The organism is Streptomyces sp. DH41 (assembly GCF_029813785.1).
Classification (GTDB): domain Bacteria; phylum Actinomycetota; class Actinomycetes; order Streptomycetales; family Streptomycetaceae; genus Streptomyces.
The window spans coordinates 115,344-172,416 of record NZ_JARVKY010000001.1; the positions used below are offsets into that span (position 1 = coordinate 115,344).

49 protein-coding genes and 1 pseudogene (1 of these 50 running past the window's edge) are annotated in these 57,073 nt (G+C 69.8%); 18 read left to right on the plus strand and 32 right to left on the minus strand.

All coding sequences use genetic code 11. The features are described 5' to 3' along the window. From QC283_RS00505 to QC283_RS00565, 13 genes are all read right to left on the minus strand, one after another. Window positions 1-279, minus strand: the beginning of a protein-coding gene (locus tag QC283_RS00505; protein ID WP_279559274.1) for a tyrosine-type recombinase/integrase. 957 nt of this gene lie to the left of the window's left edge; 279 of the gene's 1,236 nt are visible here — the first part of the coding sequence; the start codon lies at window positions 277-279; the stop codon falls past the left edge of the window. Between the two features lie 30 nt (window positions 280-309). Next, a complete protein-coding gene (locus tag QC283_RS00510; protein WP_279559275.1) occupies window positions 310-498 on the minus strand; it encodes a helix-turn-helix domain-containing protein in 189 nt (62 codons plus the stop codon). 438 nt (window positions 499-936) lie between these two features. Beyond that, window positions 937-2,412 carry an ATP-binding protein gene (locus QC283_RS00515; protein ID WP_279559276.1) on the minus strand — a complete coding sequence of 492 codons (1,476 nt, stop codon included), beginning with the start codon at window positions 2,410-2,412 and terminating at the stop codon, window positions 937-939. A gap of 2 nt (window positions 2,413-2,414) precedes the next feature. After that, the gene (locus tag QC283_RS00520) at window positions 2,415-3,263 is read right to left on the minus strand and encodes a bifunctional DNA primase/polymerase (protein WP_279559277.1); all 849 of its coding nucleotides are present in this window, start codon (window positions 3,261-3,263) and stop codon (window positions 2,415-2,417) included. Further along, on the minus strand, window positions 3,260-3,997 hold the full coding sequence (locus tag QC283_RS00525) for a DNA methylase (protein ID WP_279559278.1): 738 nt from the start codon (window positions 3,995-3,997) through the stop codon (window positions 3,260-3,262). The genes QC283_RS00520 and QC283_RS00525 overlap by 4 nt, the downstream gene beginning before the upstream one ends. A gap of 90 nt (window positions 3,998-4,087) precedes the next feature. Next, window positions 4,088-4,555, minus strand: coding sequence for a hypothetical protein (locus QC283_RS00530; protein ID WP_279559279.1), 468 nt, complete (start codon window positions 4,553-4,555; stop codon window positions 4,088-4,090). A 20-nt stretch (window positions 4,556-4,575) separates the two neighbouring features. Beyond that, the gene (locus QC283_RS00535; protein WP_279559280.1) at window positions 4,576-4,770 is read right to left on the minus strand and encodes a hypothetical protein; all 195 of its coding nucleotides are present in this window, start codon (window positions 4,768-4,770) and stop codon (window positions 4,576-4,578) included. Window positions 4,771-4,787: 17 nt separating this feature from the next. Beyond that, window positions 4,788-5,039: a hypothetical protein gene (locus QC283_RS00540; protein ID WP_279559281.1), complete on the minus strand. Its 252-nt coding sequence runs from the start codon at window positions 5,037-5,039 to the stop codon at window positions 4,788-4,790. 141 nt (window positions 5,040-5,180) lie between these two features. After that, window positions 5,181-7,406, minus strand: coding sequence for a cell division protein FtsK (locus QC283_RS00545; RefSeq protein WP_279559282.1), 2,226 nt, complete (start codon window positions 7,404-7,406; stop codon window positions 5,181-5,183). A 166-nt stretch (window positions 7,407-7,572) separates the two neighbouring features. Next, entirely contained in the window at window positions 7,573-7,914 is a 342-nt protein-coding gene (locus QC283_RS00550) for an RRQRL motif-containing zinc-binding protein (RefSeq protein ID WP_279559283.1), read from the minus strand. Continuing rightward, window positions 7,911-8,528 (minus strand): GGDEF domain-containing protein, encoded by a 618-nt coding sequence (locus QC283_RS00555; RefSeq protein WP_279559284.1) that lies wholly within the window; start codon window positions 8,526-8,528, stop codon window positions 7,911-7,913. The genes QC283_RS00550 and QC283_RS00555 overlap by 4 nt, the downstream gene beginning before the upstream one ends. Then, the gene (locus QC283_RS00560; RefSeq protein WP_279559285.1) at window positions 8,525-9,643 is read right to left on the minus strand and encodes a conjugal transfer protein; all 1,119 of its coding nucleotides are present in this window, start codon (window positions 9,641-9,643) and stop codon (window positions 8,525-8,527) included. The genes QC283_RS00555 and QC283_RS00560 overlap by 4 nt, the downstream gene beginning before the upstream one ends. Beyond that, complete coding sequence (locus QC283_RS00565; RefSeq protein ID WP_279559753.1) at window positions 9,640-9,930, minus strand: hypothetical protein; 291 nt, start codon at window positions 9,928-9,930, stop codon at window positions 9,640-9,642. Before QC283_RS00565 ends, QC283_RS00560 begins: the two co-directional genes overlap by 4 nt. A 480-nt stretch (window positions 9,931-10,410) precedes the next feature. Here QC283_RS00565 and QC283_RS00570 point away from each other — a divergent pair, with 480 nt between their 5' ends. After that, complete coding sequence (locus QC283_RS00570; protein WP_279559286.1) at window positions 10,411-11,178, plus strand: helix-turn-helix domain-containing protein; 768 nt, start codon at window positions 10,411-10,413, stop codon at window positions 11,176-11,178. Then, window positions 11,178-11,651, plus strand: a complete 474-nt coding sequence (locus QC283_RS00575) for an NUDIX domain-containing protein (protein ID WP_279559287.1) — start codon at window positions 11,178-11,180, stop codon at window positions 11,649-11,651. Before QC283_RS00570 ends, QC283_RS00575 begins: the two co-directional genes overlap by 1 nt. On the opposite strand, the gene QC283_RS00580 is transcribed toward QC283_RS00575, so the two are convergent. From QC283_RS00580 to QC283_RS00590, 3 genes are all read right to left on the minus strand, one after another. Beyond that, on the minus strand, window positions 11,639-12,208 hold the full coding sequence (locus QC283_RS00580; protein WP_279559288.1) for an HD domain-containing protein: 570 nt from the start codon (window positions 12,206-12,208) through the stop codon (window positions 11,639-11,641). The two genes, QC283_RS00575 and QC283_RS00580, sit on opposite strands and share 13 nt — an antisense overlap. 11 nt (window positions 12,209-12,219) lie before the next feature. After that, window positions 12,220-12,666 carry a GntR family transcriptional regulator gene (locus QC283_RS00585; RefSeq protein WP_279559289.1) on the minus strand — a complete coding sequence of 149 codons (447 nt, stop codon included), beginning with the start codon at window positions 12,664-12,666 and terminating at the stop codon, window positions 12,220-12,222. A 125-nt stretch (window positions 12,667-12,791) separates the two neighbouring features. After that, a complete protein-coding gene (locus QC283_RS00590) occupies window positions 12,792-14,216 on the minus strand; it encodes a HEPN domain-containing protein (protein WP_279559290.1) in 1,425 nt (474 codons plus the stop codon). Between the two features lie 253 nt (window positions 14,217-14,469). On the opposite strand from QC283_RS00590, the gene QC283_RS00595 reads away from it, so the two are divergent. Further along, window positions 14,470-15,576 carry a DUF4238 domain-containing protein gene (locus QC283_RS00595; RefSeq protein WP_279559291.1) on the plus strand — a complete coding sequence of 369 codons (1,107 nt, stop codon included), beginning with the start codon at window positions 14,470-14,472 and terminating at the stop codon, window positions 15,574-15,576. 555 nt (window positions 15,577-16,131) lie between these two features. On the opposite strand, the gene ppdK is transcribed toward QC283_RS00595, so the two are convergent. Further along, window positions 16,132-18,861, minus strand: a complete 2,730-nt coding sequence (gene ppdK, locus QC283_RS00600; RefSeq protein WP_279559292.1) for a pyruvate, phosphate dikinase — start codon at window positions 18,859-18,861, stop codon at window positions 16,132-16,134. A 493-nt stretch (window positions 18,862-19,354) separates the two neighbouring features. On the opposite strand from ppdK, the gene QC283_RS00605 reads away from it, so the two are divergent. Continuing rightward, window positions 19,355-21,235, plus strand: coding sequence for a CDP-alcohol phosphatidyltransferase (locus QC283_RS00605; RefSeq protein WP_443032524.1), 1,881 nt, complete (start codon window positions 19,355-19,357; stop codon window positions 21,233-21,235). Here QC283_RS00605 and dusB read toward each other — a convergent pair whose 3' ends face one another. Then, window positions 21,236-22,402 carry a tRNA dihydrouridine synthase DusB gene (dusB, locus tag QC283_RS00610; protein ID WP_279559293.1) on the minus strand — a complete coding sequence of 389 codons (1,167 nt, stop codon included), beginning with the start codon at window positions 22,400-22,402 and terminating at the stop codon, window positions 21,236-21,238. A gap of 108 nt (window positions 22,403-22,510) precedes the next feature. On the opposite strand from dusB, the gene QC283_RS00615 reads away from it, so the two are divergent. Further along, window positions 22,511-23,956, plus strand: coding sequence for an MFS transporter (locus QC283_RS00615; protein WP_279559294.1), 1,446 nt, complete (start codon window positions 22,511-22,513; stop codon window positions 23,954-23,956). A 147-nt stretch (window positions 23,957-24,103) separates the two neighbouring features. Here QC283_RS00615 and QC283_RS00620 read toward each other — a convergent pair whose 3' ends face one another. The 3 genes from QC283_RS00620 to QC283_RS00630 form a co-directional block, all read right to left on the minus strand. Next, window positions 24,104-28,504, minus strand: coding sequence for a cation-translocating P-type ATPase (locus tag QC283_RS00620; protein WP_279559295.1), 4,401 nt, complete (start codon window positions 28,502-28,504; stop codon window positions 24,104-24,106). 9 nt (window positions 28,505-28,513) lie between these two features. Then, the gene (locus tag QC283_RS39430; RefSeq protein ID WP_336620614.1) at window positions 28,514-29,341 is read right to left on the minus strand and encodes a hypothetical protein; all 828 of its coding nucleotides are present in this window, start codon (window positions 29,339-29,341) and stop codon (window positions 28,514-28,516) included. Window positions 29,342-29,632: 291 nt separating this feature from the next. Then, window positions 29,633-31,015, minus strand: coding sequence for a glycine--tRNA ligase (locus QC283_RS00630; RefSeq protein WP_279559296.1), 1,383 nt, complete (start codon window positions 31,013-31,015; stop codon window positions 29,633-29,635). A 203-nt stretch (window positions 31,016-31,218) separates the two neighbouring features. On the opposite strand from QC283_RS00630, the gene QC283_RS00635 reads away from it, so the two are divergent. The 4 genes from QC283_RS00635 to QC283_RS00650 all read left to right on the plus strand — a co-directional run bounded on the left by QC283_RS00635 (window position 31,219) and on the right by QC283_RS00650 (window position 34,463). Beyond that, entirely contained in the window at window positions 31,219-32,247 is a 1,029-nt protein-coding gene (locus QC283_RS00635) for a metal ABC transporter substrate-binding protein (protein ID WP_279559297.1), read from the plus strand. Continuing rightward, window positions 32,244-33,062 (plus strand): metal ABC transporter ATP-binding protein, encoded by an 819-nt coding sequence (locus QC283_RS00640; protein ID WP_383529041.1) that lies wholly within the window; start codon window positions 32,244-32,246, stop codon window positions 33,060-33,062. The genes QC283_RS00635 and QC283_RS00640 overlap by 4 nt, the downstream gene beginning before the upstream one ends. A gap of 10 nt (window positions 33,063-33,072) precedes the next feature. Then, complete coding sequence (locus QC283_RS00645; protein ID WP_279559298.1) at window positions 33,073-33,975, plus strand: metal ABC transporter permease; 903 nt, start codon at window positions 33,073-33,075, stop codon at window positions 33,973-33,975. Between the two features lie 68 nt (window positions 33,976-34,043). Further along, window positions 34,044-34,463 (plus strand): Fur family transcriptional regulator, encoded by a 420-nt coding sequence (locus QC283_RS00650; protein WP_279559299.1) that lies wholly within the window; start codon window positions 34,044-34,046, stop codon window positions 34,461-34,463. Window positions 34,464-34,520: 57 nt separating this feature from the next. Here the strand turns inward: QC283_RS00650 and QC283_RS00655 are convergent, their stop codons facing one another. From QC283_RS00655 to QC283_RS00670, 4 genes are read right to left on the minus strand one after another with little or no spacing between them, the layout of a single operon-like run. Next, window positions 34,521-35,390, minus strand: a complete 870-nt coding sequence (locus tag QC283_RS00655) for an isoprenyl transferase (RefSeq protein WP_279559300.1) — start codon at window positions 35,388-35,390, stop codon at window positions 34,521-34,523. A gap of 32 nt (window positions 35,391-35,422) precedes the next feature. Further along, on the minus strand, window positions 35,423-36,172 hold the full coding sequence (gene recO / locus QC283_RS00660) for a DNA repair protein RecO (protein ID WP_279559301.1): 750 nt from the start codon (window positions 36,170-36,172) through the stop codon (window positions 35,423-35,425). 23 nt (window positions 36,173-36,195) lie between these two features. After that, window positions 36,196-36,411: a hypothetical protein gene (locus QC283_RS00665; protein WP_279559756.1), complete on the minus strand. Its 216-nt coding sequence runs from the start codon at window positions 36,409-36,411 to the stop codon at window positions 36,196-36,198. Then, a complete protein-coding gene (locus QC283_RS00670; RefSeq protein ID WP_279559302.1) occupies window positions 36,411-36,617 on the minus strand; it encodes a hypothetical protein in 207 nt (68 codons plus the stop codon). Before QC283_RS00670 ends, QC283_RS00665 begins: the two co-directional genes overlap by 1 nt. Before the next feature lie 115 nt (window positions 36,618-36,732). On the opposite strand from QC283_RS00670, the gene QC283_RS00675 reads away from it, so the two are divergent. From QC283_RS00675 to QC283_RS00685, 3 genes are all read left to right on the plus strand, one after another. Beyond that, on the plus strand, window positions 36,733-37,566 hold the full coding sequence (locus tag QC283_RS00675) for a helix-turn-helix domain-containing protein (protein ID WP_279559303.1): 834 nt from the start codon (window positions 36,733-36,735) through the stop codon (window positions 37,564-37,566). Continuing rightward, window positions 37,548-37,838 carry a DUF397 domain-containing protein gene (locus QC283_RS00680; protein ID WP_279559304.1) on the plus strand — a complete coding sequence of 97 codons (291 nt, stop codon included), beginning with the start codon at window positions 37,548-37,550 and terminating at the stop codon, window positions 37,836-37,838. The genes QC283_RS00675 and QC283_RS00680 overlap by 19 nt, the downstream gene beginning before the upstream one ends. Window positions 37,839-37,943: 105 nt before the next feature. Beyond that, window positions 37,944-39,443, plus strand: coding sequence for an alpha/beta hydrolase (locus QC283_RS00685; protein ID WP_279559305.1), 1,500 nt, complete (start codon window positions 37,944-37,946; stop codon window positions 39,441-39,443). On the opposite strand, the gene QC283_RS00690 is transcribed toward QC283_RS00685, so the two are convergent. From QC283_RS00690 to QC283_RS00705, 4 genes and pseudogenes are all read right to left on the minus strand, one after another. Continuing rightward, window positions 39,431-40,108 (minus strand): response regulator transcription factor, encoded by a 678-nt coding sequence (locus QC283_RS00690; protein ID WP_279559306.1) that lies wholly within the window; start codon window positions 40,106-40,108, stop codon window positions 39,431-39,433. The two genes, QC283_RS00685 and QC283_RS00690, sit on opposite strands and share 13 nt — an antisense overlap. A 3-nt stretch (window positions 40,109-40,111) precedes the next feature. Beyond that, window positions 40,112-41,395, minus strand: coding sequence for a sensor histidine kinase (locus QC283_RS00695; RefSeq protein ID WP_279559307.1), 1,284 nt, complete (start codon window positions 41,393-41,395; stop codon window positions 40,112-40,114). Between the two features lie 67 nt (window positions 41,396-41,462). Continuing rightward, a complete protein-coding gene (locus tag QC283_RS00700) occupies window positions 41,463-43,556 on the minus strand; it encodes an MMPL family transporter (RefSeq protein ID WP_279559308.1) in 2,094 nt (697 codons plus the stop codon). Between the two features lie 125 nt (window positions 43,557-43,681). Beyond that, window positions 43,682-44,191 (minus strand): annotated as a pseudogene (locus tag QC283_RS00705) (SCO2521 family protein); the annotation flags it as partial. A gap of 680 nt (window positions 44,192-44,871) precedes the next feature. On the opposite strand from QC283_RS00705, the gene QC283_RS00710 reads away from it, so the two are divergent. From QC283_RS00710 to QC283_RS00720, 3 genes are read left to right on the plus strand one after another with little or no spacing between them, the layout of a single operon-like run. Next, on the plus strand, window positions 44,872-45,393 hold the full coding sequence (locus QC283_RS00710) for a hypothetical protein (protein ID WP_279559309.1): 522 nt from the start codon (window positions 44,872-44,874) through the stop codon (window positions 45,391-45,393). Then, window positions 45,390-46,547, plus strand: coding sequence for a pyridoxal phosphate-dependent aminotransferase (locus QC283_RS00715; protein ID WP_279559310.1), 1,158 nt, complete (start codon window positions 45,390-45,392; stop codon window positions 46,545-46,547). The genes QC283_RS00710 and QC283_RS00715 overlap by 4 nt, the downstream gene beginning before the upstream one ends. Next, the gene (locus QC283_RS00720; RefSeq protein ID WP_279559311.1) at window positions 46,544-47,587 is read left to right on the plus strand and encodes an NAD(P)-dependent oxidoreductase; all 1,044 of its coding nucleotides are present in this window, start codon (window positions 46,544-46,546) and stop codon (window positions 47,585-47,587) included. Before QC283_RS00715 ends, QC283_RS00720 begins: the two co-directional genes overlap by 4 nt. A 17-nt stretch (window positions 47,588-47,604) precedes the next feature. On the opposite strand, the gene QC283_RS00725 is transcribed toward QC283_RS00720, so the two are convergent. Continuing rightward, window positions 47,605-51,594: a P-loop NTPase fold protein gene (locus QC283_RS00725; protein WP_336620615.1), complete on the minus strand. Its 3,990-nt coding sequence runs from the start codon at window positions 51,592-51,594 to the stop codon at window positions 47,605-47,607. A gap of 551 nt (window positions 51,595-52,145) precedes the next feature. Here QC283_RS00725 and QC283_RS00730 point away from each other — a divergent pair. Continuing rightward, entirely contained in the window at window positions 52,146-52,691 is a 546-nt protein-coding gene (locus tag QC283_RS00730) for a GNAT family N-acetyltransferase (protein WP_279559313.1), read from the plus strand. 27 nt (window positions 52,692-52,718) lie between these two features. Here QC283_RS00730 and QC283_RS00735 read toward each other — a convergent pair whose 3' ends face one another. Together QC283_RS00735 and leuA are read right to left on the minus strand one after the other, a co-directional pair. Further along, window positions 52,719-53,414 (minus strand): TerB family tellurite resistance protein, encoded by a 696-nt coding sequence (locus tag QC283_RS00735; protein WP_279559314.1) that lies wholly within the window; start codon window positions 53,412-53,414, stop codon window positions 52,719-52,721. A gap of 184 nt (window positions 53,415-53,598) precedes the next feature. Next, window positions 53,599-55,320, minus strand: coding sequence for a 2-isopropylmalate synthase (gene leuA, locus QC283_RS00740; protein ID WP_279559315.1), 1,722 nt, complete (start codon window positions 55,318-55,320; stop codon window positions 53,599-53,601). Window positions 55,321-55,672: 352 nt separating this feature from the next. Here leuA and QC283_RS00745 point away from each other — a divergent pair, with 352 nt between their 5' ends. Further along, complete coding sequence (locus QC283_RS00745) at window positions 55,673-56,743, plus strand: M4 family metallopeptidase (protein WP_279559316.1); 1,071 nt, start codon at window positions 55,673-55,675, stop codon at window positions 56,741-56,743. Between the two features lie 21 nt (window positions 56,744-56,764). Beyond that, window positions 56,765-57,031 (plus strand): protealysin inhibitor emfourin, encoded by a 267-nt coding sequence (locus tag QC283_RS00750; protein WP_279559317.1) that lies wholly within the window; start codon window positions 56,765-56,767, stop codon window positions 57,029-57,031. Window positions 57,032-57,073: the final 42 nt, after the last annotated feature.

The window sequence follows — 57,073 nt, forward strand, 5'->3', positions numbered from 1 at the left end:
GACGGCCCTGAACTTCTGCTTGCCAAGCTCCCGATTCACGAAGGTGCCGCCATCGAGTTCGGCTTTCACCTTGGCGGCCCTGGAGTCTGCGGCCGTCCTCTTCGCGAAGTTCTCCTTGCACTGCTTGCCGGACAGATCCCGATAGCGCACCTGCCAGCGCTTGCCGACTCCGTGTTCGGTGCTCGGGTACACGGTCGCCGTCTTGGTGCTGTGCGCTTGGCACGGCTCGGCGTCGGCCGGCGGGCGGGACAGATGCCAGCGGTCGTAGACGTCAGTCATTCGTGCGCCTCTCCCTAAAACTGTCTCGGGTCATGCTGCGAATCGGGCTCCGATCTCGTCGGCGTCGTACTTGTCGAGCGCTTCGGCGTCGTACAGAACATGTCGACCGCGCTTGATGAAGCACTGCGGGCCGGTTCCGACGTAGCGCCAATAGCGGACGGTTGCGGGCGACGTGCGGTAGCGCTCGGCGACTTCCGCAGTCGTCAAGTACCTCTTCATGACGTCCTTCCTGAGAGGTCAGGTGCGGGGGCCGCGTGTGTCCGAGGTGCGGATTTCTGCGTCACTGCGTCAAACGCGTCATGCGGGTCTGTGACCTGTGGGTTTGCGTGACTCGGCGGTGTCGGCTGTCTGTCACGGCCGGGTGGGTGTGTCACGGGGGTGTGACGCGGGTGACGTGGTGTGACGCGGGTTTCGGGCGTCTGCGTCACGCCCGTTGAAGCAGGTCAGGGGCCGTCATTGTGGTGACGGATGACGTGGTGACGCAGGGGCTCTCTCTTAGGACAAAAGAGGGGGTGGTTTCTGTTTGTGATGCGGCTGCGGTGTTGAAGCAGGAGCCGCTTCGCGGCGCGTTCTTGGGGCGGCTGTCGCCGAACAGCAAGAGGAGCACCGGGGCGGCGGGTGCTCCTCTTGCTTGTCATGCGGCCGAGAGCGCCCGTGTCAGTGCAGGGAGCCCTGTTGGTGCAGGGGCTCGGGTGCGGGGCGGGTCATGGCGATGTAGCGGGCGGTGCGGGTGCGTCCCCAGTCGATGACGACGCCACGGGCGGCGAAGGTGGGCTGGAGGCGCTTGAGCCGGTCGGAGAGGACTTTGCCGGTGGTGGGCCAGCCCTTGGGCAGGGGACGGCAGTCCTCACCGCTGTGGAGACGGCTGAGGCAGTCCAGCCACTCGGAGGAGGTCATGCGCTGCTCTGCGCCCGGGTCGAGACCGGCGGCGTGGTGCAGCACGGTCTGTGCAAGGAGGTCGCCCTCGATGACGTCGTCGTTGAGGTCGTCGAGGCTGGCCCGGTAGGCGGGCAGTGAGGCGAGGCCGGTGGCCGTGTCGAACTGCGCGCACAGGTGGGCGAAGTCGGCCATGCGCAGGTCGGTGGGGGTGGGGGCGGTGGCGGCGCGGACCTTGACGGTGAGGTCGAGGAGCGAGCCGAGGATGACGGGCAGCGCGGTGGTGAACTCGGCCCACAGCTCTGCTTCGGTGCGCCGCACCGTCGGGCGCTCCAGCCGCAGGGGCAGGAGACGTTCCGCCAAGTCGGGCCGGATGACGCCCACGTCAATGCCGGTCAGGAGCAGGGGCCGGCGGTAGCGGGAGCGGTACACGTCGCCGTCGCTGAACAGGGCGCGCTTGATGGACTCGGCTCCGGTGACGATGCAGCACATGAGGTCGGACAGGTCGGGTGCCAGGTGGGAGAGGTTGTCCAGGGCGGTGATCCAGCCTGCCGCCACGGCGGTGATCAGGCTCTCTTCATCCTTGGGCGCGCGGCGCAGGTCGCCGCTCATGCCCTCGATGATGCGCACGAGCATGCGGCCCGCGGTCGACTTGCCGGCGCCCTGCGGGCCGGTGAGGAACGGCGCGGGGACCGGGACGCCCGGTTCCAGGCAGCCGACGAGCCAGGCCAGCGCCAAACATTCGGTGTCAGGGGTGGCGAAGTTGGTCAGCCTCAGCAAGGCGTCGATGCCCTGCCCGGCGGTGTCCTTGGCGGGCAGGGGCAGTTCGCCGGTGAGCTGGGTGCGCCGCCAGCAGACCTCTGCAGGGTCGGGAATGGCGATGGTCCAGCCGGTGGGGTGGATGCGCACGGACTGACCGTCGTCGCGGCCGAGGTCGAGCCAGGTGGCCCCGTCCGAACCGGGTGCCACACGGATGTGGGTGGCCTGCACGTCCTTAGAGAGAGCGAGTGCTTCGATCAAGTCCAGTGCCTCCTTCAAGGCAGTGCCGTTGAATACGCCGATCCCGTCCCGGAACAGGCCGACCATGAGTTCCTGGCGGTGGCTCCCGGTGGTGCCCTGAGAGCGGATGGGACGGGCCACGGGGTGGCCGTTGCGCTGGGCGTAGACGGTGCCGTCGACAGTGCGGAAGTAGCGGAAATGGGCCTGCGCGTACTCGGTGATGACCTCGCGACCCGGCGCCTTCTCGTCCTCGGACACGGTCACATCCCCAAAGCGGTGCGGGCGTTGGTCCACGCGTCCGTGCAGTGCCGGGCCGTCTCGCCCTTGGCCTGCGCGGCGGTGAACAGCCGAGCGACGTGAGTGTCGGTGAGGCAACCGCACCGGCCGTGCCGAGACAGCACCGCGAGGAACGTCCGGTACACGGTCGCGTGGACCGCGCTGGATGCCTCGGTGATGCGCTGCTCTGCCATGGCGATGCCCCGTTCCAGGAACGCGGGCGTGCGGTGCGGGCACTCCCCCTGTCCGCCCCTCACGGGCCCTGGGAGCGTCTGTGGCGCCCTGGAGGCGGGGGACGGCTCCTTTACTGCCAGGGCGCGCACAGCGTCCGGGAGAGTGGCCATGACGCCAACCCCGGGACCGAGCCAACGCGCGTAGGCCATTGCCGACTTGATGTCTACGCCGGGCCGGACAGCGTTGCGGGAGGCCAGGGCGCCCCGGTAGATCCAGTGCTCGCCGCGCGTCGTGGGCACGGTCCGCGTGGCGGGCAGCGCGGTGCGGGCCCAGGCGATGGCGTCGGCGTCGTCCAGGTCGACCACGGTCAGGCCGGCGCCGCCGGGGTGGTAGGCGACGCACACCGCCTGTCGCCACGCCGCCGCCCATGCGGGCGAGACGATGATGGCCGGTTCGGTGGTGGCGGCGGCCCATCCGTGGCAGGGGGCCGGGCACCGGCATGGACCGGGCACCTTCATGTTCGGCCGGCCGCCGCACGCGTTGTCCGCGCACGCCATGCAGTTGCCGAACGGGACCTTGCCCCGGCGTAGGGGCAGCACGGGCACGCCGGAAGCGGCGAGGCTCAGCGCGGTGTGCTGGGGGTATGGCGTCTCGCTCATGCCGCTACCTCCAGCGTGGGGGCGAGGGTGGCGAGCCAGGCGTGTGCGATCCACTCGGTATAGGCGGGCGGGAGCGCGTCCCGTAGGCGGAGGTGATCGGTCGACCAGTCGATGCCCTTGGCGTCGCGGATCTCCCGCACGGTGGCCTTGCCGCCGCCCTGGCCGTACGCGGCGACGTAGGGGCCCTCGCGGTAGACGCCGTGGCGCCACCCGCGCACATAGCCCCGGTGGCGGGGGTGCGCTGGCTGCACGGTGGTCCAACCCCCGAGTTCGAAGTAGCGGTGCATGAGCACGCCGAGACCGAACATCTCGCCGCACAGACGCAGGTCTTTGCGGACCTCGGAGCCGGCCACGTTCTCCATCACGTACGGCCGCCCCGTGGCCTCCAGCGCGGCCCTGGTCGGGGCGATGAGCCGGGGGTAGGTGCGGCCGACGGCCGCGTTGCGGGCCCGGTTGGTGCCCTTCGTGGGCGCGCCCTCGCCCTGGCAGGGCGGGGAGGCGTGGATGAAGTCGAATTCGTGGCCGTGCGCGCGGATGAAGTCGATGGCGTCGCCCTGGTGGAAGGCGTCACCGCAGTAGTCCGGCTGTGCCTGGATGTCGACGCCGGTGACGTGCACGCCCGGGACGGCGTCCTTGATGCCCTTGGTGGCGCCGCCGATGCAGGAGTAGGCGTCCAGCACCCGGAAGGGGCGGAACGTGTCCGGCACTCGCCGGATCTCGGAAGGTTGCGTCATGCTGTAGATCTCCTGTTCTGCTACGTCGGGATTGGGAGACCGAGGGCGGCGGGCTGTCCTGTCCGGGAGTGCCGCCGCCCTCGGGCGTAGCTAGCTGTAGAACCTGTTGCGCTTGATGACGGCCTTGCGGATGTTGACCGTGGTTCCGCCGCCGTGGCTACCCGCGCTGATGACCAACACGACGACCCATCCGCCGAAGAGCACGGCGGCGAGGATGACGAGCTGGTGGATGAGCGCGGTCAGTGCCGCGATGAACGTGGTGAGCAGCAGCAGTCCGCCGCACACGGCGAGGAACCCGACACCCCCGAGCGCGATGTTCACCGCCGTACGGGAGACGGCCGGCTTGTGCGCGGCCGGGTGGGGCTTGGCGGGCTCGACGGCGTAGCCGGTAACGACGCGGCCGTCGGGCAGGACGACGCTCGCCACGGACGGGACGCCGCCCGGTTGGACGGGTGCGAGCGGGGCGGTGTGCGCGGGGGCGAGGGGCGTGGGGGTGTGGACTTCCACGGCCGCCGTCTCGTGTGCGGCCGGGCGCCCGTACGCGGTGGGTTCGTTCATGGTCCTGGTCTCCGTTCGGGTCAGCGGCCGGTGTCGGGCAGGGCGTCGGCGACGGCGGTGACGAGCTGGTTGATGGTGTCGGCCGCGTCGGTGCCGGCGAGGTAGAAGCCGAAGAGCGCGACGGCGACGGCCGCGCCGGCGCCGACGGCCTTGAAGCGCAGCAGCAGCACGACGACGACGGCGAGCAGCAGAACGAGGGGGATGGTGAGGGTCACGGGCGTCTCCCGGCGGGTCAGCGGGTGCCGGCGCGGTAGGTGCGCGCGGCGCGGTTGTAGATCCAGCGGCCGACGCGTATGCGCTTGCCGGTGGCGTGGCAGCGTCGGCAGTCACGGCCGCGCTTGGGCTTGCCCTTGCGGTCGGTGGTGAGTTCGTGGCCCATGCCGTCGCACTTGCGGCAGTCCCCGAACGGGCTCAGCCAGCACCGAACGATGTAACCCAGTGTGACGAGCAAGAGGAAGGCGGTAGTAAGGGCTGCAAGGCTCATCAGGGGCCTCTCAGGCGGGTTTCAGGGGGTTTTCGCAGGTGGGCTGCTACGCGCTAGCGGCCTGATCAGGGGCGGTTTGGGTCGCTAGCAGGGTTGCTACCGGTAGCGACGTCTGCCGCTACCGGTAGCACCCTCCGGGACCTATCCGGCGTCCCGCTTTTGGTTGCGCTGCGTAATCGCGGTGGCGATGTCGTCGCGCTTGATGCCGCGCTTGTTGACCTGTTCGCCGTCGATGCGCCGGCTGATCTGCACGGTGCCGATCCCGAGCGGCTTGAGCGCGGCGGTGAGTGCTTCGGCCTTGGGCTTGGCCTCCAGCTGAGCCCACGGGCCGTAGACCTCGGGGCGCAGGTCGGCGAGGCGGTCCACGACCGTCTCCGACCACACCTTGGCCTCGCCCTTGCCGAGCACGGCCGCGACGTCGTCCAGGATCGTCGCGGACGTCTCCGGTGCCGGGACCTCGCCGACCGCGTCACCGGACAGCGTGCCCTCCGCCTCGCGCAGGGCGGCGGCCCGGGTCAGGATGCGGTCGGCGTCGCGGCCGTCGGCGAGGTAGGTGCGCACGATCCCGGAGTCGTCCGACATGCCCTTGAGCAGGCCCACGCCCTTGTGGGACTTCAGCAGCTTGGACGCGTCCAACCCTTCCGAGTAGGAGCCGGCACCGAGGATGGTGTCCGAGACCTGGTAGGCGCCGACCCGCAGCGCGAGGCGGGCCTGATGCTGGTCACGCAGCTCGGAGGGGCACGCCTTGTCGTCCGGCTTCTGCGTCGCGGTCATCACGCTGACGCCGACGGCCGGGGCGACCCGGGCGAGGTAGACCATCAGGGACAGGATCTCCTTGCCGTGCTCGGGGTGGGTCAGGTACTCCTGCACCTCGTCCACCACGAACAGCGTGAGCGGCATGTTCAGCTTCTTGTCCCGGCTGATCTCCGGAGTGAGCTTGCCCTCCGGGCAGACGTGCAGGGGCAGTTCGGACAGCCGGTGGTACCGGTCTTCGACGTCCGCCTTGAGTTCCCGCAGCGAGGTCAGCAGGTGCTGCACCGGGTCGAACCCGTTCTTGGGCACGATGCCGAACCCGATGCGGTGCGCGACCAGGGCGAACTTCCGCCAGTCCGGCGACGCCTTGCCGTCGAACACGTACAGGCGCACGTGCGGGTCCAGGGCGGCGGCGAGCGCGATCGTGCGGGCGGAGAACGTCTTGCCCTGACGCGGCACGGCACCGACCAGCAGCGACAGCCACAGCATCGTGGCCATGACCGGGTTGCCGCGCTCGTCGACACCCCACGGGAACGGCTTCCAGAAGTCCACCCGCGTCGCCCCCAGCAGCGGCGAGCGGCCCGACGGGACGGCGAGCGGGTCACGGTCGGCGATCCAGTACGACACCCGGCGCTCGCTCGTCTCGTCCTTGTCCAGGAAGAGCTGAGTAGCAGCGATGTCCATGCCCGACGCCAGCTTGGAGTGAGCGCTCAGCGCGTCCTTGAAGGACTTGCCGTAGGGCAGATCCACGATCACGCGCCACCCGTCCCCGTCCCGACCGATCGGCCGCGGGAAGGCGATCGTCTGATCCTTACTGGTCAGCCCGGACACCTCGTGCGCGCGGATGACGATGTCCGAGGACAACTTGCGCTTGCGGAACGTCACCTTGGCCATGTCGATCAGCGGCCGGTCCGCCGGCGCCCCCACCACACCGAGCGTGGTCGTCAGCGCGGCCACGGCCAGCATGAGCAGCCACGACGGCGCCATGACGTAGAGGGTCAGGGCTGCGGCCAGGCCGAGGAAGCCGGCGATCGTGGCCACGATGCCGCGCAGCCTCACGCGGTCGTTGCGCTGCCGGGAGAGCTTCAGGTACTCCGCCGCGTCCTCGTTGGCCACGGAGGCGAGGCGCAGGCCCTTGCCCTCCGCGTCGAAGACCCACCGGCCGATCGCGGTCGACCAACGCCACGCGCCGCGCGGCGAGTACGCGCAGATCTTCGGCGTGTACACGAGCGGCAGGCGCACCGCGTGGTAGCCGACCACGGCCGAGTAGTGCCGGATCGCCCACTTACGCACGGCCGTGCGCTGGTCGGGGAGCTTCACCCAGTCCGGCAGCACCGGCAGACGGGCCTTGTCCTTGGCCTCCATCCATTCCGCGACCGAGGGCGGGTAGACCTCGCGCGGCGGGTCGACCGGCGCCCCCTCGCTCAGGCCGTCGGCCTCCGGGTCGTCGGTGTCGGGGAGTTCGGCCTCCCATTCACCCGGCTTCACCACACCCCCACCCGGGGCGGTCGGGTCGGGGTCGGTGGTCTTCTTCAGCGGGAACGGCACGATGTCGGCCGTCGGTTCGGTGCCCTCCGGGTCCCCGGCGGGCGTGAAGGTCGTCGTTTCCGTCACGATGTACGTACTCCTTCGGGAGTCGAAGGGTCCGGCCGGCTTGCTGTGGAAGGTCGGGCGGCCGGACCCGGGGAATCGATCGTGAGGCCGGGCAAGGGCCGTAACTAGCCTGACTTCCGGCTAGCTCTGGCCAAAGCTTCACGCGTTCGATGGGGCTGGGTTGTTCTCAAGCGGCGCGCTGTTCCTCGGGATAGGCGCAGGTCACGCACGATCCGAGCGTGGGCGGGATGACGTATCCGGCGTCCCGGTGGCACTCGGGGCAGGTGCGGCGGGCGCGCATCATCGCTTCGTGGGCCCGCCACCGGCCCGGCGTCATCGGCCGGACCGGTAGGGCGAGGTCGACGCGGTACAGGTAGGCGACCAGCGGCGGGCGGCCCCGCCGCCGGGGACGTTCGAGCTGTGCGGCGACGTCCTGACCACCGGGGCGCAGGTCACGGGCCCGCAGTTGGCGCCGGGTGGCGTAGCCGTCCGGGGCGAAGTGCCACCGGAAGACCGGCAGCGTGCTCATGCCGCGCCGCGCCGTCCGGGACGACGGCCGGCCACCGATCCGAGCAGCCGCCCAAGACGGGCCCGGCGGGGACCGGACCGGCCCGAGCGTTTCGCCGCGTACATGGCCTCATCGGCGCGGCGCAGCAGCGCTGACAAGTCCTCGCCCGGGTGGTCGGCGGCCCGCACCCACCCCAGTGACACCGTGGTGTGCACGCCGGGGGCGGTGTCGACCGGCCGGGCGAGGACGCGGGCGAGGGTGTGGAGCTGGTCAGCGGCCGTGCCGTCGCGGTCGATGACGACGGCGGCGAATTCGTCCCCACCGAGCCGACCCGCCACCCCGCCCGGGGTGGTGCCGTGGGCGAGGCGGGCGGCGACCGTGGCGAGCAGCACGTCACCGGCCGCGTGGCCATGGGTGTCGTTGACCTGCTTGAAGTGGTCGACGTCCGCGAGCACGACCACGGCGCGCGGGTCGCGCAGCAGACGGCGGGCCCGCCGGGTGAACGCATCCCGCGTCCACAACCCGGTGAGCGGGTCACGGCGGGCCGTGGTCAGCCGTGCGTGCAACCACCGGGCGTGTACCGCCCATGCGAGGACGGGCGGCAGGGCAGGTAAGAGCGCGGTGACGGTGTTCACGGCGTCACCGCCGTGGTGGCGCGTTCGGCGAGCAGGGCGTCACGCAGCTTGCGGGCGTTGGCGGGCGAGGTGCGCAGGGCCCGGCGGATGCCCTCCCCGGTCACCTCGGCGTCCGTCCATCCGGCCGTCGCCTTGCGCGCTTCCGCCATGAGCTGTTCCGGGGTGCGGCGGGTGCGGGTCGACTTGGCGGCGACCGGGACGCGGCCCGTCGCCCGACGCGGCGAGGTCGAGGCGGCCGGCACCGATCGGGCGGGTGTCGGGGCGATCGGGACCGGCTTCGCCGTGGGTGCGACGGCGGGAGTCGGCTTGATGCCGCCGCTCGACTTGCCGAGGTCGACCGGCGCCGGATCGGGCACCGAAAGCCGCGTCAGGGTGACCGTGGCCGGTGCCGATACCGGCAGGTCAGAGGTAGACCGTTCTCGACTACATCCGGCCGATTCCTCCGCATTTGCGATCGAGGCGGGAGACGGGGTGGTGGTGCCGAACATCGCGGCGAGGGCCGCGTCCGCGCCGTCGGTGATCCGGTCGCGCTGCACGTCCAACAGCCTCGATCCGAGCGCCGCGTCCCCGACCCCGGCCTTGCGCGCCAGACGCCACGACGCCCGATCGGACCGCTTGCGCACCCGGCTCACCGGGTGGTGCGCGGCACGGGCGCGGTGGTAGGCGAGGGCCTGCACGATGTCGGCGGTGCGCCGCTCGTTCTCCGCGTCCCGGCCGTCGGTGTGCACGACGATCCGACGTGCGAGGAACGCCATGCCCTCGGCCGAGACGGACATGCCCATCGGGGTCAGCGCGTAGACGACGGTGCGGCCCGGGTCGGGCGCGGCCATGGCGCCCATGACGGCGGCGGCGGCCGGCAGGGCCCACAGTCCGATCCGCACGACACGCGGCGAGGACTGCCCCAGCATGGTCAGTCCCAGCAGGACCAGGGCGAGCACGGCCGTGGCGCCCTCACCGGCACCGAGGGCACCGAGCGCGGTCCCCGTGCCGTAGGCGTGACCGATGTTGCTGTAGGTGCCGATGCCGCCGACCACGCCCGTGGCGAGCATGGGCACGAACGCGGCCGTCAGAACACCGATCTGCACCTTGCTCAGCGGCTTGCGGGTCTGGCTCATGCCGCTTCCCCCGTTCCCGCCCGGTGGTCGCGAGCGGCACGCAGGAACGGCACCGTACGGGTCAGCGCGTCGGCGTACAGAGCGTCCCAACCGGCGACCTCGTCGCCGGCCTCCGCCTCCGCCCGCAGATCGGCGAGGACGTCACGGGCCGCGTCCTCACGGGCCGCCCGCTCGCCGTCCGTCTCGGACTCCAGCGGGCCCCGGAACAGGTCGACGTCGATACCGAGCGCCAGTTCGGCGAACTCGAAGTCGCCGTGCGCTTCCTGGCCGGCGACGAATGTGCGCATACGCATGGTGGATCTCTCCTTGGAACGTCGGGATGGGGCGCGGGGCGGTCGGCCGTCCTGTCCGGGAGTGCGACCGCCCCGCGAAGCAACGGGGCTGTGATGCGAGGTGGTGCGCTGTCTCCTTCGGGAACACGGGCTCCCGTTTGAGGCGTATGGAGACGTGACCTTTCGGTCTAAGCCCTCCGGTTGACCAGGGGTCCGGGTCCCTCGGCCCGCTCTGTCCCGGGCCCCTTGTCGTGCACTCGATCGGGACGTCGAAGCGATCCGACCGAGAGGAACATGTATTACGTGTTCCTCATCTTGCAGAGAGAGGTTCGCCCCGTCAAGCCCTTCGACTGTTTGGTTCGCGCCCCTCGCGCTCGATGTACCTACAGACTGGCGTCAGGGACGGCGACGCTCGACTTCGCACCTGTACGACTCAGGTCGTTCTTGGCTAGCGTGAAGTCGTACCAAGTCGTCCCTGGGGAACGGAGGTTGGATGTGGCGAACGAGCGACTGCGAGGCGCAATAGTCGACTTGGGCCTGACCCTTGATGAGGTCGCCGAACGTCTCGGGGTGTCGGCCAAAACGGTAGAGCGCTGGATCAACGACCCGGAGCGCAAGCCGTACCGCCGCTTCCAGTACGCGACCGCCTCACTTCTGAAGTGCGAAGTCTCGTACCTCTGGCCGGACGAACGGACGTCGGCCGAAGTGACTGCCACGGGCAACGCCGAGTTGGTCAGGCTGTATCCGCATCGGTCCGTAGTGATGCAGACTCTTTGGACGAACCTGTACTCCAAGGCAACCCGGCAGTTTGATCTACTGGTGTACTCGGGGTTCTGGCTCACCGAGGATGCGACGTTTCACCGCATCGTGAAGGAGAAGGCGGCCGACGGAGTACCCATCCGTCTCATTCTGGGAGAGCCCACGTCGCCGGCCGTAGCCGTTCGCGGCGAGGACGAAGGGATCGGCGCGGCAATGGCGGGCAAGATTCGAAACGCCCTCATCAACTACGGCCCGCTCTTCGGTCTCCCCGGTGTCGAGTTCCGCTTGCACGGCACCACGCTCTACAACTCGATCTACCGGGCCGATGACGAGATGCTGGCGAACGGCCACCTCTACGGGGTCGGCGCCTACATGGCCCCCGTGCTGCACCTGCGCCGCGTTCCGGGCGGTGAACTCTTCGACGCCTACGCTGAGAGTGTTGAGAAGGTGTGGGAGTCGGCCCGCCCGATCTCCTCCCCCGCCGATTGGGAAGGCACGCACTGATGAGCCGGATCGACTACTTCCGCGACCCGAACGCCCCAAAGGCCAACTCGGTGGTCCCCTCGGTGACGGCGGTGGTCCGCGACGATGCGGGACGCCTGTTGCTCATCCACAAGACGGACAACGACCTTTGGGCCCTGCCCGGTGGCGGCCACGACATCGGCGAACGCATCGCGGACACCGTTGTTCGTGAGGTCCGGGAAGAGACCGGCATTGATGTTGAGGTCGACAACATCGTGGGGCTCTACACCGACCCTCAGCACGTGTTGGCGTACGACGACGGCGAGGTCCGGCAGCAGTTCTCCATCTGCTTCCGGGTCCATGTGGTCGGCGGCTCCCTGCGCACAAGCAGCGAATCGAAAGAGGTCCGCTGGATTGATCCGGCGGACCTAGACGGGTTGGACATCCACCCTTCGATGATGCTGCGCATCCGGCACGGTCTCGATGACGCGCGGCGAGAGCCCTACATCGGCTGACCGCCAACAGACGCGTCCGCCATCCGGTCGCAGACGCGCTTCGATGCCGCATGGATCTCGGGGGCCGCACGCTGGATGAACCGCCCGACGATCGTGTCCGGGCCGTATCGCTGCACGATCTCATCCAGCCGCTCAGACGGCGTCGTCTGTGTCCCGTCCGGCGTCGTCGTCATGTCGCAGTACAGCAAGGCGTCGACCAGGTCGGGACGCTCTAGCTCGAACTCGCCCTCAAGTTCCTGACGAAGTCCGCGCTCCTCCGCTTCCAGCAAGGCGCAGGAGTGATGTGCCACGAGAAGAACAACCCGTTCGTCCGCGCCTTCCTGCTCCCTGAGGAACCGCGCGCCGTCCAAGGGGTGGAAGCCCGTGGCAGCAATGGCCGGCGAGTAGCCGATGTCATGCAGCACGGCCGCCGCTTCCAACAGTTCCGCGTCACCCCCCAGGATCGGGCTCAGGGAGCGAGCGCGCTTGGCGACCCCGAGTGAGTGCGCCCACCGGCGCGGAAGCGGATCGGAAAGCAACGATTCAGAGAGTGTGTACGCCCACTCAGTCAGTCCCATGGCGGCCAAGACTACGGCCGCGCGGTGGCAGTCGGGAGGGCGCGCACCGTCCGGCCCTTGCCATGCACAGTGGCGAGCAAGCCGTTTCCCTCCATCTGAGCAAGAACACGGCGCACGGCGGTCCGGGACGCTCCGAACCGCTCACACAGCTTCGCTTCAGACGGGTACGTGTCTCCTACTGAGAGTGAGTCCTCTCTGATCACGTCCGTCATGCGCTCCACGAGCGACCGCCGGTCACCCCCTCGGACCACGCGCCACCCGATCCCGGGGGCAGACTCGACAACCCCGTCAGCTTCGAGAACCTTGAGTGCGCGGCGGATCGTGTTCCGGGAGACGCTGTGCGAGTCCATCAGGTCAGCCTCTGACGGCAAGGTCTCGATGCCCCGCTCCGCCTGGATCTTGCTTCGCAGCGACTCTGCAACGATCAGGTACGTACCTCGCGGACTACCCTGCGGCACTCGACCGCCCCCTCCCCGAACCTGACGGCGTCCTCCAGCGGCGCCTCTGTCGGGTCCAGTTTCCCACGTCAGGTGCGGCAACTGAAATCCCTCCGAGGGTCGCTTGATACAAGCAGCTCGCTTCACTAACAGCCTTCGCTCGCCACTGGCCCCCGACTGTCCAATAGTTCGAAAATTACCCGGTCATTATCGATTTTTGAGATGAGGTCCGGTTCGCGCAACATGACTGCCAGAATCTCCCTCAGAAGAATTCCCGCAATGTCAGTCGCTAGAAATTGCTTCCCATCAAGTGACACGATCCGTTTCTTCTCGTACTTCACTTGCCCATGCACGATGTTTGATCTATAGGCGTAGACTTTCTTGATCAGCTGGGCCACCATTTCCGATCTCTGATATTTGGCCCGCGTCAAGACAGCGGCTCCCCGAATCCCAAGCTTGTATGTTGTATCTCCAGCGGTCGTTCCGCCTAGGAGCGCCTCTATCCCGACACACAGGTCAACTATCTCGTCTAGTTCATCTTCACGAAGACTAGCAAGTTGAAGCCGACGCGCAGCGAGTGAAACTTGAGGATGAGCAACCTCTAGAGCACTGTAAAAGTCTGCGACCCGACTCCCCTGTTCCGATGACAAAGTTTCCGTAGGCGAGAATTTACCTCGCGAAATTTGCCGATCATAGCGCTCCGCAGAAAAGGCATGCGTGACCATAGGGAGCGTTCGCCGATACCCGTGAGACCACCCATCTGGAATAAAACAAACTTGATCGTATCCTGTGGGTTCAGAAACAAGGATCGAAACTGCGTGGACCACGCGATCAACTTGATCGTATGGAAATACATTCCATTGCTCTCGCCCCATCAAGAATGGCCACTCGACAGAAGCAGAATTCCGAATCACTACAGCATGGGTATACGCCCTAACAAGCCAATCATCCCGCTCATAGGGCTTCAATCCGATGACCCTTGCTTGATGCTGCTCGTCAGTGATTCGTTCGATGCTCACCGAATCAGACAACTGAAGTTGATCATCCTCAAACGAAACATTTACGATTGGCACAAAAATGTCAACAGGGAGCTTTCCCCCGCGCCACCATGTCTCCACCTCCAAGTATCTAGAAAGAGCATATTCTTCATCCCATTCAAACCCGCGAGCGTCGGCATGCCGCGCGGCTACTTCAAGAATTAGGCCCCTAGCCCCAAATTCGGCCATTTCCGCCAAGAGATCACTCGACTCGGTACGCCCGACCCCAAGAAAGGATGCGTAATCGGCCTGGGTTTTGACATATGAGACAAGTTCCGCGAAACCCTGGATTCCTTCATAGGTGAATGGCCTTGACTGGAATCCGCTTCCCCATCCAAAAACCTTTCGAAAGTCCGGTACGTGATATTGAGTCTTGAACGCTGGAAATATCTCCCCTTCCTTCATCTCCACGACAGGGTAAGAGTCATAGCTATCGATCTTCTTGTCTTCCGCCACTACCCTAGACATCTTTTCCAGGGCATCCCGAATGGCCGGCTCGGCGAGACTCCACAGCGCTTGGTCTCTGACAGGCACGTGTCCCCCCTCTGCGTCAACTTCTGCGGCTCTGCACCCGCATCACACACCGCTCTATCATAGAGACCTTCACCGCCTTGCTGCATCACATTTTTTGGGATCGGGTTCGAGCCTACGAATGGCATGCCAGGCGACGCGACGCAGATGCAGCCGAAGCGGCGGGTACCTCGGCCCCTGAATTGGAAGCGTCTACAGAAAACCTACTTCAGTAAACCTCAAGCATCCGAGCGGGTAAGATGCTAGGTTACTTGCCGTGACCAAGCGTAAGAAGAGGCGTGAGCCGCGCGAATTCTTGGCTCTGCTTGAAAGTGCCCGACGGGATGATGTCGGCGGATCGGCACCAAGGAAGCATCACCTCGTACCAGCCTCTTACCTGCGACGCTGGGCAGAGAACGGAAAGATTCGAGTAACGCACATCGACAAGGGGAAGAGTCATCTCTCTCCGCCTGAGAAAGCGGCCCGTGAAACGGACTACTACCGCCTGGAATCTCCGGATGTAGACGCAGACGTAATCCCCCCGTTGCTTTTTGAGAAAATGCTCGGAGAAATCGAAGGGCTTTCAGTGGGGATTGTAGATGTTTTGACGAAGCAAGGTCCGGAAGCACTATCACCCCCGCAACGAGCACAGTTCTCCTTCTTTCTGGCTCTCCAAATAACGCGCGGTCATTCCTTCAGAGTGGCAAACCGGTTGATGGTGCGGGACTATTTCCAGCTGAGGTACGAGGGGGTATCTCCGGACGGCGTGCGCGAGATGTTGATAGACGCGGGCATGCCGTCAACTGCTGAAGACGTAGAAACCGCCTACGCGCAGCTCCAGGAGATTGTAAATGGGGACGTATTTTTTGAACCGCAGGATCCGTCGATCGTCGCCCAATCAGGATCTGCGGCGGCTGCAATGGCTGAACACCTTTTCGCCCGTAATTGGTATACCTTCGAAACCAAACCCATATTGGTCACCTGTGATGAACCCGTGATCATGATAGGCGGGCCACCAAGAAGCCGAAGAGAGAGGGCAGGTGTTGCTACAGCCGGAGCCATAATATTCCCCCTAGGGCCCTCTACACTGCTCGCCATGTTCCTCCCTCATGTGAGACCCCGGGGGCCCTTGCAGCTAGACGGAATCGAAACCGCAGAGATTAACCGTGAAATCGTGGCATCTACGTCGCGATGGGCTTTTGAGAGGCCCTCTCGACATGTGACGGAAAAAATGCCCGTTCCGTCCCCTGCCCCACCGTTCATGCGTGAAGGACCCTATCCCGTGGAGGGTGATGAGAACCGGTTGGTCTTTCGGACCTTCCATCCCACGAGGTGGGCCAATACCGTTCCGCCTCCATGGCCAGTCGAACGGTGGTGGAGTTAAGGACCGTCTGTCCAGCCAACGGCCACAGCGGAACGTCAAGCTCCAATCTTGGTCACACAGGCCACGAGATCCGGGACTGGGAGCCTGCCGAGCGATCCATTCGAGCTGCGCGGCAGGTCTCCTGAGCATCTCCAGCCCGGTAGGGCCGTCTCATTTTCTTCTCATTCGTAGCCGTACGCGGTGGTTCAGAACCGTTCACTCAGCCGGATCGGCATGCCGTCCGCACGGCATTGAACGCCTCTGAACGACCCTGGATCACGCCTTGACCAACCCGGACAAACCTGCAAAGCGGGTAACACGGCTCGCTTCCGGCAGGGCTCAACTAGAGGGCACAGCGAGGGCACAACAGCGTCGCGCGGGATCAACGGCAACCAACGCAAGCAAACGCCATTTTTCCTGGTCAGCCACCTTGCTTGACATTTTCCGCAGCTGATGCACGAGAGGGCGGCACCCCCGCACAGGGTGCCGCCTCTTCCCGTGGTCCGGAGCCGCCGCCGATCGGTGAGGGTGGTCGGGTGACAGACGGCGGCTCCGGGGCCTGCGGCCCCCTCGGGGCTACCGGTGGTCGCTGCCCTTGGACCGCGACGCCGCCCGGCCCGCTTCCAGGCGGGCCACCGGGATCCGGAACGGGGAGCAGGAGACGTAGTCCAGGCCCACCTCGTGGAAGAAGTGCACCGACTCCGGGTCGCCGCCGTGCTCACCGCAGACGCCGAGCTTGAGGTCGGGGCGGGTGGCGCGGCCGGCCTTCGCGGCGGCGGCGACCAGGGAGCCGACACCGTCCCGGTCGATCGTCTCGAACGGGGAGACGCCGAAGATGCCCTTCTCCAGGTAGGCCGTGAAGAAGCTGGCCTCCACGTCGTCGCGGCTGAAGCCCCACACGGTCTGGGTCAGGTCGTTGGTGCCGAAGGAGAAGAACTCCGCGGCCTCGGCGATCTGCCCGGCGGTCAGCGCGGCGCGCGGCAGCTCGATCATCGTGCCGATCGCCAGCTTGAGCTTCGCACCCGTGGCGGCCTCGACCTCGGCGATGACCTGGTCGGCCTCGTCGCGGACGATCTCCAGCTCCTGGACGGTGCCGACCAGCGGAATCATGACCTCCGCGCGCGGGTCGCCCTTGGCCGCCCTGCGCTCGGCCGCCGCCTCGGCGATGGCCCGCACCTGCATGGTGAACAGACCGGGGATGACCAGGCCCAGACGGACGCCGCGCAGGCCCAGCATCGGGTTCTGCTCGTGCAGGCGGTGCACGGCCTGGAGCAGGCGCAGCTCGTTCTCGTGCGGCTCCTGCCGGGACTCGGCGAGTGCGACGCGCACCGACAGCTCGGTGATGTCCGGCAGGAACTCGTGCAGCGGCGGGTCGAGGAGGCGGATGGTGACCGGCAGGCCGTCCATCGCCTCGAACAGCTCGACGAAGTCCCGCTTCTGGAGCGGGAGCAGCGCCTGAAGGGACTCCTCGCGCTCGGCCTCGGTGTCGGCCAGGATCAGCCGCTCCACCAGTTCACGCCGGTCGCCGAGGAACATGTGCTCGGTGCGGCACAGACCGATGCCCTGGGCGCCGAAGCGGCGGGCGCGCAGCGCGTCCTCGGCGTTGTCGGCGTTGGCGCGCACCCGCAGCCGGCGCTTGCGGTCGGCGAAGGCCATGATGCGGTGCACGGCCTCGACCAGTTCGTCGGCGTCCTCGGCGCCCGCGTGCATGCGGCCCTCGAAGTACTCGACGACCGGGGACGGCACGACCGGGACCTCGCCCAGGTAGACCTTGCCGGAGGAGCCGTCGATGGAGATCACGTCGCCCTCCTCGACGACGTGTCCGCCTGGCACGGTCATCCGGCGGCGCTTGGTGTCGACCTCCAGTTCCTCCGCGCCGCAGACACAGGTCTTGCCCATGCCGCGCGCGACCACGGCCGCGTGGGAGGTCTTGCCGCCGCGCGAGGTCAGGATGCCCTCGGCGGCGATCATGCCGTCCAGGTCGTCGGGGTTGGTCTCCCGGCGGACCAGGATGACCTTCTCGCCGGAGCGGGACCACTTGACGGCGGTGTACGAGTCGAAGACCGCCTTGCCGACCGCCGCGCCCGGGGAGGCCGCGATGCCCCGGCCGACCTTCTCGACCTTGGCGTCGTCGTCGAAGCGGGGGAACATCAGCTGCGCGAGCTGGGCGCCGTTGACGCGCTGGAGGGCCTCGGCCTCGTCGATCAGGCCCTGGTCGACGAGCTGGGTGGCGATGCGGAAGGCCGCGCCCGCGGTGCGCTTGCCGACGCGGGTCTGGAGCATCCACAGCTGGCCGCGCTCGATGGTGAACTCGATGTCGCAGAGGTCCAGGTAGTGGTTCTCCAGCGTCTCCATGATCTGCATCAGCTGGTCGTACGACTTCTTGTCGATCTGCTCCAGCTCCGCCAGCGCGACGGTGTTGCGGATGCCGGCGACGACGTCCTCGCCCTGGGCGTTCTGCAGGTAGTCGCCGTAGACGCCCTGGTGTCCTGAGGCGGGGTCGCGGGTGAAGGCGACGCCGGTGCCGGAGTCGGGGCCCAGGTTGCCGAAGACCATGGAGCAGACGTTGACGGCGGTGCCGAGGTCGTGCGGGATGCGCTCCTGGCGGCGGTAGAGCTTGGCGCGCTCGCCGTTCCAGGAGTCGAAGACGGCCTTGATGGCGAGGTCCATCTGCTCGCGCGGGTCCTGCGGGAAGTCCCGGCCGGCCTCGGTCTTGACGATCTTCTTGAACTTGGTGACCAGCTTCTTGAGGTCGGCGGCCTCCAGCTCGGTGTCGACCGCGACCTTCTTGGCCGACTTCGCCGCCTCCAGCGCCTCCTCGAAGAGGTCGCCGTCGACGCCGAGGACGGTCTTGCCGAACATCTGGATCAGGCGGCGGTAGGAGTCCCAGGCGAAGCGGTCGTCGCCGGCCTGCTTGGCCAGGCCCTGCACGGACTTGTCGGAGAGGCCGATGTTGAGGACCGTGTCCATCATGCCGGGCATGGAGAACTTGGCTCCGGAGCGGACCGACACGAGGAGCGGGTCGTCGGCCTGGCCGAGCTTCTTGCCCATCTTCTCCTCGAGGGCGTCGAGGTGCGCACTCACCTCGTCACGCAGTGCCGCCGGCTCCTCGCCACTGTCGAGGTAGGTCTTGCAGGCCTCGGTGGTGATGGTGAAGCCGGGAGGGACCGGAAGGCCCAGGTTGGTCATCTCGGCGAGGTTGGCGCCCTTGCCGCCGAGGAGGTCCTTGAGGTCCTTGTTGCCCTCGGTGAAGTCGTAAACGAACTTCGCCGTGTTCGCTACCTGGGGTTCTTTGTTTTCCGACACGGGTCTCGACTCCTCGAGGACGCGGTGGCTGCCCTGACGGCGAGGAATGTACCCAGATCAAAGGCTCCTGGGTACGTCCACTTGCGCGTCATGCGCCTGTAACCACTCGTCCGCCAGCGGATCGAAAGTCAAGGCTTGGCAAGCGACCGAGGCATTGTGTTTTCACTTCTTGAACGAACGGGCTCCCGAGGTCCCCGTCGATCGCTCTTCTGAGCGCTATTCTCTACGTTTGAGTTCGATCGATGAACGATCAAGCCGTGGCACTGAGTGCCACACCTTGAGGAAGTGGAATCGCTCAAGATCCGCTCATCTGAGCACCGCCCTTATCAGAGGTGGCGAGAATCACGCTGCCACAGGCCGCCGGATTTCACCATGCGGACGTGATCCGGCCCGAGGTGAACACACCGCGCGCGGCGGACGTACGACAGGGCGGCGGGTCCGGCCCCCTCGCCGGGCCCGCCGTCCACCGGGTCACGTACGGAAGGACCTTCGGGTGCCTGTCATCTCGCCTTTCCGCCGGTCGTCGCGGACCACCGGCACCACCGGCACCACCGGCACCACCGGCACCACCGGCACTCCGGGCACACCCGACACTCCCGGCGCACCCGGCGCACCCGCCGACGCCACCGGCGCCCCTAAAACCCCCGAAGCCCCCGAAGCCCCCGGCCCGCCCGGACCCGCCGTGCTCCCGTCCCTCAAGGCCCGCCTCGCCCACTGGCGCGCCTGGCGCACCCGGTACCCCCGCACCGCCCGCGCCGTCCGCCGCGCCACCACCACCCTCGCCGCCGCCCTTCTCCTCACGGCGCTGCTGCTGCCGAACACCTTCGTCGCCCTTGAGCCGAACCGGTTCGCGCGGATCCCGGTGGAGGCGGTCATCGCGGCGGTGCTGTTGCTCTGCCTGCCGCGCGTACCGCGCCTGGTGGCGGCGGCGCTCTTCGGCCTCGCCCTGGGCGCGCTGACCGTGCTGAACCTGCTCGACATGGGCTTCACCGAGTACCTGGGCCGGGGCTTCAACGTCGTCCTGGACTGGGGCCTGCTGGACGACGCCCAGTCCTACGTGGCGGACTCGATGGGCGGGGCGGCCGCGACCTGGGCGGCGGTGGGCGCGGTCGTGGGTGTCCTGCTCCTGCTGGTGCTCATGGCGCTGGCGGCGGTCCGGCTCGGGGAGCTGCTCGCCGGGCACCGGGAGCGGGCGGCCCGGGGCGCGCTGATGGCGGCCACCGTGTGGATGACCTGCGTGGCGCTGGGCGTGCAGACCTTCGGCGTGCCGGTCGCCACCCGCGGCGCCTCCGCGGCGCTTCGGGCGCAGGCGCACCGGGTGGTGGACACGCTGCGGGACGAGGCGGCGTTCGCGAGGGAGGCGAGGGCGGACCGCTTCGGCGCCACGCCCGGCGCGCAGTTGGTGCCGGACCTGCGCGGCAAGGACGTGATCTTCACGTTCATCGAGAGCTACGGCCGCAGCGCCCTCGAGGACCCGGTCATGGCACCGGGTGTCGCCCGGGCCCTGGACACCGGCACGAAGGCGCTGGCCGGGGCGGGCTTCCGGGGGCGGAGCGGCTGGCTGACGTCGTCGACGTTCGGGGGCAGCAGCTGGCTCGGCCACTCCACGTTCATGTCGGGCCTGTGGGTCGACAACCAGCAGCGCTACCGCACCGTCACCGCGGGCGACCACCTCACCCTCACCAAGGCGTTCGGGAAGACCGGCGACTGGGACACGGTCGGCGTGATGCCGGGTGTGCAAAAGGCCTGGCCGGAGGCGGAGTGGTTCGGGCTCGACAAGGTCTACGACGCCTTCGACGTCGGCTACGAGGGTCCGAAGTTCAGCTGGTCGTCCATGCCGGACCAGTACGCGCTGGAGGCCTTCCAGCGGCTGGAGCACGGCAGGGAGCGGGACCGGCCGCTGATGGCGGAGATCATCCTGACCTCCAGCCACCAGCCCTGGGCACCGGTCCCGGAGATGGTCGACTGGGAGTCGATCGGCGACGGCTCGGTCTTCGACGGCATCGAGGCGTCGGGCGTGAAGGCGTCCGACGTCATCGCGGACTCCACCCGGTCCAAGGAGGAGTACGGCAGGTCGGTCGAGTACTCGCTCACGAGCCTCACCCAGTGGCTGGAGCGCTACGGCACCGACGACACCGTCCTGGTCTTCCTGGGCGACCACCAGCCGCTCGCCCGGGTCAGCGGCGACAGGGCGAGCCGGGACGTGCCCGTCTCGGTCGTCGCCAGGGACCCGGAGGTGCTCGCCGCGATCGACGACTGGAACTGGACGGAGGGCCTCGAGCCGGCCCAGGACGCCCCGGTGTGGAAGATGAGCTCCTTCCGCGACCGCTTCCTGACGGCGTACGGCTCCACGCCGCACCCCACGGGGAGCTGATCAGCCGCCCGAGGTGTCCAGCTCGGCGTCCTCGCCGACGCCCGCGCAGTCGTACGGGTCCTTCAGCCAGCCGTCCGGCAGGACCACCCGGTTGTTGCCGGAGGTGCGGCCGCGGGGGCCGTCGGCGCCGGTGGGCCAGGGCTGGTCGAGGTCGAGCTCGTCGAGGCCGGCGCGCAGCGCCTCCAGGGAGGAGGTGATCGCGAGCCGCCCCCGCATCTCGGAGCCGACCGCGAAGCCCTTCAGGTACCAGGCGACGTGCTTGCGGAAGTCGATGACGCCGCGTGCCTCGTCGCCGATCCACTCGCCGAGCAGGGTGGCGTGCCGGACCATCACGTCGGCGACCTCGCGCAGCGTGGGCCGTACGAAGGAGTCGGTACGTCCCTCGAAGGCGGCCACCAGGTCGGCGAAGAGCCACGGCCGCCCCAGGCACCCGCGCCCGACCACGACGCCGTCGCAGCCGGTCTCGCGCACCATGCGCAGCGCGTCCTCGGCGGACCAGATGTCGCCGTTGCCGAGGACGGGGATCTCCGGGACGTGCTCCTTCAGGCGGGCGATGGCGTCCCAGTCGGCGGTGCCGCCGTAGTGCTGGGCGGTGGTGCGGCCGTGCAGGGCGATGGCGCTCACGCCCTCCTCGACGGCGATGCGGCCGGCGTCGAGGTGGGTGAGGTGGTCGTCGTCGATGCCCTTGCGCATCTTCATGGTGACCGGCAGGTCCCCGGCACCGCTCACGGCCTCGCGGACGATGGCCCGCAGCAGGTTCCGCTTGTACGGGATCGCCGAGCCGCCGCCCTTGCGGGTCACCTTGGGCACGGGGCAGCCGAAGTTCAGGTCGATGTGGTCGGCGAGGCCCTCCTCCGCGATCATGCGGACGGCCTTGCCGACGGTCGCCGGGTCGACGCCGTACAGCTGGATCGAGCGCGGCGTCTCGGTCGCGTCGAAGTGGATCAGCTGCATGGTCTTCTCGTTGCGCTCGACCAGCGCCCGAGTGGTGATCATCTCGCTCACGAACAGGCCCTTGCCCCCGCTGAACTCCCTGCACAGGGTGCGGAAGGGCGCGTTGGTGATCCCGGCCATCGGCGCCAGCACGACGGGCGGCGCGACGGTGTGCGGGCCGATCCGCAACGGCCGGGTGGTGGTCTCGGGGGCGGGCGTGGTGGGCGTGGACATTCCTCCATTGTCACGCACGCGGGACGGTGCTCGTCGCGGCCCGGAAGCGAAGATCATGTATGGATCATTAGTTAACCGCACTATCGAAACGCGCGTACGATGGCGGCCATGCCGGAGCTCACCCACCGCCGCCGTCTGCTCGTGCTCGCGATCTGCTGCATGAGCCTGCTGATCGTGAGCATCGACAACACGATCCTCAACGTCGCCCTGCCCGCCATGCAGCGCGACTTCGACGCGAGCACGTCGGGACTCCAGTGGGCGATCGACGCGTACACGCTGGTGCTGGCCGCGCTGCTGATGCTCGCCGGTTCCACGGCCGACCGGATCGGCCGCAAGCGGGTCTTCATGACGGGGCTGGTGGTCTTCACCCTCGGCTCGCTGCTGTGCTCGCTGGCACCGGACCTGTCCTGGCTGGTCGTGTTCCGGATGATGCAGGCGGTGGGCGGCTCCATGCTCAACCCGGTCGCCATGTCGATCATCACCAACACCTTCACCGACCCTCGCGAGCGCGCCCGCGCGATCGGGGTGTGGGGCGCGGTCGTCGGCATATCCATGGCCGCCGGTCCGCTGGTGGGCGGCCTGCTGGTGGAGTCGGTCGGCTGGCGCTCGATCTTCTGGGTCAACCTGCCGGTGGGTCTCGCCGCCCTCCTGCTCACCCTGCGCTTCGTCCCCGAGTCCCGCGCGCCGAAGGCCCGCCGCCCCGACCCGCTGGGCCAGCTGATGGTGATCGTGCTGTTCGGCTCACTGACGTACGCGATCATCGAGGCGCCGCACGCCGGGCTCGCGACGGTGCTGCCCTTCGCCGTGCTGGCCCTCGCCGCACTGCTCGGCCTGCTCCTGTACGAACCCCGCCGCGCCGAACCCCTCATCGACCTGCGCTTCTTCCGGTCGGCGCCGTTCAGCGGGGCCACCGTCATCGCGGTCAGCGCCTTCGCCGCGCTGGGCGGCTTCCTCTTCCTGTCCACGCTGTACCTGCAGAACGTGCGCGGGCTGAGCGCCCTGCACGCCGGGCTGTGGATGCTGCCGATGGCCGTGCCGACCTTCCTGTGCGCCCCGCTGTCCGGGCGGCTGGTCGGCACCCGGGGCCCGCGGCTGCCCCTGCTGATCGCGGGCGGCGCGCTGACCGTGAGCGGGGTGCTGTTCGCCGCCTTCGAGGCCGAGACGTCGAACGTCACCCTCTTCCTCGGCTACGTCCTGTTCGGCGTCGGCTTCGGCTTCGTCAACGCGCCCATCACCAACACCGCCGTCTCCGGCATGCCCCGCGCCCAGGCCGGCGTCGCCGCCGCCGTCGCCTCCACCAGCCGCCAGCTGGGCCAGACCCTGGGCGTGGCGGTGGTCGGCGCGGTGCTCGCGGCGGGCGTGGGCGCCTCGTCGTACCGGGACACCTTCGTCTCCGCCGCCCGCCCCGGCTGGTGGATCCTGGCCGCCTGCGGCTTCGCCGTCCTGGTCCTCGGCGCCGTCACCAACGGCCCCTGGGCCCGCCGCACGGCCGAACGGACGGCCGAGCGCCTGGAGTCGGCACAGGTCCGGGAGGCGGCGCGATCGGGCGCGTGACGACACGCCCGTACGCGGAGCACGCTCTGTCCGCGACTCGCCCCACGTCCATACACCGGCCCCGGCACACGCCCCCAGGGGCGCGGGGAACCGCGCGCCCAGCCCTCACCCGCCCGCAGACGGCACACCCCCGCCCCGGGCCCGCGCTCACGCCAGAACGCTCCGCGCCGCCGCCGGCAGCCGCTCCGCCACCTTCGGCCAGTACTTCACGACCGCCTCCTCCACCTGCGGCAGCGCCCGCTGCCCCGCCAGTGCCAGGGCGATCGCCGCGGCCACGCCCGCCCAGGCCACCGGGCCCAGCGGGGTGCAGCCGAAGAGCTGGCTGGCGCCCGGGGTCTGGACCAGGGCGACCAGGGCCGCGGCGGAGCCCAACGACGTGACCTGGACCAGGCGGCTGCCGCGGCGGTCGGCCAGGGTCTGGGCGAGCTGGGTGCCGACCACGGCGCACAGGGCCATCGTCGTCGAGCGGCGACCCGTGCCCGGCGTGAAGCGGCCGAAGAGCCAGGCCGCGGTCGCGCCGAGTGCCGTGGTCAGCGCCCGGTGCCGGATCTGGCGGATCAGGGGTTCGCCCAGCACGGCCGTGCCGAGCGGCGTGCCCGCGTCGGCCTCCTCCTGCTCGGGGTCCCCGGTGGGCGTCACCGCCACCGCCATCGCGGGGAACAGGTCGGTGAACAGGTTGACCAGCAGCATCTGCCGGGTGGACAGCGGGGCGGCGCCGCCGAGGACGGTACCGAGGATGCCGAAGCCGACCTCGCCCGCGTTGCCGCCGATCAGGATGGCGATGGCGTCGGCGACGCTGTGCCACAGCGCCCGGCCCTCCCGGACCGCCTCCACCAGGACCAGCAGGTCGTCGCCCGTGACGACCAGGTCGGCGGCGTTGCGGGCGGCGGCCGAACCGCGGGCGCTGATGCCGACGCCGATGTCGGCGGCGCGGATGGCGGCGGCGTCGTTGGCACCGTCGCCGACCATGCCGACGACCCGGCCGGCGTCCCGCAGGGACTCGACGACCTGGAGTTTCTGCTCGGGCGCCACCCGGGCCACGACGTCCGCGTCGCGCAGCATGCGGGAGCGGACCGTGCGGTCGGCGGCGGCGAGTTCGTCGCCGGTGACCACGGTCGCGTCCTCGGGCCAGCCCAGGTCGACGGCGATGGCGTGGGCGGTCTGCGGATGGTCGCCGGTCAGCACCACGGGCCGTACGCCCGCCTCGCGCAGCCCGCGCACCAGCGCTGGGGACGTCTCGCGGGCCACGTCGGCCAGCGCGAGCATTCCGGTGAACTCCAGCTTGGACGGCTGCTGTTCGAGTACGTCGGCCGCCTTCTCGCCCCGGCGCAGGGGCCGGCTGGCCACCGCGATGATGCGCAGTCCGTCGCGGGCCAGGGTCTGCGCCACCTCCGAGGCGTGCGACGGCAGGTCGGCGCAGGCGGGCAGCACGGTCTCCGGGGCGCCCTTGACGACCAGTACCGGCGCGCCGTCCCCGTCCCGTCCGACGGCGGCGGCGTAGCCGCGGGAGGTCTCGAAGGGCAGTCCCTCGTCCTGCGTCCACCGCGGGTCGTCCCCGGCGGCGTCCAGTACGGCCTCGTCGGTGGCGTGGGTGGGGCGGGTGCCCTCGCCGTCCAGGCGGGGGCAGGCGCGCGCGGCGATCCGTACGGCGCCGGCGGCGTCCGGGTCGTCCACCTTGCGGACCGTGCCGTCGGCGCCGGCGACCCGCGTCAGCCGCAGCTTGTTCTCGGTGAGCGTGCCCGTCTTGTCGAAGCAGATGGTGTCCATGCGGCCCAGCGCCTCCAGCGTGCGCGGGGTGCGCACGAGGACCCCGCGGCGGCTGAGCCGGCGGGCCGCGGCCAGTTGCGCCACCGTCGCCACCAGCGGCAGCCCCTCGGGCACGGCGGCCACCGCCACCGACACACCACCGGCGACGGCCTGCCGGATCGGCGCCCCGCGCAGCAGCGAGAGGCCGGTCACGGCGGCCCCGCCGGCCAGGGTGAGCGGGAGCGCCTTGCGGGTGAGTTCCTGAAGCCTGGCCTGCACTCCGGCCGCCGAGGGCGTACGGGCGGCCAGCGCGACCGCCCGCGCCGACTCGGTGTGGTCGCCCGTGTCGACGACGACGGCCTGGGCCCGTCCGGCCACCACGGTCGTGCCCTCGAAGACCATGCAGAACCGCTCGGCGACCGGGGCGCGGGGCGCCGGGTCCACGCACTTGTCCACCGGCAGCGACTCACCGGTCAGCGCGGACTCGTCCACCTCCAGGCCGTCCTCCCACAGCAGCCGGGCGTCGGCGGGCACGACGTCGTCCGCCTTCAGCTCGATCACATGGCCCGGGTGCAGCTTGGCCGCGTCCATGATCCGCGACTCGCCGTCCCGCGTGGGCTCCGGCGTGGGGTCCGCGCCCTCCCTCGGGGGCTCCTCGGCGACCCGCGCCTTCTGCTTCTGCTCCGCCAGCAGCCCCGACAGCGCCCGTTCGGCGCGCAGTCGCTGGAACCCGCCGACCAGCGCGTTCAGGTCGAGCGCCCCGACCACCAGCAGGGCGTCCACGACCGAGCCGAGGATCGCCGAAGCGGCCGAGCCGACCGCCAGCACGGGGGTGAGCGGATCGTCCAGCTCACCGCGTACGGCCCGGGCCAGTTGCCACGACCAGCGCGCGGGGGCCAGTGCCCGTACCCGGCCCGCCCGGTCGGCGACCGCGTGCAGCCGGCCCATGGCCTGCTCGACGACGGTCGGCTCGGGCTCGCGCTCGTGGTCCAGCCGGTCCCGTACGTCGTCCGGGTCCAGCGCGTGCCACGCCACCCGCGCCCGGGGGTGCGGGGCGCGGGCCATCGCCACGCCGAGGGCGGCGCGCGTCCCGGACAGCAGGGCCGCCGCCGCGCTCACGTCGACCGGCGCGTGCCGCAGCCCGGACAGCGCCGAACCGACGCCCCCGCCACCGCTGTCGCCCTTGCCGCGCGCCTCGCCGACCGCCACCAGCAGCCCGGACAGCGCCGCCCCGGAGCGGGCCAGCGTCTGCGACCGGTGCCCGATCGCGCGGGCCGCCGGCACCGCCCGCAGCAGCCGCCACACGTCGGGGAGCCCTTGCGGCGCGAGCACGTCCGCGCCCCACGCCACCGGGCAGTCCCCGTCGGCCAGCGCGACGGCCACGTCCCCGCCGAGCAGCCCGGCGGTCACCGTCTCGTCGTCGCCGGGCCGGGGCCGTACGACGGTGACGACGGCGCCCTCCGCGCGCAGTTCGTCCACGACCTCCCGCAACGGCCGCTTCGCGCTCACCACTTGGTCCGCGAGGCCGGTGAAGTCGGCCAGTGCCGGGTCCTCCACCATCACCACGCGCAGTCCCGCGCGCCGCGCCGCGTCCAGCACGTCCTCGGTCCACGGGTCCGCGCCCGCGTCCGGCACCCGCAGCGCGCTGGGATGCAGGACGACCGTGGCGGCCATCTCCAGCTGCCGCAGCCGTTCGGGGTCACGTACGAGTACGCCGGTGCGGGACAGCGCGGCGCTCAGTACGGCGTGGAAGGCGGCGGGGCCGTAGCGCGCGGCCTTGGGCGAGCCGGCCAGCACCGCCTCGGCGGCCTCGGCCACGTCGTGCTTGACCAGCAGGGTCGCCGCCGCGCCCGCCACACTGCCGGTCGAGGCGTGGGCGGCGTAGTCCTGGGCGGGGGTGCTCCGCAGCGGCGGTCGCAGGGCGGGGTCGGCGGGCAGACTGGCCCGGCCCGGGAGGCAGAGCCGGTCGTGCACGACCTCGAAGGTCGCCGTCCGGGTCACCGCCTCCGTCAGCTGGCAGACGCGCAGCGCCCCGTCGAGCACCAGCGAGGTGTAGCTCTGGCCGGCGCCGTGGACGGCGGCGTTGGCGGCGGCCAGCGCCACGTCCATGCCGTGCGCGCCGAGCCGTGCGCGCAGCCAGGCGCGGAAGGTCGGGTTCTCGCGCAGCAGCGTCGCCACGGCCGTCACCAGGCGGGGCGAGGGCGGCAGCCGCAGGCGCGCGCCGGTCACGGCGGCGGCGATGCCCAGGGCGTCGGCCCCGAGGGCGGTGGCCGCGACGCGCACCGAGGCCGGGTCTCCGGGGTGGGCCAACTCCTCCACCGGATCGCCCGGTCCGCGTTGCTCCGCCCGGGTCAGTCCGTGCCGCTCGGCGAGTTCGGTGGCCCGGTCCACCACCCGGTCGGTGAGCGCTTCCTCGGTCGCGGTCACCACGAGCCGGGCGAGGCCGGTGTCCCAGTAGGCGAGTGCCACGTCCGGGTGCTCGGTCAGGGCGGTCGCCACCCGTCGCGCGACGTGTTCCGTGCCGCCCGCCCGGCGCACCTTCTCCGTCGAGGCCGGCCGGAGCGCGAGGTGCGCCCGGTGTCCGGCCCGCCAGTCCCGGGTGCCGCCCGGCAGCGCGGCGCGGGCGACCCGGGCCGCCCGGGCCGCGAAGTCCGCGCCGCGCACACCGGCCCGTGCGGTGCCCGCCGCGGCACCGGCCGCGGCGCCCACCGCGGGTGCGGTGCCGCGCGCGAGCAGCCGGGGACCGGCCAGGACGAATCCGGTGACGGCGTCCTGGGAACGCGTCAGAAGTCCACCGACCATCGTTGTCTCTCAGCCCGCCTTCCGGGTGGATGCCGCCGTCTTCTTCCTGCTCCGGCCGCCGGGGGTACCGGTGGGCCGGCTGGTGGATGCCTTGGTCCCGGAGGTGCCGCGAGAGGACGTGCTCCGGGAGGTTCCGGTCGTGGACTTCCTGGCGGTGGCCTTCTTGGCGGTGGTCGTCTTGGCCGTGCTCTTGTTCGCCGGGCTCGCCTTCGCGGTGCTCTTCTCGGCGGGACCGGACTTCGCGGTGCCCGTCTTCGCCGCACTCGTCTTGGCCGCACTCGTCTTGGCCGCGCTCGTCTTCGCCGGGCTCTTCGTCGCCGGGCTCTTCGTCGCCGGGCTCTTCTTGGCGGCGGTCTGCGTTCCGGCGGTCTTCTTGGCGGTCCTCCGCGCGGTGCTCTTCGCCGCAGCGGTGCTCTTCTTCGCCGCACCCGACGCGGCCGCACCCGCCTCGGCGGTACCGGCCCTACCTTCCGTACCTGCCGTACCTGCCTTCTTCGTACCGCCGCCGTCCGCTTCGCCCCCGCCGGAGGCCTTCGCCCCGTGACCCGTCACCCGCGTGGCGCCCCCGCCCGGCGACTCCTTGCGCCGTGGCTGCGTCAGCCAGGCCACCGCCGCTCCGGTGACGGCCACCGGCCACTCCACCAGTCCGGCGATGCCCAGCACCCCGGCGCCCGTGTACACGACCACCCGCCGCCCACGCGGCGACACCGCTCCCAACCTGTCCAGCGCGCCCTCGGCGGCCTTGCCGACCGTCTCGGCGCCCGGCACCTTCCGCAGCGCCGACGCGGCCGCGTGCAACGGCCGCGGGAGCGTCTGCGCCGACTTCTGCTCAGCCATGACTGTTCGTCCTCGCCCTGTGCATGCCGTGGGGACCGCATGCTGTGGAAACCCTGGGAACATCACCTTCCGCATTTCTCCGGGTTCCCGCACTTCGGGCACTCATCCCCACGAGCTCGCCACGGCCTCCGGGCGGGAGCGCGCGCCGCCCCCGGGCCGCTGAAGCGCGAACCAAGGCCCGCGAAAACGCCGAATGCCCGCCCCTCACCCGACCGAGTCGGGTGAGGGGCGGGCACAGTCCCCGAGGCCCAGGAGGCGAAGCCCCCCGGTACCTCAACGGCGACGAGGCGTTCAGCAGCCGACGAGCCGCGACGCGAGGTACCCCTCGATCTGGTCGAGAGACACCCGCTCCTGCTTCATCGTGTCCCGCTCCCGCACCGTCACGGCGTTGTCCTCGAGCGTGTCGAAGTCGACCGTCACGCAGAACGGCGTACCGATCTCGTCCTGGCGCCGGTAGCGGCGCCCGATCGCACCGGCGTCGTCGAAGTCGATGTTCCAGTTCTGCCGCAGCGCCTGGGCGAGGCCCTTGGCCTTGGGCGACAGCTCCGGGTTGCGGGACAGCGGCAGGACGGCGACCTTCACCGGCGCGAGGCGCGGGTCGAGGCGCAGCACCGTGCGCTTCTCCAGCTTGCCCTTGGCGTTCGGCGCCTCGTCCTCGATGTACGCGTCGAGCAGGAAGGCGAGCATCGCGCGCCCGACACCGGCCGCCGGCTCGATGACGTACGGCGTCCAGCGCTCGCCGGCCTCCTGGTCGAAGTAGGAGAGGTCCTGGCCGGAGGCCTTGGCGTGCGAGGAGAGGTCGTAGTCCGTCCGGTTGGCGACGCCCTCCAGCTCGCCCCACTCGCTGCCGCCGAAGGAGAAGCGGTACTCGATGTCGGCGGTGCGCTTGGAGTAGTGGGAGAGCTTCTCGGCCGGGTGCTCGAACCAGCGCATGTTCTCCTCACGCAGGCCCAGGCCGGTGTACCAGTTCCAGCGCTGCTCCATCCAGTACTCCTGCCACTTCTCGTCCTCGCCCGGCTTGACGAAGAACTCCATCTCCATCTGCTCGAACTCGCGGGTCCGGAAGATGAAGTTGCCGGGCGTGATCTCGTTGCGGAAGGACTTGCCCATCTGGGCGATGCCGAACGGCGGCTTGCGGCGCGAAGTGGTCTGCACCTGGGCGAAGTTGGTGAAGATGCCCTGTGCGGTCTCGGGCCGCAGGTAGGCGACGGAGCCGCTGTCCTGGGTCGGGCCGAGGTGGGTGGAGAGCAGACCCGAGAACTGCTTGGGCTCGGTGAAGGTGCCCTTGTTGCCGCAGTTGGGGCAGTTGAGGTCCGCGAGGCCGTTCTCCGGGGCGCGGCCCTTCTTCTCCTCGTAGGCCTCTTCCAGGTGGTCCGCGCGGAACCGCTTGTGGCAGGAGGTGCACTCGGTCAACGGGTCCGTGAAGGTGGCGACGTGGCCGGAGGCCACCCAGACGTCGGGGGCCAGGATCACGGACGAGTCGAGACCGACGACGTCCTCGCGCGAGGTGACCATGTAGCGCCACCACTGGCGCTTGAGGTTCTCCTTGAGCTCGACACCCAGCGGCCCGTAGTCCCAGGCGGCGCGCTGACCGCCGTAGATCTCACTGCACGGGAATACGAAGCCACGGCGCTTGCTCAGGCTGACGATGGTGTCGATCTTGTCGGCGGCCACGGTGCTCTCTTCATTACGACGACGGGCGACGAAGCGAGATGCTTCCAGAGAATGCCTCAGGTTACCGGCGTGGACTGCCCCTCGACCAAATCGGGGGCCACCCGGGCTCCCCACCCGGCCCCCGCCCGGCCCCTCGCCTGCCCCGGCCCACGGAACCGGTAGATAGTTGACAACGGTTTCCATATTTGTTGAAAATGAATGCCATGAACGTACGACGACGCCACATATCCGGCATAGCAGTCACCGCGGCCGCCGCACTCGGCCTCGGGACCCTCTCCGCCTGCTCGGGCGACAGCGCCGCGGCGGGCAACACGGACAAGTTCGACGTCGTCGCGTCGTTCTACCCCATGGCCTTCCTCGCCGAGCGGATAGGCGGCGACCACGTCAACGTCAGCAGCCTCACCGAGCCCGGCCAGGAGCCGCACGACCTGGAGCTCAGCACCAAGCAGCGCGCACAGCTGGAGGAGACCGACGCGGCGCTCTTCCTCAAGGGCCTCCAGCCCGCCGTCGACGAGGCCATCGGCCAGTCCGGCGTCAAGACGAAGATCGACGCGGCCACGCTGACCTCCCTGGAGGAGCACGGAGCCGAGGCCGGCGGCCACGACCACGAGGGCGAGCACGCCCACGAGGAAGAGCACGCCGGGGAAGAGCACGCGGGGGAAGAGCACGCCGAGGAAGAGCACGGCCACGACCACAGCCACGAGGCCGGCGGCAAGGACCCCCACATCTGGCTCGACCCGGTCAAGTACGCCGAGGTCGCCGAGGGTGTCGGCAAGGCCTTCGAGAAGGCCGACCCCGACCACGCCGCCGACTACAAGAAGAACACCGAGGCCCTGGTCAAGAAGCTCGGCGAGCTGAACACGAAGTTCGAGACCGGCCTGAAGGACACGGACACCAAGGTCTTCATCACCACGCACGCCGCCTTCGGCTACCTCGCCGAGCGCTACGGCCTGACCGAGGAGGCCATCAGCGGCCTCAGCCCCGAGTCCGAGCCCAGCGCCGCCCGGGTCAAGGAGCTTGAGAAGATGGCCAAGGCCGACGGCGTCTCCACGATCTTCTACGAGACGCTCGTCAGCGACAAGACCGCGAAGACGGTCGCCAAGGACGCGAACCTCAAGACGGACGTCCTCGACCCGCTCGAGGGCATCACCGACAAGTCCCGCGGCGACGACTACTTCCAGGTCATGGAAGCCAACCTCAAGGCACTGCAGACGGCTCTGGGAGCCAAATGATCAACCCTCCGGAGGGCAGCGGCATGAACGAGCCCGTGAGCAGGCCCGTCGACGAGCCCGTCATATCCCTGCGCGGCGTCCGCGCCGAGCTCGGCTCACGCCCCGTCCTGCGCGGCATCGACCTCACCGTGCGCCGCGGCGAGGTCGTCGCCCTGCTCGGCGCCAACGGCTCGGGCAAGTCCACGGCCGTACGCACCGTCATCGGCCAGGTACCGGTCACGGACGGCGAGATCGAACTGTTCGGCACCCCGCGCCGCCGGTTCCGCGACTGGGCGCGCGTGGGCTACGTCCCGCAGCGCACCACGGCCGCGGGCGGCGTCCCCGCGACGGTGACCGAGGTCGTCTCCTCCGGCCGGCTCTCCCGGGCCCGCTTCGGCATCCTGCGCGGGGCCGACCACGAGGCCGTACGCAGGGCCATCGACCTGGTCGGCATGGCGGACCGGGCCAAGGACTCCGTGGACGCCCTCTCCGGCGGCCAGCACCAGCGCGTACTGATCGCCCGGGCGCTCGCCTCCGAACCCGAGCTGTTGATCATGGACGAGCCGATGGCGGGCGTCGACCTGGCCAGCCAGGAGGTCCTGGCCGCCACCCTGCGCGAGCAGGTCGCGGCCGGTTCCACCGTTCTCCTCGTCCTGCACGAGCTGGGCCCCCTGGAGCCCCTGATCGACCGGGCCGTGGTGCTCCGCGACGGCTGCGTCCTGCACGACGGTCCGCCCCCCAAGGCGGTCGGCCAGCACGCGCTGCCCGGCCACGACCACGTACACCCGCACGCGGCGGCCGGCGCCGAACCGATCCGCACCGGACTGCTGAGCTGAGTAGGCCCCCATGGAAATACTGAACTACGCCTTCATGCAGCGGGCGCTGCTGGCCGCCGTCCTGGTCGGCATCACCGCGCCCGCCGTCGGCATCTACCTGGTCCAGCGCCGCCAGGCCCTCATGGGCGACGGCATCGGCCACGTGGCGATGACCGGCGTCGGCCTCGGCTTCCTGCTCACCTGGTCCCCGGTGTGGATGGCCACGCTGGTCGCCGTGCTCGGCGCGGTCCTCATGGAGCTGATCCGCTGGTACGGCCGCACCCGCGGCGACATCGCCCTCGCCATGCTCTTCTACGGCGGCATGGCCGGCGGCGTGATGTTCATCAACCTGGCGCCGACGGGCTCCAACGCCAACCTGAACTCGTACCTCTTCGGCTCCCTGTCGACGGTCTCCGAATCCGACGTCACGGCGATCTGCGTCCTGGCCGCCTTCGTGGTCCTGGTCACCCTCGGCCTGCGCCGCCAGCTGTTCGCGGTCAGCCAGGACGAGGAGTTCGCCCGGGTCACCGGCCTGCCGGTGCGCGCGCTGAACCTGCTGACCGCCGTCACGGCGGCGGTGACGGTGACGGTCGCGATGCGCGTCGTCGGGCTGCTGCTGGTGTCGGCGCTGATGGTGGTCCCGGTGGCCGCGGCCCAGCAGCTCACCCGCAGCTTCGCCGCCACCTTCGCGATCGCCGTCGCCATCGGCGTCAGCGTGACCATCGGCGGCACGGTCACGTCGTACTACCAGGACGTGCCGCCCGGCGCGACCATCGTGCTGCTCACCATCGGCGCGTTCGTCCTGCTCACCGCGCTGGCGGCGCCGCTGGCCCGGCGACGCGCGCGGGCGGCCACCGCGGCGCGGGCCGCCGCCGATCCGGCGGAGTGCAAGATTCCGGCCACCCGGGGGACCACCGACGAGGTCGGCGTCTGACTGCCGGGCGGCCGGGCTGGCACAATGGCCCGGCAAGCCCCAGACGGCAGACGTGAGGAGGAGTACCGGTGACGACCGCTGGACCGCCCGTGAAGGGCCGCGCCACCCGGCAGCGGGCCGCCGTGTCGGCGGCCCTCCAGGAGGTCGAGGAGTTCCGCAGCGCGCAGGAGCTCCACGACATGCTCAAGCACAAGGGCGACTCGGTCGGACTCACCACGGTCTACCGCACCCTGCAGTCCCTCGCCGACGCCGGCGAGGTCGACGTCCTGCGCACCGCCGAGGGCGAGTCCGTCTACCGCCGCTGCTCCACCGACGACCATCACCACCACCTGGTCTGCCGCGCCTGCGGCAAGGCGGTCGAGGTCGAGGGCCCCGCGGTCGAGAAGTGGGCGGAGGCCATCGCCGCCGAGCACGGCTACGTCAACGTCGCGCACACGGTGGAGATCTTCGGCACCTGCGCGGACTGCGCGAACGCCTCCGGCGGCTGAGCCGTGGGGCCCGGGGCTTCGCCCCGAGCCCTCATGCCGGCCTGAACGGCCTCGTCCTCAGACTCCCCCCAAGGGGGCGCCCCCGGACGGGCTGGAAGGATCCGGCCGGCCCTGCATGGCGAGCAGCTCCTCGTTCGGGATCGCGCCGCCGAACCGCCGGTCCCGGGAGGCGAACTCCAGGCAGGCCCGCCACAGGTCCCGGCGGTCGAAGTCGGGCCACAGCACGTCCTGGAACACCATCTCCGCGTACGCGCTCTGCCAGAGCAGGTAGTTGGACGTCCGCTGCTCACCGCTCGGCCGCAGGAAGAGGTCCACGTCCGGCATGTCCGGGTAGTACAGGTACTTCGCGAGCGTCTTCTCGTTCACCTTCGACGGATCGAGCCGCCCGGCCCGCACGTCCTCCGCGAGGGCCTGCGCGGCGTCGGCGATCTCCGCGCGCCCGCCGTAGTTCATGCAGAAGTACAGAGTGAGCCGGTCGTTGTCCTTGGTCTGCTCCTGGGCGACCTGGAGCTCCTTGGCCACCGACTTCCACAGCTTGGGCATCCGCCCCACCCAGCGCACCCGGATCCCCAGCGCGTCGAGCTGGTCACGGCTCTTGCGGATGAAGTCCCGGTTGAAGTTCATCAGGAAGCGCACCTCGTCCGGCGACCGCTTCCAGTTCTCGGTGGAGAAGGCGTACAGGGAGACGTTCTCCACGCCGATCTCGATCGCGCCCTGGAGCACGTCCACCACCCGCTCGGCCCCGACCTTGTGCCCCTCGGTGCGCGGCAGCCCGCGCTCCTTGGCCCAGCGCCCGTTGCCGTCCATGACGATCGCCACATGCTCCGGCACCAGCTCGCCGAGGTTCGGGGGCCGCGCGCCGGACGGGTGCTGCTCCGGCGTCCTGTACTCCCGGCGCTGACGCCCCAGGAACCCGCGTACGGCCATGTGTCTCTCGTCTCCTCGTACTGTCTGTTCTTCTAGGACTTCTCGACGTACCGCAGGGAGCGCAGGCCGCGCTCCAGATGCCAGTGCAGGTACGCGGACACCAGCCCGCTGCCCTCCCTGACATGGCGCGGCTCGCACGCGTCCGCGGTCGCCCAGTCTCCCGTGAGCAGCGCCCCGAGCAGTTCCAGGGCCTGCGGCGAGGGTACGACGCTGCCGGGCACCCGGCAGTCGGCGCAGACGGAGCCGCCCGAGCCGACCGAGAAGAACCGGTTGGGTCCCGGCATGCCGCACTTCGCGCAGTCCCCGAAGGTCGGGGCGTACCCGTTCACCGCGAGGGAGCGCAGCAGGAACGCGTCCAGCACCAGGTTCGGCGCGTGCTCGCCCCGGGCGAGGGTCCGCAGCCCGCCGACCAGCAGCAGGTACTGCTGCACCGCCGGTTCGCCCTCGTGGTCCGTGAACCGCTCGGCCGTCTCCAGCATGGCCGTCCCGGCGGTGTACCTCGGGTAGTCGGTGACGATCCCGCCGCCGTACGGCGCGATGGTCTCGCTCTGCGTGCACAGCGGCAGCCCGCGCCCGACCAGCTCGCTCCCCTTCGAGAAGAACTGCACGTCCACGTGCGAGAACGGCTCCAGCCGCGCCCCGAACTTCGACTTGGTCCGCCGCACCCCGCGGGCCACGGCGCGTACGCGTCCGTGACCGCGCGTGAGCAATGTGATGATCCGGTCCGCCTCACCCAGCTTCTGGGTGCGCAGCACGATGCCGTCGTCGCGGAACAGACTCATGACGCCCATTCTCGCGCATGCCTTCAAGGCACCTCACCACGGCTTCGGGCGTTGGTGTACGCCGTCGCCGCGCTGAGCCGCTCGGACGGGGTGGCGTGGCGTACGTCACCCGGTGCGGCGTCCCACTCCCGGCCCCCGCCGTACGGCCGCATCTGCACGTACGGCCCCTCGTGCCCCATGACGACGCCGACCCGTCCGCTGCGGACGTCGACGGCGTAGGACCCGACCGGCGGCATCATCATCGCAGCACCGCCGCGAGTCGCCGCGCGGTCTCGACGGAACACCGGCCCAATTCGATGAGCGGACAGGGGGCCTCCCGCGCAAGACTCACCGGGTCCAGCCCGAGTGAGGGCAGAGTAATTCCTGCCTCAGTGAGCGCTGCGCGCAATTCTTTCACCGTTACCTCCGCTTCTTCGACGCAGGGCGCCGCGTGCCGTGCCTCCACCGTGTTCCCCTTCCTTTTACGGTTTCACTCTTCGTGTCCCCAGGATGCCTCTCCGTGACTACAATCGGGAGCAATTCGCGCACTACAAGTGCTGGTCAGTGCAGGGGGGTTGGTCATGGCCAACGGTTCACGGCAAGCGGCGTGGGAGTTCTTCGGTATTGAACTAAAACGCCGGCGAGAGGACGCCGGAATCACCCAAGTCGAGCTGGGGTCGCGCGTATTCGTCTCCGGCGGGTACATCGGCCAGTTCGAACAGGCAATTCGCAAACCGCAGCTGGATGTGGCGCAGCGGATTGACGGAGTACTGCAAACCGACGGTATTTTCGAGCGGCTGTGGAAAAAGCTCATCAAGGAGCAGCCGTACACGGAGTACTTCGCCCATGTGGCCGAGCTGGAGCGGCTGGCGACGGAGATCTGCGACTACGCGCCGTCGGTGGTCCCGGGGCTCCTCCAAACGCGGGAGTACGCGCAGGCGATGTTCCTGGCAGGCAGTCCACTGGCCGCCGACGAGTACATCGAGGAGTTGGTCAAGGGGCGGATGGACCGCACACGGGTCCTCAAAGACGCCGCACGCCCCCTGTATTGGGCGGTGCTGCACGAGACGGCCTTGCGCATCCCCGTCGGTGGCCCGGCAGTCATGGCAGGCGAGCTGGACCACATCGCGTCGCTGGTCCGAGGGCGCAAGGTGGTGGTGCAGGTACTGCCGTTCGCCGCGGGAGCGCATCCGTCCATCGGCAAGCTGCTGAAGCTCATGGAGTTCGAGGACGCCCCACCAACGGTCTATACAGAAGGCGCGTTTTCCGGAAATCTGCTGGACGAACCGGTGGTGGTGAAGCGGACTCGGGCGTCTTACGATCACATCAGGGCCGCCGCGCTCTCGGCGGAGGCGTCCCTGGCCCTGATCGAGTCGGTGGCGGAGGAGTACAGACCATGCACGAGTGCGACCTGAGCAACGCCCGCTGGCGCAAGAGCAGCCACAGCGGCGGCGACGGCGGCGAGGAGTGCGTCGAGGTCGCGTACGACTTCCCCGGCGCCGCCCGCTGGCGCAAGAGCAGCCACAGCGACGGCAATGGCGGCGACTGCGTCGAGGTCGCCGACGGAGTCCCCGGTGTCGTCCCCGTCCGGGACAGCAAGGTGGCCGACGGCTCGGTGGTCCTCGTCGCCCCAACCGCCTGGACGGGGTTCGTCGCCGGGTTGGCGCGGCGTGCGGCGACGGACTGACGGGAGTCAGGGGCGCCCCCGAGTGGTGGCACTGGGGTAATCCCCCCTGAATCTCAGGCTGTTACCCGGATGGGGAGGGTCCTGGGCATCCGCGAGGGTCGTCGTATGACGCAGCGCACGCGAACCATCCGCAACGCCGCCATCGTCGGCGTGTCCACCGCCCTCCTCGGCATCACCGCGCCCGTGACCGCGACGGCCTCCGCGACCGCGGGTCCGTCCAAGCCGCTCACCTGGACGGACTGCGAGGGCGGTGGCACCGTCGATCCCCGCCAGCAGTGCGCCACCCTCCAGGTCCCCATGGACTACGCCGACCCCGCCGGCCCGCTCATCGACATCGCCGTCTCCCGCATCCCCGCCGAGAACCCGGACGCCCGGCGCGGGGCCCTGTTCCTCATCGCCGGCGGGCCGGGCGGCTCCAGTCTCAACGACCCGTCGAAGAAGGGGCAGAAGCTGCCGCAGGAGGTACGGGACACCCACGACCTCATCGGGTTCGCCCCCCGCGGCCTCGCCCCCTCCACCGCCGTCGACTGCGGACTGGAGTACGGCGACCTCGCCACCTCCAAGCTCCGCCCCTGGCCCGCTCCCGACGGCTCGGTGGACGGGAACATGGTCACCGCCCGGCGCATGGCCGACGCCTGCGCCCGCAGCGGCGGCGAGCTGATGCGGCACCTCAGCACCGCCAACGAGGCCCGCGACATCGACCGCCTCCGGGCCGCGCTCGGCGAGCGGAGGATCTCCGCGTGGGGCGTCTCGTACGGGACGTACGTCGGCGCGGTGTACGCGCAACTCTTCCCGCACCGCACCGACCGCGTCGTGCTGGACAGCGTCGACGACCCGGACCCCACCCGCGTCAACCGTGCCTGGCTCGCCGGGCACGAACAGGGTGTGGAGGACGTCTTCCCGCACTTCGCCGCCTGGGCGTCGAAGCCCGGCAACCCGGACCGCATCGCGCGCGAGGCCGCCGACGTGCGGCCGATGTTCCTGCGGCTCGCCGCCCGGCTCGACCGCGAGCCGATCCCGTGGCCCGGCGCCAACCCGGAGGAACTGAACGGCAACGTGCTGCGCCAGACCATGCTGGACAGCTTCGCGTCCCCCAGCCGCTACCCCACGCTCGCGAAGCTGATGGTGGCCGCGCGGCAGGGCACCGTGCCGCCCGCGCCCGCTGGGCCGCCCGAGGCCGTACTGCAGAACGTCACCGCGGTCGGCGCCGGTGTCCTGTGCAACGACGTCGCCTGGCCGAAGTCGGCCGCCGTGTACCAGAAGGACGTCACCGAGAGCCGCGCCAAGTACCCGCTGACCGCCGGGATGCCCCGCAACGCGATGCTGTGCGCCGCCTGGCCGTACCCGCCGCGCGAGGCGCCGGTGCGGATCACCGACCGGGGGCCGTCCAACATCCTGCTCGTACAGAACGAGCGGGACGTCAACACCCCGCTCAGCGGCGCCCTGGAGATGCGGGAGGCGCTCGGCCGGCGCGCGGTCATGGTCACCGTGGACTCCACCGGCCACGACGCCTACCTCGCCGAGGGCAACGCCTGCGGCGACCGCACGGTCTCCCGCTTCCTGGCGACCGGGGAGCGCCCGGGCGCGGACACCTATTGCGGGTAGCCGGCGCCCGGCGTGACCATTCCCGACTCGTAGCCCACGATGACCAGTTGCGCCCGGTCCCGGGCTCCCAGTTTGCCCATGATGCGGCTGACGTGGGTCTTCGCGGTCAGGGGGCTCAGTCCCAGCGAGTCGGCGATCTCCGTGTTGTTGAGGCCGCGTGCGACCAGGGTGAGCACCTGGCGTTCGCGGTCCGACAGGCAGTCGGGGCCGCCGCCGTCCGCCACCGGCGCCGAAGGGCTGCGCAGGAAGCGCTCGATGAGCCGTGCCGTGGGGCCGGGCGACAGAAGCGCGTCGCCCGCCGTCACGGTACGTATGGCGTCGAGGAGGTCGGCGGGCCTGGTGTCCTTCACCAGGAAGCCCGAGGCGCCCGCCCGCAGTGCCTCCACGATGTTGTCGTCGGTGTCGTAGGTGGTGAGGACCAGCACCTTCACACCGGCGAGGTCCTCGTCGGACGCGATGAGCCGGGTCGCCTCGATGCCGTCCAGGTCGGGCATGCGGATGTCCATGACGACCAGGTCGGCGCGTTCCGTGCGGGCCAGGTCGACGGCCTGGCGGCCGGTGCCCGCCTCGCCGACGACCTCCATGTCGGGGGCGGACGCGACGAGCAGGGCGAACGCGGCACGGACGAGGTTCTGGTCGTCCGCGAGCAGCACTCGTATGGTCATCCGTCAGTCGTCTCTCTTCGGGGTCACGGTCGTCAGGGGTGCGGCGGGGACGGAAGGCGCCGCCGATGCCGCGGATGCCGGCAGCACGGCCGTCACCTCGAAGCCGCCGGCGCCCCCGCCCCGCGGCCCGGCGTCGAGTGTGCCACCCACGCTGCGGGCCCGCTCGCGCATGCCGACGAGGCCGAAACCGGGGGTGCCGTCCGGGTCGGGACCGATGCCGTCGTCGGTCACGGCCAGGCGCAGGGCACCCCGCTCGGCGTGCACCTCGACGTGGACGGACGGTTCCGGGCCCGCGTGGCGTACGGCGTTGGTCAGCGCCTCCTGCACGATCCGGTAGGCGGCGGCGCCGACCGCGGGCGGGACGTCGTCGGCGCGTACCGACAGGTCCACCCGTGCTCCGGCCAGCCGGGCGGCCTCGGCCAGGTCGGGCAGGCCGTGCAGTCCGGGCAGCGGACCGCGGGCGTCGGGCGCGTCCCGTTCCCGCAGGACCTCCAGCGTGGTCCGCAGTTCACCGCGCGCGCTCCGGCAGGTCTCGGCGATGTCGTCGAGGGCCTTGGCGACGGCGGCCCGGTCCAGACGCTCGGGGTCGGCGGTCAGGACGTGGGCGGCGACGGAGGTCTGCACGCCGATGAGGGTGATGCTGTGCGCGAGCAGGTCGTGCAGGTCCCGGGCGACGCGCAGGCGTTCCTCGGCGACGCGGCGCCGGGCCTCCTCCTCACGGGTGCGTTCGGCGCGCTCGGCGCGTTCGACGATGGAGGCGACGTAGTGCCGGTAGAAGCGGACGTCGATGCCGCAGAACAGGACGGCGACGACCCAGCCGGTGATCCGGAGCAGCTCGACCATGCCGTCGGGGTTGGTGACGGCGTTCATGGACAGCCCCACGCCGATGACTGCGGAGCCGGCGACCAGGGTGCGGCGCACCGTGCCGGTCGCCGCGAGTGTGTAGAGGGCCGTCATGGTCGCCGGGCCGGGCGCGGAGTGGTTGTGGTCGAGGGCGTGGAAGGCGGCGACCGGAGCGGCCACCAGGCAGAGCACCAGCAGGGGACGGTGCCTGCGCCGCACGAGCGGCACGTGGGCGACGAGCAGCAGCGTCCAGCCCACCGCGTCCGGGCGACGGCCCTCGTCGGTGAGCAGCGCGATGCAGGCCGCCGCCGCGGCGAGGAACACGGCGAGCACGGCGTCGTTGCGGTCCCGGTGCGGGGCGGTGAGCGGGTCGCGGTTGATCGCGGCCATGATCCGCTCACCGGGGCGGGACGGCCGGGACGCCGCCGGAGTCGTTGCCTGCACGCGGCCATCCTCCGTGACGGACGCGCCCCTCCGGGAGAGGAGGGGCGCACTCCGGTCGTCGGGCACCTCAGACACCGGCGGGCTCTCGCTCCGCCGCCGGCAGGGGCTCCCCCTCGGGCGCCCGGGACAGGCGGCCCGGCCACCACACCCGGCGCCGCAGGACGACGCTCGCGCTGGTGACCAGGTAGGTGCGGACGAGGAAGGTGTCGAGGAGGACACCGACCGCGATGACGAAGCCCAGCTCGACGAGTTGCACCATCGGCATGTTGGTGAGCACCCCGAAGGTGGCCGCGAGGACGAGTCCGGCGGAGGCGATGACCCCGCCCGTGGCACGCAGCGCGGTGAGCGCGGCCCGCGTGGGTTCGGCGCCGTGCAGGGACTCCTCGCGCATCCTGTGCATCAGGAAGATGCCGTAGTCGACGCCCAGTGCCACCAGGAAGACGAAGGACAGCAGGCCCAGGCCCGGGTCGGTGCCCTCGAAGCCGAAGAGGGGCCCGAAGACCAGCCCGCCGATGCCGAGGGCCGCGCCCCACACGGCGACGACGGCGGCGACCAGGATCAGCGGCGCGACCAGGGACCGCAGAAGGGCGGCGAGGATCAGCAGGACCGAGAGCAGCACGATCGGTACGACGACGACGGTGTCCCGGGCGTTGGTGTCCTCCAGGTCGATCTGCTGGGCGCTGGGGCCGCCGACGTAGGAGCCGTCGAGCTTGTCGCGCAGGGCGTCGATGGTGGCGGTCTCGGCCGCCGACTGGGGCGGGGCGGAGGCCAGTACGGTCAGTTCGGTCCAGCCGCCGCCGCTGCGACCGGTCTCGGCGCTCTCGACGCCGCGGGTGGCGCGGGCCTCGGCGAGCGCGGCGTCGGCGCGGTCGGTGGGGGCGATGACGGTGATGGGCTGGGTGCCGCTCTCCGGGTAGGCGGCGGCGAGTGTCTCCATGGCGGCGATCGCCTCGGGCCGGGTGGTGAAGGTGTCCTCCTGCTTGAGGGAGCCGGGCAGGTTGAGCGACCCGAGGGCGAGTGCGCCCAGGAGTACGGCACCGCCGACGAGGACGGTGCGGGGCCGGCGTTCGGCGGAGCTGCCCATCGCGGTGAACAGCGACCTGCGGGCCTTGGGCGTGCTGCCGTAGCGGGGTACGAGGGGCCAGAAGACGCGGCGGCCCAGCAGGACCAGGATCGCGGGCAGCAGGGTCAGCATGGCGGCGAGCGCGCACAGCACGCCGACGGTGCCGAGCGGGCCCATGCCGCGGCTGGAGTTGAGGTCGGCGGCGAGCAGGCAGAGCAGTCCGGCGGCGACGGTCCCGGAGGAGGCGAGCACGGCGGGACCGCAGCCGCGCAGGGCGGCGACCATGGCGTCGTAGGGGCGCTCGATACGGCGCAGTTCCTCGCGGTAGCGGGAGACGAGCAGCAGCGCGTAGTCGGTGCCGACGCCGAAGACGAGGATGGTCATGATGCCGGCGCTCTGGCCGGAGACCGAGGTGCCGAACCCCTGGTTGAGGCCGTAGGCGACGCCCATGGAGAGGTAGTCGGCGATTCCGGCGACGGCGAGCGGGACGAGCCACAGGAAGGGGCTGCGGTAGATGAGGATCAGCAGCAGGGCGACGACGGCCGCGGTGGTGTAGAGCAGCGGACCGTCGAGGGAGTTGTAGACCTCGCCGGCGTCGGTGGCGAGGGCGCCCGCGCCACCGACCTCGACGCTCAGCCCGTCGCCTCCCTCGGCGACGTCCCGTACGGCGTTGACCAGTGCGTCGCGGGCCTCCTCGTCCTGGCCGGGCTCGGTGGAGGCGACCGGGTACATGAGGGTGCTGCCGTCCTTGGACGGGATGCCGGCCGGGCGTTCGGTCAGCCGGTGCGCGCCCGCGATCTCGGCGATCTGGCCGGCGGCGGTGGCCTTGTCGGCGGCGGTCAGTCCGGCGTCGCGGTGGTAGACGACGACCATCTCGGTGGCCTCGCCACCCGGCAGCCGGTCCTGGATCTTCGCGACCTGGGTCGAGTCGGCGCTCGCCGGCAGGTAGTCGACGGCCCGGTCCCGCTGCACGTCGGACAGTTTCGCCGCGAACGGCGAGGCGATCGCCAGCACGGCGATCCACAACCCGAGCACCAGCCAGGGCACGGCCCGCCGCCGTCCCCCGCGTGTCCCCTCACGTGTCCTTGCTGCCCCCATGCGACGGGCTCCCCTCCGGTCGGATGTCTGGTCTGTGCGTCTCCAGACTTCCGGTGGCGGGGCGCCGACACGTCGGGCGCGAGGCCGAGCCGACGGCTACTGCCCGGGGTGACGCGGGGCCGCCGTTACTCCCCCGGAAGTACGGCGGGCGGTGAGGAGGCCGGTTCCACCTCCCGGTGGGGTGCGGGGATGGCGTGCAGGGTGAGCTGGTCGCGGATGCGCTGCACCAGTGCCTGCCACTGCCGGGTGAAGCCGGGCCGCTCCTCCAGCGGGTCCCACAGCGGGGCCAGTTCCCTGGCCACCCTGGCCCGGGGCATCCACAGGTGCAGCAGGTGGTCGACGGCCGGCCGCAGCGCTCTGACGACGGCGGTGGCGTCCTCTGCGGCTCCCGTGCCCAGGCGGAGACCGTCGAGCATGCGGACGACGGTGGTGAGCAGCCAGTCGTGCAGGGCGAGGTCGTCGCAGAGCGCGGCGAGGTCGGCGCCGAGGGTGCCTTCGGGCACCCGGAGCCGCACGGTGCGCAGTTCGTCCTCGGCGAGGGTGAACCGCTCGAGCAAGGGTCCTTCGCCGGTGGCGGTGGGCAGCGCCGCCCAGCGCAGCCGGGTGGGGCGGGAGCGGAAGGGCGGGCGCTGGTCAGGACACTTGCCGCAGCAACGGTGACCAGCACGGCCAGCCGGTAACGGCGACCGCAGACGTTTCTCGGGTCGGGCACCGGGGTTACGAGACGGACAGCGCCATGGGCGTCCGCCACCGGGTCCAGCGCGGACGAGCAGGCACGGACTCACCTACCCGACACCGATAGGTGGCTGATCTCCTTGCGCTCGCGTTCGGGGGCGTGCGAGAACGGGCCGTCGCCGTTCCGGCTTGATCGCGCTCTTATGCGCTGGGCTCGCAGGGTAGTGCACTCAGGTGAGGCTTCGGATTGCCGGGCTCGTGAGAGGGCTGTGGAGCTGTGACGTCGTTACCGAAGGCATATTGCTCACCAGGGAAGCTGACGGAGTATCTCCCGGACCCATGTGAACCGATCGACCGGTGGTTTCAGGCCAGGAACGCGTCAAACGTCCGCACAACGGCCCGTATCGTCCGGGACCTGTGCCCGGCGGCCGACCTGTTCGTGGATCCCCTTGCCGGCGGCGGAAGTTCGGCTTGCGCGGCGCGCCTGCTCGGCTTGCCCTTCTTCGGTATCGAATGGGATCCCTTACTGGCATGCGTGTGTCTCGCCAAGTCGACGGCTGAATCCGGACACGCGCGAGCCGTGCCTCCACTGGTGACTCCTGACCAACCACTGGCATCGTGCCTTTCAGTGACTCGCCGCATGAGCGCGATCACCGAACATCCCGTGTCGGACCACGAAATACTGGCGGACCTGGCGGATAGCCCGTGCGCGTCCGCCAAGTCGCGCGTGCTGTGGGGTGACGCGACTCAGGTGGAGACATGGGACGAACTGCATGAGGAAGCACGACACGCCGTGCTCTACACCTCTCCGCCGTTCGGCCTCTCCTCGCCACGGCCCCAGGTACCACCAGGGCTTCGGGCCGAGGCCGAACTAGCCCTGTCAGCGGCGAAGGCCGCTCGCACCGGCATCGGGCCTGGCATCTTTGCCTCGTACGACCAGATCGCATCCGCCGTCGTCCTCCGAGCGGCGCACAGGCTCCGGCGGCTCACCGTGATACTTGAGCACGAGCCGGCCGACGACGGCTCCGATTCCCGTGTCCCGACGATCCGTCGACTGACCGACGCGCTGGACGGTCGCATACGGGACATCCGAATCCTGGAGTGCGGCACCTACTCACCCCGTGGTTTGTTCTCTCTGATCGTCTGCGAGGTAGCTCAGTGAAGGCAGACTCATCCACTTACTCACTCACCGAACACGAGTGGCCCGCGCTCGCCGCCGGCATCATCAATCTGGCCGACGCACACGCCCGTCACTCCCTGTCCTCCGACTCTGTCCGACGCATATCCGAGGTAACGCACAACCTCTTGACCAATACCGGGTCCGACTACTTCGAGGCAGAAACTTGGTTCCGCGAAGCTCTCACCCGCCACACCGGGCAGCCCTACTCGGTTCGTTCTTCCTACCTGACCTACTCCGCTTCCATCGCTCTGGATGTGATCGCCAAGTACCTGCGGTCGGTGCAGGGGCCGATCGGTATGCTCACGCCGACTTTCGACAGTGTGCCGGCGCTCTTCGCCAGGAGCGGCCTGGATTTGGTACCCGTCCCAGAAGACCGAATCCTGCCGAACTGCGACACCGGCTTCCTCGACTCACTGGAGCTCGGCGCACTCGTCGTCGTAGCGCCGAACAACCCGACCGGCGCCATACTGTCACCCGATCAGATATCCGCACTTTTCGAGTGGGCGGCTCGACACGACATACTTCTCGTTCTTGACGCGTCATTCCGGATGTTCGATCCAGGGCTGAAGCTGGACCTCGTCGAAATGGCAAACGACATCGGAGCCGACGTCACGACGGTCGATGACACCGGCAAGGCCATCCCCTTGCACGACACCAAGGTCGGAGTGCTCACAGCTACCCGTGCCCTTGCCCGCGACCTCGGTTCCATCTGCACCGATGTACTCCTCAACGTCTCGGAGCTCAACATCCGGATGCTCGCGGCGCTGCTGGAGGACGACGGACCGCACGGGGAAGCCGCCCGTGCTCGCGCTGTCGCCGCCGCCAATCAACGGCATCTGGAACAACGTTTCAGTCTCACACTGGACCTTCCGGATGAGCACGCATTCCAACGAAGCGTCGCCTGGTTGCACCTGGGGGAAAACCGGGACGCTGTCATCGATGCCTGCCGAGCCCGGTCAGTGCAGGTGCTGCCAGGTGACCGCTTCTACTGGGACCGTGATCGCGGCGACACAGACAATCCGGGATCGCAGTGGATACGCGTGCCGCTCCTGCGCGACAAGGACTTGTTCAGCCGGGGCCTGGACGCCCTGGACAGCGCCCGACGTTCCGCAAAAACCCCCGGGGAGACGGTGTGAGCAGCGACGGCAGAATCGTATTGGTGACCGGAACCACACTGGTCGTCCCCTCGGCGCTCCAAGAGGTCGAGGCCCGCGGGTACACCCTACGCAGACTTGAGCAGGACGAGATCAGCGGGGCTGAGCTCCGCCAGGCACTGCTAGGCGCGTCGGGGTATGTCATCGGCGGTTACGAGGAACCGGAGGCCGAGCACTTCGAGGAAGCGGATCTGCTAGAGGCTGTGGCCTTCGTGGGCTCCGATTACCGGGGCCTCGTGCCGGGTTGGCAGCGTGCCATGGAACTCGGCATTGCCTTTTCCGCGACCCCGGGCGCGAATGCCGACTCCGTGGCCGAATTCACGACCCTCCTCATGCTGTCTCTGGCACGACCAATTCTCGGATCAGTGGCTCGTCCGGGAGTTGACGGGCTCATCACGCCCGAAACCATGGGTCCTGCGGCGTTGGAACTGCGTGGTCTCACCCTTGGTGTCATCGGCCCGGGCCGTATCGGTACGCGTGTGGCCACTATCGCTTCGGCCGGTCTTGGCATGCGCGTCGTCTATTCCGGTCCACGCCGGAAGCCAGAGTTCGAATCCGCTACTTCGGCGCAATATCTCGAGAAGGCGGAGCTACTGGCAATGTCGAACGTAGTGAGTCTGCATCGTCCCGGACCTGCACGGGGCGAGCGGCCGGAGATCGGCCGCACCGATCTGGAGCAGATGAAGGACGGTGCACTGCTGATCAACTGCGGGCATCCAGACCTCGTTGATCCGGCCGCCCTCTTTCAGGTCCTCAGTGGGAATCGCGGGATACGGGCGGCGAGCGATGGGCTGCGCCGCTCGCCTGCCTGGCAGGACCTGGTGACCCTGGGGCCCGAGCGCTTCCTGTGTCTCCCGCAGACAGGCTTTCACACCACGGCGGCGGACCTGCGGGCTTCGTCGCTCGCCGTGCAGACGGTCTGCGCCGTTTTAGAGGGTACGGACGCGGAGTTCGCAGTCGAGAACCCGGGCTACCGAGAAGTCAGACAGGCAATCGGGCGAGTGATCAAGGACCGCGGTTGAGACCTGCGGGAAACCGCTCACAAGACCCGGCTCGCCAGTCTCGCGATCGCCTCCCCGTCCTGGGTGCGCAGCAACTGCCTGAGCCCTCCTACCGCGGGCTCCAGACGGGGCTGGTCAAGTCCCAGTACTTTCAGTCCCTCTGCCCATGAGAGATCGTTCTCGGCCGCCGCCGCGAGTACGCCCAGCCCCCGCCCTCCCTCCACCCGGCGGTGCAGCCGGCGCTGCAACGCGGGCCATCGCACGACGATCTCGGCCACGTACACCAGCAGACAGGCGCGTTCCACCGCCGCCTCGGATCGGGCCAGCGGCTCGTCCACCATGAGCGCTCGTTCATAGAGCTGCCAGACGTTCAGCATTCGCTTGGCTTCACGGATCGACGGTTCCTCCAGCCCTGCGATTCGTTCTTTCAGGAGACTCTGGATCCTGGGATGTTGTTCGAGGGTGCGTACAGCGAGGACCGCGGTGGGTGCGGACCTGCGTGTGTTTCCCGGACTGGAACCGCCTGTGGGTACGGTGGCCGGTGCCGCCGGGGGCGCGCCCTGCACAGCGGACACGACGTGGGTTCGACTCCGTGGCGCCGGAACGTCCACAGGTAGGGACGTCCGATGTGCGGACGGCAGACGGGTCACGGTTTCGACGAAGCCCGCCACTCCCTGGTCCGAGACCTGGGGTAGCACGACAGGCAGTTGGACGAGCTTGCGCAAGAAGGCCCAACCAGGGCTCGGGTCCTGCGCGTAGACGCCTGGATCGGTATCGGTCGCACTCGTGTAGGCGTCCAGATGACCGGCCACCACCGAGGGGTCGAGACCGATGACGAAGCGGGCACGTAATCCGTGCCCGGTGGCGATGCCGTTCAGGAAGAGATTGACGGCTTCGAACACCTCGGCGGTGGTATCACTGCGGCACCGGTCCAGGTCGTCGATGAACACCACGAGTTCATTACCCGTGTCAGCGAGATCACCCAGCAACTGCCCGATGTCGTGCTGCAACAGGTACAGCGACCCCGCCGAAGCGCGGAGAAGCGGGTCAGCGGCCTGGTCCTGGCTGTCCTGAGCATCTGGTTCCCCGCCCTCGTGTACCGGCAGGCGCAGCATCGCGCCCGGGATGAAGAGGGAGGCACGACCAACGCAGTACCGGACGAGGGAATGGATCAGCACCGCGAGCAGGAATACGACGGCGACGACGAACGAGACGTCGGCTGCCGTCCAATCCGTACTGAAAAGGTCCATAGACCTGTTCAATGCGGCAAGGCCGAGGAGAAAGGGCAGCAGCACGGTGACAATGCCGACGCCGAGCAGAGGCGAGACGGTGCGCCGGAGCAGTAGCCGCCGTAGGGCGAAGCGGTCGACACGCTCCAGATTGCGGGTGAACCAGTAGCGCTCGCGTTCGCTCTCGCTCGGGTAGAGCACGGGTGCCACTGCCTCAATGATCTCCCCGGCCAGTCCCGCCCAGACCTGTTGTCCGGACTGGTAGAACCAGGGGTTGAACCAGGCGGTGACGATGCCGGCTTGACCGGGGTCAGTTTCGGGTGCAGATCGGTGGCGACCGTATTTGCCGATCAGGCGCACGGCCTCACGCGCGGTCATGGGTCGCTTGCGGGGGTGGGTCGCGCCGGAGCTGGCCGGACTCGGTGCCAGATCGCGTACCAGGCTCATCAGGGTACTTTTCCCGCTACCCCAGGGTCCCTCGACGCTGATCACACTCGGGCCGCCCTCCCCTTTCGACGGGTCGATGGGCCGGAAGGCCTGGTGGGCGAGGGCGCGAGCGAGAGCGTTACGGCCGAGCAGGTCCGTTTGGGCCGGGGCATCCGACATACCCCACAAGGTGACTGGTCCGGTTTCGATCGTCCGGACCGCTTCTCCCGTCCTCGGATTCCACAATCTTACGGTTCCGTCATACCCGGCGGACGCGATCCGCTGGCCGCCCGAGGGGGTGGTCCAACTCGTCAAGGCCCAGACACCCGATGTGTGACCCACGAGAGGCTCGCCTGCCGAGGTCTGTGTATGCGGGTCCCACACCCGGACGGTGTCGTCGTCGCTGCCGCTGGCCAAACGGATCCCGCCGTCTGCGTCCTGCCAATTGGTCAGGGCCCCAATACGTGCGGCGTGCCCTGTGAGCGGGCCGCCCAGCGCGGCCCCCGTCTCGGGATCCCAAGTCCGCACAACAGCGTCGAAGCCCGCCGAGGCGAGTGCGGGCAGTCCTTGATCGGTGGTCCATACGGCCAGTGCTCGCGCCCATGCGGTATGACCGGCCATCTCCGCGCCCACCGCATCGCCGGTCTCCGGGTCCCAGATCCTTATGTGGCCGTCGTCCCCAGCCGAAGCCAGTCGTTGCGATCCTTCGGCATTCGTCCACGCCGCCAGAGCCAACACCCACGGTGAGCCGGACGCCCATTCCCGGACGAGCGCTCCTGTCTCCGGATCCCAGACACGTACGACGCCGTCGGTTCCGCCCGAGGCCAGGCACCATGCACCGTTCGCCCCCTGCCACGAGGCGAGGGCCGGCAGCCAGGCCGCTTGTCCCGGCAGCGGTTCGTACAACGCGGCTCCCGTGTCGGGATCCCAGACCCGGACGGTACCGTCGTCACCGGCCGAGGCGAGCCGGGATCGACCATCCGCGCGTGTCCAACTCGTGAGCGCCCAGATTCCGGCCGTGTGCCCTGTCAGAGGCGGTCCGGCGGGTGTACCCGACTCGGGGTCCCAGAGGCGGATAATCGCATCATCCCCCGCTGAGGCCAGTCGTACGGACCCATCAGCGCTCTGCCAACTGGTAAGCGCCCACTGGCCGGCGACGTGGCCGATCAACGGCTGCATCACGTCGAGGCCCGTCCGGGGATCCCACAGCCGGATCGTCCCTCCGTCGCCAGCGGTGACCAGACAGGAGTCTCCGCTGTCGTCGGTCCATGCGGCGACGGCAGGCATCCAACCGAGATGACCGGGCGAGGGGTCGCCCACGGCGGTGCCGGTCTCGGCATTCCAGATACGAACAGTGCCGTCTGCGGCGGCAGACGCGAGCAGCGTCCCGCCGTCGTGGCCGGCCCACACAGCGAAGGAGCGTACGGCGGCCGTGTGCCCGGTCATGGGTTCACAGACGGAGCGCCCCTCGGCGTCCCGGACCTCTACCGTGCCGTCCACTCCGCCGATCGCGAGCCGGGCCGAGCCATCCGGGGTCTGCCAGGCCTTGAGTGCGTAGACGCCCGCAGCGCATAACTGAGGGATCCGGCCCGTAGGTTCGCCGGTTTCGGCATTCCACAGGTGCACGTCGCCGCCGTCGCCGCCGGCCGCCAACCGCACAGAACCGTCAGGGAGGACGAGCGCCGCAACCGCCCAGAGACCACCCGAACTCGCGATCAACGGATCCCCCAGCGGGTCTCCGCTGCGGGCGTCCCAGATCCGGACGGTGTGATCCGCACTGGCCGAGGCGATCCGGGCCCCGCCGTCCGGTGCGGTCCAGTTCGTCAGGCCCATGACCCATTCACTGTGTCCGGTCAGGGGTCCCACGACGGCCGTTCCCCGGGCCGGGTCCCAGATCCACACCGTGTGGTCCTCGCCTGACGACGCCAGACGATGCTCCCCTGTACCGTCTCTCCACTGGGTCAGCGCGCCGACGCAGGCTGTGTGGCCGATCAACGGGGACCCCAGGGGGGTGCCAGACCGCAGGTCCCAGACGCGTACCGTACGGTCCGCGCCCGCCGAGGCCAGACGTAATGCGCCGTTCGCCTCACGCCAGGTCACCAAAGCCCCAACGCCGCCGGGCTGGGGATCGAGCCACGGGATGCCGTCCTCGGAGGGGGCGACAACGGGGACGGTCATACCCGAGGACGCCTCGGGGTGAGGCGACGATTTCGCTGAGGAGCCTTGGCGCCCGCCAGGACAACGGGGGCGATTCGGAACCCGGCCCCGTGCACCACAGATGCCCCTTTGGACCTGAACGCGGAATCCACTACGCCCCCTTGAGCCGAAATCGAGTTCGTGCGGGGGATGCCTACCCGGCAAGGGCAGGTTCATTCGCCGGGCTCGGCACGGCTGTCCGCGCCCTCTCAAACTGGCCCACGATACTCGCTAACCCCGCGCGGGTGAAGGTACCGCGGTGCCGCCGACCGTGGTGCACAGGACCATCTGATCGGGGCTCCGCTCGCGCGGCCTGGACCGCGCCGGACACGACGAGCCGTCCGGCCACCGCCTCCGCGACCCGCACCTTGCGGGCGACCGCGCAGCCGGACCCGCGTCATCACCCTGCCGATTCTCGTTCGGTGTCGGACAAAACCGTGTACCCGGCGCACGAGCCCCCTCGGGACGTCGGTGACCAGAAAGTGGCTCCGTTGCTCGCACGGTAAGCCCGGTGCGGGCGCGGAGACAGCTGGGAACGCGTCAGTTCTCCATGCCCGGGCACAGGCGTACGCTGGACCAGTCCCGTCATGCTTGGACTTGTCCGTGAACCAGAGGCGAATTTGACGCTCGCTCTGGCCAGAAGCAGCCATCGGAGCCTCATTCCCTCATTCATCTGAACGGCGGCCACGGCTGCCGTGTCGAGGTCTCACGTCCCGACTGGGGGTGGCATGACCGCCGAACCGTTTGAGCGCGCCCTGGACCACGAGAAGCGCCTCACCCGGCCGACACCTCAAACGGAATCACCGCCTCCGCTGTTGCGGCCGGCACGGGAGTCCGACCTGCCCGAACTGGAGCGGCTCGACAAGGAGGTCTACCAGGAGGTCGCCTATCCGGCGTTCCTGCTGCGGCAGCTCCACGACCTGTACGCCGGTCCCGCCGGTCATCTCCTCGTCCTCGACGACGGTGACGGCCGGCTACGCGGCTACGTCCTGGCCGCCACCGCGGCGTTCCACCGGGACAGCTGGGTACTCGGTCTGTGCGTGGCCGAGGACCGGCGCAGGCAGGGGCTGGGCCGGGAGCTGATGCTGGAGGTTCTGGAGCGGCTGCGCCGCTGCGGGACCGAACGGGTCCGGCTGACCGTGGAGCCCGCCAACGACGCCGCGATCCTGTTCTACCGTTCCCTGGGCTTCCGTCCGGAACCGCCCGACGGGGGGCTGCGCCGGGACTACTTCGGTCCGGGTGGGGACCGCGAGGTGATGTGCCTCGTGCTGTGACGCGCCCCGTGCCGCCTCGGCACCACATCAGGACGGAGTGCGTGCCGCCGCCAGCAGGCGGGTTACGTCCTCCGAGCAGATGGTCAGGGCCGCGCCCACGGTGGCCAGGGCGTCGCGTTCCGCGGGGGTGTAGGGGCCGTCGGCCAGGGCGATGCGGGCGCCCTGGAGGAGGATCGACTCGCGGCCGACGGTGGCGAGGTGCGGGGCCAGCGGGTCCAGCGCCTCGTGCAGTTCTATGGCCAGGCCGGGCACGCAGGGCTCCCCGTGGACCCGGCCGGTGTCCGCCTCCAGTGCCTCGACGAGCGCGTTCAGCCGGTCCTCGTCGCAGTCCTCGAACCCGGCCGCGCGCACCGCGACGGCCGCCGTCTCCAGCGACGTACGGGAGCAGGTGCCGCCCGCGGCCAGGACCGCGAGGGCGACGGTGTGGACGGCGTCGCGGAGCATCGCGGAGAAGCGGGTGGTGGTCGGGTGGTCGAGGACGTCGGTGCCGTAGTGGCGGCGGCAGGCCGCGCACTCGACGGTCGGCGCGGACTCGCCGCGCGGCAGCACGGGGACGCCGAGCATGGTGAAGCGGCGGCGGCCGGTGAGCCGCTGGTAGTTGCGGTCGCCTCCGCAGCCGGGGCAGAAGAACTCGCCGTCGCCGACGGGTGTCCACGCGGTGCGTGTGCCCAGGATGCGCGGCAGCCGGGCAGCTCGGCCGTTTCGTCCCCGTCCAGGCAGCACGTCGCACCTCCGTAACGGCGCGACAGCATCGTCGCGCTTGCGTGATGTTAGCCACATCACCGACGTGGAGTCAGTACCCCGGAGGAGACCTTTCCGTGACCTGCACGCGGAGATGGCCGGTATACGACGGGGCCCCGCCCGCCGTTTTCCGGCGAGCGGGGCCTCAAACCGCCGATTCGGCTGGTCAGCGAGCCGCTCGGTTGACGGCGGAGACGACCGCCTTCAGTGAGGCGCGTGTGGTGTTCGCGTCGATTCCGATGCCCCACAGCACCTTGTCGCCGATGGCGCACTCGATGTAGGACGCGGCCTGCGCCAAGGCGCCCTCGCTCATCGTGTGCTCCTGGTAGTCCAGCAGGCGTACGTCGATGCCGACGCCCTGCAGCGCGTGGAAGAACGCCGAGATCGGGCCGTTGCCGGTGCCGACCAGGGTGGTCTCCGCGCCGTCGACCGTGGCGTCGACGGTGAGGGTGTCGATGCCGTCGCGGTCGGTCGTGGTCTGGCCGTTGGCGACCTGGATGCGGCCCCAGGGGTTGTCCGGGTTGGGCAGGTACTCGTCCTGGAAGACGTCCCAGATCGCCGTCGGCGTGATCTCGCCGCCCTCGGCGTCCGTCTTGGCCTGGATCAGCCTGGAGAACTCGATCTGCATCCGGCGCGGCAGGTCCAGCTTGTGGTCGTTCTTCAGGACGTAGGCGATGCCGCCCTTGCCGGACTGCGAGTTGACGCGGATGACCGCCTCGTAGGAGCGGCCGACGTCCTTGGGGTCGATCGGCAGGTACGGGACCGCCCACTCGATGTCGTCGACGGTGACGCCCTTGGCCTTCGCGTCGGCCTCCATGGCGTCGAAGCCCTTCTTGATGGCGTCCTGGTGGGAGCCGGAGAAGGACGTGTAGACCAGGTCGCCCACGTACGGGTGGCGCGGGTGGACCTCCATCTGGTTGCAGTACTCCCACGTGCGACGGATCTCGTCGATGTCGGAGAAGTCGATCTGCGGGTCGACGCCCTGGGAGAACAGGTTCATGCCCAGGGTGACCAGGTCGACGTTGCCGGTGCGCTCGCCCTGCCCGAACAGGCAGCCCTCGACGCGGTCGGCGCCGGCCATGACGGCCAGCTCGGCCGCCGCCACCGCCGTGCCGCGGTCGTTGTGCGGGTGGACGGACAGCACCACGTGCTCGCGGCGGGAGAGGTTGCGGTGCATCCACTCGAAGCGGTCGGCGTGCGTGGAGGGCGTGGAACGCTCCACGGTGGCGGGCAGGTTGAGGATGATCTCGCGGCCGGGACCGGGCTGGTAGGTGTCCATCACCGCCTCGCAGACCTCCAGCGCGAAGTCCAGCTCGGTGTCGGTAAAGATCTCGGGGCTGTACTGGTAGCCGAACTGCGTCTCGGGGCCCAGCAGTTTCTCGGCGTACTCCATGACCAGGCGCGTGCCGTCGACCGCGATCTGCTTGATGTCGTCGCGCGAGCCGCGGAAGACGACGCGGCGGAAGACCGGGGCGGTGGCGTTGTACAGGTGGACGGTGGCCCGCCGGGCGCCCTTCAGGGACTCCACCGTGCGCTCGATCAGGTCCTCGCGGGCCTGGGTCAGTACGGAGATCGTCACGTCGTCCGGGATGGCGTCCGGGTCCTCGATGATCGAGCGTACGAAGTCGAAGTCGGTCTGGCCGGAGGCCGGGAAGCCGACCTCGATCTCCTTGTAGCCCATCTTGACCAGCAGGTCGAACATCGCGCGCTTACGGGCGGGCGACATGGGGTCGATCAGCGCCTGGTTGCCGTCGCGCAGGTCGGTGGAGAGCCAGCGGGGGGCGGTGGTGACGCGCCGGTTCGGCCAGGTGCGGTCGGGGATGTCGACCTGCTCGTACCCGCGGTACTTGGCGGTCGGCATGGAACTGGGCTGCTGGCGGTTGGCCATGATGGCGTGGGCTCCTCGTGATGTCCGCGGTGTGCGGCACGTCCGCGACGTCCGCGTGTTCCGGAAGGACGGCCGACGGCACCACCAAGCTCCGCGGGGAGGGAGTCGGCCTTCTACAGGCCCTCGCCGCGGCAGCTAAGGAGAAGCAGCCCGAATCGCATGATGCCCAGCACCCTAGCCGAGTCACGCCGGTCACGCGGGTCCGTATCAGTATGCGGGACCATGGAGGGAACCGGGACAAAAAGTGCCGTATACCACTCACCGCTGTCCCGAGGGGCGTCTTGGCGTCGCTTTTCACCGATCGTGATTGCGGGGGGTGACAGCGGGGTCACTCAGTGCGATGGTGCTGAACATGACGACACCCGGGGGCTTCGAGCCCGTCTTCTGCACCATCGTGCCGCCCCACGTCCTCGACAAGCTCGCCGAGCAGGCGGACCCCGTGCTCTCCGGGCCCGCCCGCCGGACCCTCCAGCGCGACGCCTTCGAGCGCACCCACCGCTCGCTGACCACGGTCATCGGCGCCCCCGCCGTCGCCCCGCGCGCCGGCGACGAGCCGGAGAAGCCGCAGCGCACGATCTTCGACGCCCGGCACGGCACCGACCTGCCGGGCAAGAAGGTGCGCGGCGAGGGCGAGGAGCCCGGCAAGGACGCCACCGTGAACCGCGCCTACGCGGCGCTCGGCGCGACCTTCGAGCACTTCCTCAAGGTCTACGGGCGCAACTCCATCGACGGCGCCGGGATGCCGCTGGACGCCACCGTGCACTACGACCGCGAGTACAACAACGCCTTCTGGAACGGCGAGCAGATGGTATTCGGCGACGGGGACGGGGAGATCTTCCTCGACTTCACCATCCCCCTCGACGTGATCGGCCACGAGCTGACCCACGGTGTGATCCAGCACACCGCCAACCTGACCTACTACGGCCAGCCGGGTGCCCTCAACGAGTCGGTGGCCGACGTCTTCGGCGCCCTCATCAAGCAGTACTCGCTCGGCCAGAGTGCCGCCGACGCCGACTGGCTGATCGGCGCCGGGCTGCTCGCCCCGCGCGTGACGGGGGTGGCGCTGCGTTCCATGAAGGCCCCGGGCACGGCGTACGACGACGACGTCCTCGGCAAGGACCCGCAGCCCGCGACGATGGACGAGTACGTGCGCACCGGCCGCGACAACGGCGGCGTCCACATCAACTCCGGCATCCCCAACCACGCCTTCTACCTCTTCGCCACCGAGCTCGGCGGAAACGCCTGGGAGCGGGCCGGGCAGGTCTGGTACGACGTGCTGACCGGGGGCGAGGTGACACAGGACGCGTCGTTCGCGGACTTCGCGACACTGACGGTGCAGGCCGCCCGGGCGCGCTACGGCGACGCCGCCGAGCTGGAGGCGGTGGGCAAGGCCTGGGAGCAGGTCGGGGTGCGGACACGGTAGTTCCGTACTAGACACGGACCCATGCGGATTCAGGTGAGGCGCACAGGAGGCTTCGCGGGCATCGAACGCCACGCGGAGATCGACACCACGGGACGCCCCGACGCGGCCGAGTGGCACGCCCTGGCGGAGCGGGCGGTCGCCGACGGGCGGACCACGCGGCCCGTCGGAGTGCCGGACGGGTTCAGCTACCAGATCACCGTGGACGGCCAGACGGTGTACGCCGCCGACCCCCGGCTGACGGACGAACAGCGGAGGCTGATCTCGCGGGTACTGAAGGAGGGTGCGTAACGGCACTGCCACGCGGGGGCGTTGACTTCGCCTGCCGGGGTG

What these genes read in the sequence shown, in the direction of transcription:
- leuA (WP_279559315.1), bottom strand. Translation starts at nt 55,320, where the DNA reads ATGGCCAACCGCCAGCAGCCCAGTTCCATGCCGACCGCCAAGTACCGC.
- dusB (WP_279559293.1), bottom strand. Translation starts at nt 22,402, where the DNA reads ATGTCCACGCCCACCACGCCCGCCCCCGAGACCACCACCCGGCCGTTG.
- QC283_RS00655 (WP_279559300.1), bottom strand. Translation starts at nt 35,390, where the DNA reads ATGGCCGTACGCGGGTTCCTGGGGCGTCAGCGCCGGGAGTACAGGACG.
- QC283_RS00690 (WP_279559306.1), bottom strand. Translation starts at nt 40,108, where the DNA reads ATGACCATACGAGTGCTGCTCGCGGACGACCAGAACCTCGTCCGTGCC.
- QC283_RS00700 (WP_279559308.1), bottom strand. Translation starts at nt 43,556, where the DNA reads ATGGGGGCAGCAAGGACACGTGAGGGGACACGCGGGGGACGGCGGCGG.
- QC283_RS00640 (WP_383529041.1), top strand. Translation starts at nt 32,244, where the DNA reads ATGATCAACCCTCCGGAGGGCAGCGGCATGAACGAGCCCGTGAGCAGG.
- QC283_RS00580 (WP_279559288.1), bottom strand. Translation starts at nt 12,208, where the DNA reads ATGGGACTGACTGAGTGGGCGTACACACTCTCTGAATCGTTGCTTTCC.
- QC283_RS00525 (WP_279559278.1), bottom strand. Translation starts at nt 3,997, where the DNA reads ATGACGCAACCTTCCGAGATCCGGCGAGTGCCGGACACGTTCCGCCCC.
- QC283_RS00540 (WP_279559281.1), bottom strand. Translation starts at nt 5,039, where the DNA reads ATGAGCCTTGCAGCCCTTACTACCGCCTTCCTCTTGCTCGTCACACTG.
- QC283_RS00530 (WP_279559279.1), bottom strand. Translation starts at nt 4,555, where the DNA reads ATGAACGAACCCACCGCGTACGGGCGCCCGGCCGCACACGAGACGGCG.
- QC283_RS39430 (WP_336620614.1), bottom strand. Translation starts at nt 29,341, where the DNA reads ATGGCTGAGCAGAAGTCGGCGCAGACGCTCCCGCGGCCGTTGCACGCG.
- QC283_RS00745 (WP_279559316.1), top strand. Translation starts at nt 55,673, where the DNA reads ATGACGACACCCGGGGGCTTCGAGCCCGTCTTCTGCACCATCGTGCCG.
- QC283_RS00635 (WP_279559297.1), top strand. Translation starts at nt 31,219, where the DNA reads ATGAACGTACGACGACGCCACATATCCGGCATAGCAGTCACCGCGGCC.
- QC283_RS00730 (WP_279559313.1), top strand. Translation starts at nt 52,146, where the DNA reads ATGACCGCCGAACCGTTTGAGCGCGCCCTGGACCACGAGAAGCGCCTC.
- QC283_RS00565 (WP_279559753.1), bottom strand. Translation starts at nt 9,930, where the DNA reads ATGCGCACATTCGTCGCCGGCCAGGAAGCGCACGGCGACTTCGAGTTC.
- QC283_RS00560 (WP_279559285.1), bottom strand. Translation starts at nt 9,643, where the DNA reads ATGAGCCAGACCCGCAAGCCGCTGAGCAAGGTGCAGATCGGTGTTCTG.
- QC283_RS00620 (WP_279559295.1), bottom strand. Translation starts at nt 28,504, where the DNA reads ATGGTCGGTGGACTTCTGACGCGTTCCCAGGACGCCGTCACCGGATTC.
- QC283_RS00645 (WP_279559298.1), top strand. Translation starts at nt 33,073, where the DNA reads ATGGAAATACTGAACTACGCCTTCATGCAGCGGGCGCTGCTGGCCGCC.
- QC283_RS00550 (WP_279559283.1), bottom strand. Translation starts at nt 7,914, where the DNA reads ATGAGCACGCTGCCGGTCTTCCGGTGGCACTTCGCCCCGGACGGCTAC.
- QC283_RS00510 (WP_279559275.1), bottom strand. Translation starts at nt 498, where the DNA reads ATGAAGAGGTACTTGACGACTGCGGAAGTCGCCGAGCGCTACCGCACG.
- QC283_RS00725 (WP_336620615.1), bottom strand. Translation starts at nt 51,594, where the DNA reads ATGAACCTGCCCTTGCCGGGTAGGCATCCCCCGCACGAACTCGATTTC.
- QC283_RS00665 (WP_279559756.1), bottom strand. Translation starts at nt 36,411, where the DNA reads ATGATGCCGCCGGTCGGGTCCTACGCCGTCGACGTCCGCAGCGGACGG.
- QC283_RS00615 (WP_279559294.1), top strand. Translation starts at nt 22,511, where the DNA reads ATGCCGGAGCTCACCCACCGCCGCCGTCTGCTCGTGCTCGCGATCTGC.
- QC283_RS00675 (WP_279559303.1), top strand. Translation starts at nt 36,733, where the DNA reads ATGGCCAACGGTTCACGGCAAGCGGCGTGGGAGTTCTTCGGTATTGAA.
- QC283_RS00520 (WP_279559277.1), bottom strand. Translation starts at nt 3,263, where the DNA reads ATGAGCGAGACGCCATACCCCCAGCACACCGCGCTGAGCCTCGCCGCT.
- recO (WP_279559301.1), bottom strand. Translation starts at nt 36,172, where the DNA reads ATGAGTCTGTTCCGCGACGACGGCATCGTGCTGCGCACCCAGAAGCTG.
- QC283_RS00680 (WP_279559304.1), top strand. Translation starts at nt 37,548, where the DNA reads ATGCACGAGTGCGACCTGAGCAACGCCCGCTGGCGCAAGAGCAGCCAC.
- QC283_RS00575 (WP_279559287.1), top strand. Translation starts at nt 11,178, where the DNA reads ATGAGCCGGATCGACTACTTCCGCGACCCGAACGCCCCAAAGGCCAAC.
- QC283_RS00685 (WP_279559305.1), top strand. Translation starts at nt 37,944, where the DNA reads ATGACGCAGCGCACGCGAACCATCCGCAACGCCGCCATCGTCGGCGTG.
- QC283_RS00750 (WP_279559317.1), top strand. Translation starts at nt 56,765, where the DNA reads ATGCGGATTCAGGTGAGGCGCACAGGAGGCTTCGCGGGCATCGAACGC.
- QC283_RS00710 (WP_279559309.1), top strand. Translation starts at nt 44,872, where the DNA reads ATGAGCGCGATCACCGAACATCCCGTGTCGGACCACGAAATACTGGCG.